At 69.5% G+C, this 57,671-nt stretch carries 40 protein-coding genes (2 of these 40 running past the window's edge); 7 read left to right on the top strand and 33 right to left on the bottom strand.

Going from position 1 to position 57,671, the window contains the following annotated elements:
• Positions 1–289, top strand: partial view of an outer membrane beta-barrel protein gene (locus Q9R17_RS11295; RefSeq protein ID WP_308154740.1) — the end only. Its footprint begins 347 nt before the window's first position; 289 of the gene's 636 nt are visible here — the last part of the coding sequence; the start codon falls outside the window, past its left edge; its stop codon occupies positions 287–289.
• A 174-nt stretch (positions 290–463) separates the two neighbouring features.
• A complete protein-coding gene (locus Q9R17_RS11290) occupies positions 464–814 on the top strand; it encodes a hypothetical protein (protein WP_308154739.1) in 351 nt (116 codons plus the stop codon).
• Between the two features lie 41 nt (positions 815–855).
• Here Q9R17_RS11290 and ribD read toward each other — a convergent pair whose 3' ends face one another.
• The 5 genes from ribD to Q9R17_RS11265 form a co-directional block, all read right to left on the bottom strand.
• Entirely contained in the window at positions 856–1,941 is a 1,086-nt protein-coding gene (gene ribD, locus Q9R17_RS11285) for a bifunctional diaminohydroxyphosphoribosylaminopyrimidine deaminase/5-amino-6-(5-phosphoribosylamino)uracil reductase RibD (protein WP_308154738.1), read from the bottom strand.
• 575 nt (positions 1,942–2,516) lie between these two features.
• Positions 2,517–3,038 carry a transcriptional regulator NrdR gene (nrdR, locus tag Q9R17_RS11280; RefSeq protein WP_308154737.1) on the bottom strand — a complete coding sequence of 174 codons (522 nt, stop codon included), beginning with the start codon at positions 3,036–3,038 and terminating at the stop codon, positions 2,517–2,519.
• Positions 3,039–3,131: 93 nt separating this feature from the next.
• The gene (locus Q9R17_RS11275; protein ID WP_308154736.1) at positions 3,132–3,572 is read right to left on the bottom strand and encodes a hypothetical protein; all 441 of its coding nucleotides are present in this window, start codon (positions 3,570–3,572) and stop codon (positions 3,132–3,134) included.
• A 127-nt stretch (positions 3,573–3,699) separates the two neighbouring features.
• On the bottom strand, positions 3,700–4,953 hold the full coding sequence (glyA, locus tag Q9R17_RS11270; RefSeq protein ID WP_308154735.1) for a serine hydroxymethyltransferase: 1,254 nt from the start codon (positions 4,951–4,953) through the stop codon (positions 3,700–3,702).
• Between the two features lie 115 nt (positions 4,954–5,068).
• The gene (locus Q9R17_RS11265; RefSeq protein WP_308154734.1) at positions 5,069–5,554 is read right to left on the bottom strand and encodes an RcnB family protein; all 486 of its coding nucleotides are present in this window, start codon (positions 5,552–5,554) and stop codon (positions 5,069–5,071) included.
• Positions 5,555–5,810: 256 nt separating this feature from the next.
• Here Q9R17_RS11265 and ettA point away from each other — a divergent pair, with 256 nt between their 5' ends.
• Positions 5,811–7,475, top strand: coding sequence for an energy-dependent translational throttle protein EttA (gene ettA, locus Q9R17_RS11260; RefSeq protein ID WP_308154733.1), 1,665 nt, complete (start codon positions 5,811–5,813; stop codon positions 7,473–7,475).
• Positions 7,476–7,560: 85 nt separating this feature from the next.
• Positions 7,561–8,877, top strand: coding sequence for an NCS2 family permease (locus Q9R17_RS11255; RefSeq protein ID WP_308154732.1), 1,317 nt, complete (start codon positions 7,561–7,563; stop codon positions 8,875–8,877).
• Between the two features lie 49 nt (positions 8,878–8,926).
• Here Q9R17_RS11255 and bcsZ (Q9R17_RS11250) read toward each other — a convergent pair whose 3' ends face one another.
• The 24 genes from bcsZ (Q9R17_RS11250) to purL all read right to left on the bottom strand — a co-directional run bounded on the left by bcsZ (Q9R17_RS11250) (position 8,927) and on the right by purL (position 49,325).
• Entirely contained in the window at positions 8,927–10,072 is a 1,146-nt protein-coding gene (gene bcsZ, locus Q9R17_RS11250; RefSeq protein WP_308154731.1) for a cellulose synthase complex periplasmic endoglucanase BcsZ, read from the bottom strand.
• A 94-nt stretch (positions 10,073–10,166) separates the two neighbouring features.
• Entirely contained in the window at positions 10,167–14,606 is a 4,440-nt protein-coding gene (locus tag Q9R17_RS11245; RefSeq protein ID WP_308154730.1) for a cellulose biosynthesis protein BcsC, read from the bottom strand.
• Positions 14,588–15,712 (bottom strand): cellulose synthase complex periplasmic endoglucanase BcsZ, encoded by a 1,125-nt coding sequence (gene bcsZ, locus Q9R17_RS11240; protein ID WP_308158332.1) that lies wholly within the window; start codon positions 15,710–15,712, stop codon positions 14,588–14,590. Before bcsZ (Q9R17_RS11240) ends, Q9R17_RS11245 begins: the two co-directional genes overlap by 19 nt.
• Before the next feature lie 41 nt (positions 15,713–15,753).
• On the bottom strand, positions 15,754–18,081 hold the full coding sequence (bcsB, locus tag Q9R17_RS11235; protein ID WP_308154729.1) for a cellulose biosynthesis cyclic di-GMP-binding regulatory protein BcsB: 2,328 nt from the start codon (positions 18,079–18,081) through the stop codon (positions 15,754–15,756).
• Complete coding sequence (bcsA, locus tag Q9R17_RS11230) at positions 18,078–20,228, bottom strand: UDP-forming cellulose synthase catalytic subunit (RefSeq protein ID WP_308154728.1); 2,151 nt, start codon at positions 20,226–20,228, stop codon at positions 18,078–18,080. Before bcsA ends, bcsB begins: the two co-directional genes overlap by 4 nt.
• A 97-nt stretch (positions 20,229–20,325) precedes the next feature.
• Entirely contained in the window at positions 20,326–20,667 is a 342-nt protein-coding gene (locus Q9R17_RS11225) for a hypothetical protein (protein ID WP_308154727.1), read from the bottom strand.
• Positions 20,668–20,701: 34 nt separating this feature from the next.
• Positions 20,702–21,160, bottom strand: coding sequence for a cellulose synthase (locus Q9R17_RS11220; protein ID WP_308154726.1), 459 nt, complete (start codon positions 21,158–21,160; stop codon positions 20,702–20,704).
• A 221-nt stretch (positions 21,161–21,381) separates the two neighbouring features.
• Complete coding sequence (gene pncB / locus Q9R17_RS11215) at positions 21,382–22,563, bottom strand: nicotinate phosphoribosyltransferase (RefSeq protein WP_308154725.1); 1,182 nt, start codon at positions 22,561–22,563, stop codon at positions 21,382–21,384.
• A gap of 68 nt (positions 22,564–22,631) precedes the next feature.
• Positions 22,632–23,471, bottom strand: coding sequence for a glycosyltransferase family 2 protein (locus Q9R17_RS11210; RefSeq protein WP_308154724.1), 840 nt, complete (start codon positions 23,469–23,471; stop codon positions 22,632–22,634).
• Positions 23,468–24,328 carry a glycosyltransferase gene (locus Q9R17_RS11205; RefSeq protein WP_308154723.1) on the bottom strand — a complete coding sequence of 287 codons (861 nt, stop codon included), beginning with the start codon at positions 24,326–24,328 and terminating at the stop codon, positions 23,468–23,470. The genes Q9R17_RS11210 and Q9R17_RS11205 overlap by 4 nt, the downstream gene beginning before the upstream one ends.
• A gap of 187 nt (positions 24,329–24,515) precedes the next feature.
• On the bottom strand, positions 24,516–26,693 hold the full coding sequence (gspD, locus tag Q9R17_RS11200; RefSeq protein ID WP_308154722.1) for a type II secretion system secretin GspD: 2,178 nt from the start codon (positions 26,691–26,693) through the stop codon (positions 24,516–24,518).
• Positions 26,694–26,702: 9 nt separating this feature from the next.
• Positions 26,703–27,491 (bottom strand): hypothetical protein, encoded by a 789-nt coding sequence (locus Q9R17_RS11195; RefSeq protein ID WP_308154721.1) that lies wholly within the window; start codon positions 27,489–27,491, stop codon positions 26,703–26,705.
• Complete coding sequence (gspM, locus tag Q9R17_RS11190; protein WP_308154720.1) at positions 27,481–28,185, bottom strand: type II secretion system protein GspM; 705 nt, start codon at positions 28,183–28,185, stop codon at positions 27,481–27,483. The genes Q9R17_RS11195 and gspM overlap by 11 nt, the downstream gene beginning before the upstream one ends.
• Positions 28,160–29,311 carry a PilN domain-containing protein gene (locus Q9R17_RS11185; RefSeq protein WP_308154719.1) on the bottom strand — a complete coding sequence of 384 codons (1,152 nt, stop codon included), beginning with the start codon at positions 29,309–29,311 and terminating at the stop codon, positions 28,160–28,162. Before Q9R17_RS11185 ends, gspM begins: the two co-directional genes overlap by 26 nt.
• A complete protein-coding gene (locus tag Q9R17_RS11180; RefSeq protein ID WP_308154718.1) occupies positions 29,308–30,174 on the bottom strand; it encodes a type II secretion system protein GspK in 867 nt (288 codons plus the stop codon). The genes Q9R17_RS11185 and Q9R17_RS11180 overlap by 4 nt, the downstream gene beginning before the upstream one ends.
• On the bottom strand, positions 30,171–30,803 hold the full coding sequence (locus tag Q9R17_RS11175) for a type II secretion system protein J (protein WP_308154717.1): 633 nt from the start codon (positions 30,801–30,803) through the stop codon (positions 30,171–30,173). The genes Q9R17_RS11180 and Q9R17_RS11175 overlap by 4 nt, the downstream gene beginning before the upstream one ends.
• Complete coding sequence (locus tag Q9R17_RS11170; RefSeq protein WP_308154716.1) at positions 30,800–31,219, bottom strand: prepilin-type N-terminal cleavage/methylation domain-containing protein; 420 nt, start codon at positions 31,217–31,219, stop codon at positions 30,800–30,802. The genes Q9R17_RS11175 and Q9R17_RS11170 overlap by 4 nt, the downstream gene beginning before the upstream one ends.
• The gene (locus tag Q9R17_RS11165; RefSeq protein WP_308154715.1) at positions 31,216–31,713 is read right to left on the bottom strand and encodes a GspH/FimT family pseudopilin; all 498 of its coding nucleotides are present in this window, start codon (positions 31,711–31,713) and stop codon (positions 31,216–31,218) included. Before Q9R17_RS11165 ends, Q9R17_RS11170 begins: the two co-directional genes overlap by 4 nt.
• A gap of 6 nt (positions 31,714–31,719) precedes the next feature.
• Positions 31,720–32,163 (bottom strand): type II secretion system major pseudopilin GspG, encoded by a 444-nt coding sequence (gspG, locus tag Q9R17_RS11160; protein ID WP_308154714.1) that lies wholly within the window; start codon positions 32,161–32,163, stop codon positions 31,720–31,722.
• Positions 32,164–32,211: 48 nt separating this feature from the next.
• Entirely contained in the window at positions 32,212–33,432 is a 1,221-nt protein-coding gene (locus Q9R17_RS11155) for a type II secretion system F family protein (protein WP_308154713.1), read from the bottom strand.
• Between the two features lie 24 nt (positions 33,433–33,456).
• On the bottom strand, positions 33,457–35,178 hold the full coding sequence (gspE, locus tag Q9R17_RS11150) for a type II secretion system ATPase GspE (protein WP_308154712.1): 1,722 nt from the start codon (positions 35,176–35,178) through the stop codon (positions 33,457–33,459).
• Positions 35,179–35,351: 173 nt separating this feature from the next.
• Positions 35,352–37,250 carry a S8 family serine peptidase gene (locus Q9R17_RS11145; protein ID WP_308154711.1) on the bottom strand — a complete coding sequence of 633 codons (1,899 nt, stop codon included), beginning with the start codon at positions 37,248–37,250 and terminating at the stop codon, positions 35,352–35,354.
• Positions 37,251–37,405: 155 nt separating this feature from the next.
• Positions 37,406–44,941, bottom strand: a complete 7,536-nt coding sequence (locus Q9R17_RS11140) for an ESPR-type extended signal peptide-containing protein (RefSeq protein WP_308154710.1) — start codon at positions 44,939–44,941, stop codon at positions 37,406–37,408.
• 448 nt (positions 44,942–45,389) lie between these two features.
• Positions 45,390–49,325, bottom strand: a complete 3,936-nt coding sequence (gene purL / locus Q9R17_RS11135; RefSeq protein ID WP_308154709.1) for a phosphoribosylformylglycinamidine synthase — start codon at positions 49,323–49,325, stop codon at positions 45,390–45,392.
• Positions 49,326–50,174: 849 nt separating this feature from the next.
• Here purL and Q9R17_RS11130 point away from each other — a divergent pair.
• On the top strand, positions 50,175–52,271 hold the full coding sequence (locus tag Q9R17_RS11130; protein ID WP_308154708.1) for a glycosyl hydrolase family 18 protein: 2,097 nt from the start codon (positions 50,175–50,177) through the stop codon (positions 52,269–52,271).
• A 93-nt stretch (positions 52,272–52,364) separates the two neighbouring features.
• Here Q9R17_RS11130 and Q9R17_RS11125 read toward each other — a convergent pair whose 3' ends face one another.
• Positions 52,365–53,153, bottom strand: a complete 789-nt coding sequence (locus Q9R17_RS11125) for a thioredoxin fold domain-containing protein (protein ID WP_308154707.1) — start codon at positions 53,151–53,153, stop codon at positions 52,365–52,367.
• 86 nt (positions 53,154–53,239) lie between these two features.
• The gene (xerD, locus tag Q9R17_RS11120) at positions 53,240–54,217 is read right to left on the bottom strand and encodes a site-specific tyrosine recombinase XerD (protein ID WP_308154706.1); all 978 of its coding nucleotides are present in this window, start codon (positions 54,215–54,217) and stop codon (positions 53,240–53,242) included.
• A 56-nt stretch (positions 54,218–54,273) separates the two neighbouring features.
• On the opposite strand from xerD, the gene Q9R17_RS11115 reads away from it, so the two are divergent.
• A complete protein-coding gene (locus tag Q9R17_RS11115) occupies positions 54,274–54,765 on the top strand; it encodes an RDD family protein (RefSeq protein WP_308154705.1) in 492 nt (163 codons plus the stop codon).
• Between the two features lie 164 nt (positions 54,766–54,929).
• Here the strand turns inward: Q9R17_RS11115 and lptG are convergent, their stop codons facing one another.
• Together lptG and lptF are read right to left on the bottom strand one after the other, a co-directional pair.
• On the bottom strand, positions 54,930–56,021 hold the full coding sequence (gene lptG, locus Q9R17_RS11110) for an LPS export ABC transporter permease LptG (RefSeq protein WP_308158331.1): 1,092 nt from the start codon (positions 56,019–56,021) through the stop codon (positions 54,930–54,932).
• Between the two features lie 17 nt (positions 56,022–56,038).
• Complete coding sequence (gene lptF, locus Q9R17_RS11105) at positions 56,039–57,127, bottom strand: LPS export ABC transporter permease LptF (RefSeq protein ID WP_308154704.1); 1,089 nt, start codon at positions 57,125–57,127, stop codon at positions 56,039–56,041.
• 104 nt (positions 57,128–57,231) lie between these two features.
• Between lptF and Q9R17_RS11100 the strand changes: the two genes are divergently transcribed.
• A protein-coding gene (locus Q9R17_RS11100) for a leucyl aminopeptidase (protein ID WP_308154703.1) crosses the window boundary here: on the top strand, positions 57,232–57,671 show its 5' end (the start). It continues 1,036 nt past the right edge of the window; the window shows 440 of its 1,476 coding nt (coding positions 1–440); it begins with the start codon at positions 57,232–57,234; its stop codon lies off the right edge, out of view.

Here is a 57,671-nt window from a genome sequence, read left to right as displayed (position 1 = left end):
GGTGCGCCTGAATGAAGAATTCAAGCTGTCCTACGACGGCCAGTACGCTGACCGCCTGAAGGACCACATCAACGCCGGTCGTGTCACCGTCGGCCTGCGTGGCAAGCCCTCGCCGCGCACCGAAGCCTGGATCAAGGCCGGTTACATCGATGGCAGCGACATGGATGGCGAATGGGTGGGCACGCTGGGTGGCCAGGTCAACTTCACCCGCACCTGGGGCCTGACCGGCGAAGTGCAGGCCTATGACGGGGCCACCCAGTTCAGCCTGGGCGTGCGCGCCAGCTTCTGATTTATCGATCGCTCCTCGTCGTGCGATCGACGGGCCCCGCATGGGGCCCGTTTTTTTTTGGGGCCACCGCCGCGCCTGCCCTGCTGCCGTACCCGGCCTTCAGTTTCAGACAATTTGCATGGTGGTGGCCGCAGCAAACTGGGAAGCTGGCGCCGGTCCGTTGTGAGCTACACCATGAAGATCGTGCTACTCATCGCTGCCACCGTGACGGTGGGGCTTTCCGCTTGCCAGGCCAGCCGCGACGTGCAGGCTGCGTCCACCGGGCCACTGCCGGCCAACCCGGAGGTGACGGCGATGATCCAGCGGCTGGATGCGCAGGTGAACCAGCATGCCGCCTGCCGTGCCTACCTTGATGACCATGCGGCCTGCCCGGCCGCGCAGGGGGACGGTGCAGAAGACGATGCTACGCCCCGGCGCACCCTGCACCTGCAGGCGATGCACGCGCAGGGCGAGGCATTGGGCGTGTACTGCCGGGATGTGCATGCCGCCTGGAAACAGCAGTGGGCAGGCAGCTGCCCGTTGTGAGGCTGCATCCAGCGGGCCGGGCCCGGCGGATGCGATAGCGGTCAGGGCCGCAGCAGCAGGCGCAGATCGTCACCCACCTGGCGTTGATCGACCACGCGCAGGCGGCGCTGCTGGTCCATGGCGTCGATACCCAGACCGGCCAGCAGCGGGCGGCCGGTATCGCCCAGCAGCGTCGGCGCCTGGTACAGCAGCAGCTCGTCCGCCCAGCCACCGCGCAGCAGCGCGCCGGCCAGCGTCGCCCCGGCTTCGGTATGCACTTCGTTGATGCCACGCTCGGCCAGCAGCGCCAGCACGGCGCCCAGGTCCAGGCGGCCATCGGTGCTGGGCACGCTGGCGAACGCGGCATCGGCCGCATCCGGCGCACTGACCGCAGCATCGTGCAGGTACAGGGTGGGCGCACCGCCTTCGCGCACGCGGCTGCATTCGAGCGAGCGCAGGCGCGAATCGAGCACCACCCGCAGCGGTGGCATCACCTCGGTATCGGCCAGGCGCACGGTCAGCGCCGGATCGTCGGCCAGCACCGTATCGGCCCCGGTCAGGATCGCGCCGGCGCGTGCGCGCCAATGCTGCACGTCTTCGCGCGCGGCCGGGCCGGTGATCCACTTGGAACTGCCGTCGGCCATGGCGGTGCGCCCGTCCAGGCTGGCGGCCAGCTTCACCCGCAACCACGGGCGGTTGCGCTCCACGCGCGACAGGAAGCCCTTGTTGATCTCGCGCGCCTGCGTGGCCATCAGGCCTTCGGCCACCTCGATCCCGGCCCCGCGCAGCAGATCGAAGCCACCGCCATCGACCTTCGGGAACGGATCGCGCAGGGCCGCGACCACGCGCGCGACGCCCGCCTCGATCAGCGCCAGTGCGCAGGGCGGCGTGCGGCCATAGTGCGCGCACGGCTCCAGGGTGACGTAGGCGGTGGCACCCCGTGCCTCGCTGCCGGCTTCGCGCAGGGCGAAGACTTCGGCGTGCGGGCCGCCCGCGCGCTGGTGCCAGCCCTGCCCGACCACGCGTTCGCCATGGGCGATCACGCAGCCGACCATCGGGTTGGGGCGGGTGGTGTAAGCGGCGCGCTCGGCCAGACGCAATGCGTTGGCCATGTGCAGGTGGTCGAGGACGGAGAACGGAGTGCTCATGCCGCCATGGTAGCGCTGTCGGTGTAGATCCACGCCATGCGTGGATGGGGCATCGGTGCCAACCAAGGTTGGCATCTACCAGGGCAAGGTAGAGCCACGCCATGCGGGGATGGGGGCGTCGGTGCCAACCAAGGTTGGCATCTACCGGGGCAAGGTAGAGCCACGCCATGCGGGGATGGGGCGTCGGTGCCAACCAAGGTTGGCATCTACCGGGGCAAGGTAGAGCCACGCCATGCGTGGATGGGGCGTTGGTGCCAACCAAGGTTGGCATCGACCAGGGCAAGGTAGAGCCACGCCATGCGGGGATGGGGCGTCGGTGCCAACCAAGGTTGGCATCTACCAGGGCAAGGTAGAGCCACGCCATGCGTGGATGAGGGCGTTGGTGCCAACCAAGGTTGGCATCTACCGGGGCAAGGTAGAGCCACGCCATGCGTGGATGGGGCGTCGGTGCCAACCAAGGTTGGCATCTACCGGGGCAAGGTAGAGCCACGCCATGCGTGGATGGCGGCGTTGGTGCCAACCAAGGTTGGCATCTACCCGGGCAAGGTAGATCCACGCCATGCGGGGATGGGGTGTCAGCCCTTCTTCTTCTTGGCCAGGGCGATCACATCGCCCAGCAGCTGCAGCTGTTCGGTACTGGCCGGCAGCTCGCGCTCGAGCTTTTCGATTTCTTCGCGGAAATCGGCCACGTCCTCGAAGCTGCGGTACACCGAGGCAAAGCGCACATAGCCCACATGATCGAGCTTGCGCAGTTCATTCATGACGAACTCGCCCACCTTGATCGACGGCACTTCGCGCTCGCCGCTGATGCGCAGCTGGTGGACCACCGCGCGCACGGCCGATTCGATTTTCTCTTCCGGTACGGCCCGCTTCTGCAGCGCGCGGTCGAAGCCGGCACGCACCTTCCGCACGTCGAACGCCTCGCGGCTGCCATCGCTCTTGACGATGGCCGGCAGCTTCAGTTCGATGGTTTCCAGGGTGCTGAAGCGTTCGTTGCAGGCCTCGCACTCACGCCGACGCCGGATCGTCGCGCCATCTTCGGAGACGCGCGAATCGATCACCCGGGTATCGGCATGTTGGCAGAACGGACAGTGCATGGAACGCCTGGCTCAGGAAAAACGTCATGCCACGGTCATGGCAGCGTCGCAACGGTACCTGAGAAGGGCCAAACCAGCAAATAGGGCAAGGGCTCAGCCTTGCATGGCCGGGGCCTGGCGCCAGCGCAGCCACGCCAGATGCGCGGCCGGCAGCAGCAGGGAGGGGCCCGCCAGCAAAAGCGCGAAGGCCCTGGGGCCATAGGTCAGGCCCAGCCAGATCCCGATGCCAAGCAGCGGCACGCTGGCGATCATTCCCAGCAGCAACGCGCCCCATTGTGCACGGCTGCGTGCCTGCAGCGCACGGCGACCGCCCAGCAGGTAGTCGCAGCTGAGTCCCAGCCAGGCGAGGCATCCGGCGAGACCGGCCAGGCTCCAGACCAGCATCAGCAGGGGCCGTGCGATGTTGCCGTCGGCAAGCGATGCCAGGCCGCCCCCGATGCCAAACACCGCCATCGCCCCCCCGAGCAGCAGGCTGGGCAGGCCGAACGCCGCGGCCAGCGCGGCGTACAGGTACTTGCTGCGGCGCTCATCCATGTGCGTCATTTCCTCGGTACCGGGGTCAGCGCCCTTTTCTGCGAAAAGGGATCCGACCCCTGCTTCGATCCGGATGCCCGGGGTCAGAGCCCTTCCCTGCAGGAAGGGAGCCGACCCCACTACCCGATCAGCCGTAGACCGGGTACTTGCGGCACTGCGCGCTGACGGCATCGCGCACGCGGGCGATGACGGCCTCATCGGCCGGGGCGTCGAGCACGTCGGCGATCCAGTTGGCCAGGTCCACGCAGTCCTGTTCGACATAACCACGAGTAGTGACCGCCGGGGTGCCCAGGCGCAGGCCCGAGGTCACGAACGGCGAACGCGGGTCGTTGGGCACCGAGTTCTTGTTGACGGTGATATGGGCGCGACCCAGCGCGGCTTCCGCATCCTTGCCGGACACGTCCTTGCCGATCATGTCCACCAGCATCAGGTGGTTCTGGGTGCCGCCGGAAACGATCTTGTAGCCGCGCGCGATCAGCGTGGTGGCCATCGCCTGGGCGTTCTTCACCACCTGCTGCTGGTAGGCCTTGAAGCCCGGCTCCAGCGCTTCCTTGAAGGCCACGGCCTTGGCGGCGATGACGTGCATCAGCGGGCCGCCCTGGATGCCCGGGAAGACGATGGACTGCAGCTTCTTGACCAGGTCCTCGTCGGCGCCCTTGGCCACGATGATGCCGCCGCGCGGGCCGCGCAGGGTCTTGTGGGTGGTGGAGGTGACCACGTGGGCGTGCGGCAGCGGGCTCGGGTAGACACCGGCGGCGACCAGGCCGGCCACGTGGGCCATGTCCACGAACAGGTAGGCACCGACCTTGTCGGCGATGGCGCGGAAGCGCGCCCAGTCGATCACCTGCGAGTAGGCCGAGAAGCCGGCCACGACCATCTTCGGCTTGTGCTCCAGGGCCAGGCGTTCGACTTCGTCGTAGTCGATCAGGCCCTGGTCGTTGACGCCGTACTGCACGGCGTTGAACAGCTTGCCCGAGGCATTGACCTTGGCACCGTGGGTGAGGTGGCCACCGTGGGCCAGCGACATGCCCAGGATGGTGTCGCCCGGCTGCAGCAGGGCGAAATAGACGGCCTGGTTGGCCTGCGAGCCGCTGTGCGGCTGCACGTTGGCGTAGTCGGCATCGAACAGCTGCTTGAGGCGGTCGATCGCCAGCTGCTCGGCGATGTCCACGTATTCGCAGCCACCGTAGTAGCGCTTGCCCGGGTAGCCTTCGGCGTACTTGTTGGTCAGCTGGCTGCCCTGGGCTTCCATCACCGCCGGGCTGGTGTAGTTCTCGCTGGCGATCAGCTCGACGTGGTCTTCCTGGCGCTGGGTTTCGGCGGCAATGGCCTTGGCCAGTTCGGGATCGTAGGTTTCGATGCGGACGTCACGCGGGAACATCGGTTACTCCGGCAGGCAGGGGAAAAGGGGGTACAGCAGAGCCCCCGATTGTAGCCCCCCGCCGGGCTGCCGGGGTTGGATACGGCAGCGCATCCAGCCCCGGGGCCTGCTGGCCTCAGCGGCCGTTGATCACGAAGTCGGCGATGATGCCGCTGGCGATGGCCACCAGCAGCAGGTTGCCGCGGTCATCGCGGATCCAGCGGTGGCCGTACGGCGGGCGGCTCAGGTGGTAGTAGTTGTAGTCGTTGACCACGTAGACCGGGCCGGAATAGTAGTTGCGGTACGGGTAGCCCACCCGCCAGCCATAGCCGCCGTAGCCGCCATAGCGCGGCGGCGGCGGTGCCGGGCGGTAGACCACCGCCGGGGGCGCCGGGCGGTAGTAGCGGTTGTCCCAGCGCTGCTCGCGGCGCCAGTCGCGGCGGTCATCGCGGTAGTCGCGATAGGCCTCGCGGCGGTCACGCTGCCAGTCACGGCGGTCCTGCCGCCATTCGCGCTGGTCCTGCCGCCACTGGCGGTGGTCGTCATCGGCGAAGGCGGGGCTGACGGCTCCCAGGGCCAGTACAGAGGCCACGGCGGAAGCCACGACTCGATTGATGCGCATGATGAAACCTCTGCAAGGGTGGGTGGTGGTTCCCATATTGCTCAGGCGATCTGAACCAATTCCAGCTGGAAACGCTTCCCGCTGTAGGACTGTGACCGATTGTTCAGCCCGGGGCCAGTCCCGGGGGCCCTGCCCCAGCGCGGTCGGTAAGCGGTTCCGGCTATAATTGGCGGTATCCCATTCAGACTGTGCCTGCTCTCGTAACGGGGCGTTCCCGTGACGGGCCGGGTGCAGGGTCGCGCCCTACGGAGACCTCATGTCCTCGCAATACATCTACACCATGAACCGCGTGTCCAAGGTGGTCCCGCCCAAGCGGCAGATCATCAAGGACATTTCGCTTTCGTTCTTCCCGGGCGCGAAGATCGGCCTGCTGGGCCTGAACGGCGCCGGCAAGTCCACCGTGCTGAAGATCATGGCCGGCGTGGACACCGATTTCGAGGGCGAAGCCCGCCCGCAGGCCGGCATCAAGGTCGGCTACCTGGCGCAGGAACCGGAGCTGGACCCGACCAAGACCGTGCGTGAAGCGGTGGAAGAAGGCGTGGGCGAAGTGCTGCAGGCCCAGGCCGCGCTGGACGCGGTGTACCTGGCCTATGCCGAGGAAGGCGCCGATTTCGATGCGCTGGCCAAGGAACAGGAGCGCCTGGAGGCGATCCTGGCCGCCGGCGATGCGCACACCCTGGAAAACCAGCTGGACGTGGCCGCCGATGCGCTGCGCCTGCCGCCGTGGGATGCCGTGGTCGGCAAGCTGTCCGGCGGTGAAAAGCGCCGCGTTGCCCTGTGCCGCCTGCTGCTGCAGAAGCCGGACATGCTGCTGCTCGACGAACCGACCAACCACCTCGACGCCGAGTCGGTGGAATGGCTGGAACAGTTCCTGGCGCGCTACACCGGCACCGTGGTGGCCGTCACCCACGATCGCTACTTCCTGGACAACGCCGCCGAGTGGATCCTGGAACTGGACCGCGGCCGCGGCATTCCGTGGAAGGGCAACTACACCGACTGGCTGACCCAGAAGGATGAGCGCCTGAAGCAGGAAGACAACCAGGAAAAGGCCCGCCAGAAGGCGATCCAGAAGGAACTGGAGTGGTCGCGCCAGAACGCCAAGGGTGGCCGCACCAAGGGCAAGGCCCGTCTGGCCCGCCTGGAAGAGCTGCAGTCGGTCGATTACCAGAAGCGCAACGAGACCAATGAAATCTTCATCCCGCCGGGCGAGCGCCTGGGCAACGCGGTGATGGAATTCAAGAACGTCTCCAAGAAGTTCGGCGACCGCCTGCTGTTCGACAACCTGAGCTTCCTGGTGCCGGCCGGCGCCATCGTCGGCATCATCGGCCCCAACGGTGCCGGTAAGTCGACCCTGTTCAAGATGATCACCGGCCAGGAAAAGCCGGATTCGGGCGAGATCGTGGTCGGCCCGACCGTGAAGCTGTCCTACGTGGACCAGAGCCGCGACGCGCTGGAAGGCAACCACAACGTCTTCCAGGAAATCGCTGGCGGCCTGGACATCCTCAACATCAACGGCATCGAGATCCAGTCGCGCGCCTACATCGGCCGCTTCAACTTCAAGGGCCAGGACCAGCAGAAGATGGTCGGTTCGCTGTCCGGTGGTGAGCGTGGCCGCCTGCACATGGCCAAGACCCTGCTGCAGGGTGGCAACGTGCTGCTGCTCGACGAACCGTCCAACGATCTGGACATCGAAACCCTGCGTGCGCTGGAAGATGCGCTGCTGGAGTTCCCGGGCAACACCTTCGTCATTTCGCATGACCGCTGGTTCCTGGACCGCATCGCCACGCACATCCTGGCCTTCGAAGGTGATTCGCACGTGGAGTTCTTCCAGGGCAACTACCGCGAATACGAAGAAGACAAGAAGCGCCGCATGGGCGATGACGCCGCCCCCAAGCGCCTGCGCTTCAAGGCGCTGAAGTAAGGCAACACCGGAAAGGCCGCGCTTGCGCGGCCTTTCTCCTTTCATGGGTCGCCCATGTGCCGGCGACACCTGCGCGAGATCCCGCATGTCCCTGTTCGAACGCCTGTTCCAGCTGCAGCAGCACGGCACCACCGTGCGCACCGAACTGCTGGCCGGTGTCACCACCTTCCTGACGATGTCCTACATCGTCTTCGTCAACCCCGAGATCCTGGGCACCACCGGCATGGATGCCGGCGCGGTGTTCGTGGCGACCTGCCTGGCTGCCGCGCTGGGTTCGGTGGTGATGGCGCTGGCCGCCAACTTCCCGGTGGGCATGGCCCCGGGCATGGGCCTGAATGCCTTCTTCGCCTTCACCGTGGTCGGTGCCGCCGGGCTGCCGTGGCAGCAGGCACTGGCGGCGGTGTTCATTTCCGGCCTGGTGTTCCTGCTGCTGTCACTGACCGGCGTGCGCGCCTGGCTGGTGTCGGGCATTCCCGCTTCGCTGCGGTCGGCCATCGTGGCCGGCATCGGCCTGTTCCTGGCGATCATCGCGCTGCAGAAATCCGGCGTGATCGTCGGCAACGAGGACACGCTGGTGGCGCTGGGCCCGTTGAACACGGCCCCGCCGCTGCTGGCGCTGGCCGGCTTCCTGCTGATCGCGATCCTGGAAGCACGCCGCGTGCGCGGCGCGATCCTGATCGGCATCCTGGCCGTCACCGCCGCCGGCTGGGCGCTGGGCGACGTGCAGTACCACGGCCTGGTCTCGCTGCCGCCGAGCCTGGCCCCGACCTCCCTGCAGCTGGACCTGCCCGGCCTGCTGCACCACGACGGTGGCGCGCCGCTGGCGGTGCTGCTGCAGGTGGTGCTGGTGTTCGTGCTGGTGGAAGTGTTCGATGCCACCGGCACCCTGTATGGGGTGGTCGGCCGCGCCGGGCTGCTGAAACTGCCGGGCGCACAGAAGCGGTTCGGCCGCGCGCTGCTGGCCGACAGCACGGCGATTGTTGCCGGTTCGCTGCTGGGCACCAGCAGCACCACCGCGTTTGCCGAAAGCGCCTCGGGCGTGCAGGTCGGCGGCCGCACCGGGCTGACGGCACTGGTGGTGGCCGCGCTGTTCCTGGCCGCGCTGCTGTTCTCGCCGCTGGCGGCGATGGTGCCCGGCTATGCCACCGCCCCGGCACTGCTGTTCGTGGCCGGGCTGATGCTGCGCGAACTGGTGGAGGTGGACTGGAGCGACCTGACCGAATCGGTGCCGGCCGCGCTGTGTGCACTGGCGATGCCGTTCACCTATTCGATCGCCAACGGCCTGGCGTTCGGCTTCATCGCCTATGCCGCGCTGAAGGCCGGCACCGGCCGCTGGCGCGACGTGCACCCGGCGGTGTGGCTGGTGGCCGGGCTGTTCGTACTGCGCTACGCACTGGAATAGAAGCGCCGCACTGCGGGTAGCGCCGGGCCATGCCCGGCGGAGGCAACCGTCAGCGCCAGCGTGGCTGCAGCTGCCCATCGGCGGCAAAGCGCCAACGGCCTTCGGCCCAGCCCAGCCCGAACAGGCTGAGCATCTGCGAGTAATAGGCCGGTGGGTCGGTGCGCTGCTGTTCCACCGTGGGCAGGCTGGCCTGCAGGTTCTGCGCCAGGATCTTTTCACCACTGGCCAGCACATACGGCAACAGTGCGGCGCGGAAGCCGTAGTTGCCTTCGCCCTGCCCTGCCCCACTGCGCGTATCGATCTTTTCCCACATCGGCGAGCCGCTGCGCAGGCGCTGCAGCGGGCCGGACAGCGCGGCCAGCTGGCGGCGGAACAGCGGATCGCCGGCGGCGGTCATGCCCGCCCAGGTGTAGCAGCGGATGGCGTCGTAACTGCCGACCGCGCCGTGGACCGGATCGACGATGAAGGCACCGTCCTTCCACGCCGTCCAGTCCGGCGCAAAGCCCTTTGGTGCGGTCTGCTGCAGCAGGGCCAGCGTGTTGCTGGCCAGCGCCGCCCACGGCCCGTTGCGTTCCAGTGCCGCGAAACGGCGCAGCAGCGGCAGCGGCAGGTAGCTCGGGTTGAGCCGGGTGGCGCCGTCCTGGGTGAAGCCCTGCGGGCCAGGCAGCAACATCGGGCCCAACCCATCGAGGGTGACGATTTCGCGCTCGCGCACCTGCGCCAGCATGCCGGTGGCAATGTCGCGCAGCGCCGGGCGCTTCCACAGGCGCGCGGCTTCCAGCAGGGTGTAGGCCAGCCACAGGTCCGAATCGGATGCCGGGTTGGCATCGAGCACGCGCCAGCCACCGCTGGCATCGCGCCCCCACAACCAGGCGGGCAGCTGGCCGGTCATGTTGCTGCCGGCCAGGTTGTCCTGGGTCCAGCCGAGAATGCGGTCGAACAGCGCCACGTCGTTGGCCACCAGCGCGAAGAACAGCGCGTAGGACTGGCCTTCGGAGGTGCTGCGCTGGTCAGCCTGGCTGCGGTCGATCATGCGGCCATCCTGGCTCAGGCTGCTGTCGCACAGTACCTGCCAGGCCGGCCAGCCCTTGGCGGGTGTCGCCGCGCAGGCACGCGGCGTGGCCACCGACAGCACCGGCAATGCGGCCAGGGCACCCAGCACGCGGCGGCGGGATGGATCGGCGATGGACGGCATCAGCGGCTCCCTGTGCATGGGCGGGCGGAACAACAGGTATACCGCACGCGGCTGGCGCACCGCGTGCAGGCCCGGCCGTCCGCCCGGGCCACGTTCATTCGCCGCCGGCGTAAGGCGAACGCAGCACCTGCGGGCGCAGGCCCAGCCCGGAACCCAGGCGGTCCAGCAGGAAGCGCAGGTACAGGCTGGTGCCGAACTGGCGGTAGTCGCGCGCGTTGTTCAGTTCCATGCGCCCGCCCAGGAACAGCTGGCTGGACAGCTGCCACTCGGCCGCCGCACTGAGGTTGTACGACACGCCGGTCTTGGTCTGGCCGGCATACACCGGTGCGATGTAGGTGCTGCTCAGGCCCAGCAGCGCTGCCATCGAGGCGGCATCGTAGGCGGCCTGCTGCAGGGCCGGGTCGGTCGGGAAGTAGTCACTGGCCTTCTCCTCGAAGTGCTGCACGCCGATGCTGCCATCGACCTGCCAGGCCAGGCGCGCGCGTTCGCTGCGGCCGTTCCAGTGCACCGGGAAGCCGACATCCAGGTAGCGCTGCGGGCTGAAGTAGCCACCGTGGCCGTAGGTGAAGCCACTGAGGTTGCGCTCGTACTGCAGCGCGGTGATGTTCAGGCCGGCGGTCAGCGCCTGGTTGCCGGTGTCCAGCGCGTGCACGTACACGCCCAGCCCGGCTTCGCGGCGTTCGTTGTTGGCCACGTTCTGGCCCTGCAGGCGGTGCCAGGACAGGCTGGCATAACCGCCGAGCAGGCCGTTGTCGAGCGTGCCGCCGATCTTCGCGCCGGTGGCGGTCACCCCGCCCCAGCGCTGCCCGGTGCGCTCGTCCTGCACGCCGGAGAACGACAGCACGCTGTCGGTCACCGCACGCCGCGAGGCTTCCCCGCTCCAGGTGAACATGTCGCCGGTGCGGCCTTCGTAGCCGATGCCACCGACGATCTGGTTTTCCGAGAAGCCCAGCGGCGAGGTACCGATATCGGCACGCAGGCCACCGCGCTGGTAGCCCACCGAGATGCCGGCACCGGTGGCGTCCTGCGCGGACAGGCGGCGTGCACCGGCGGCGTTGGCCACCATCGCATACAGCGTGTCCTGGAAGGTGATCGGGGTCTGGCCGCCGCTGGCGCCGCTGGCCAGGGCCTTCAACTGCGCCTGTTCGCCGGCGGTGAGGCCGCGCGACAGGCTGCCGTTGTTCAACAGCTGGTTGGCGATCTGGCTGATCGGCGTGTTGGCCACATCGCGCGAGAGCAGGTACGACGGCAGCGGATCGGCAAACAGGGCGGCCAGTGCGGCGGCACGGCGTTCGGCCGCGGTCAGCGAGCCGTCGGTCTGGTTGTACAGCTCCTGGTAGCGGCCATTGTCCAGCGCGCGCTGCTCGATCAGGTTGCGGGTGGCGTTGCTTTCACCCCGGGTCAGCAGCGTCTGGTACAGCGAGGAACCGACCAGGCTGTCCACCGGTGTGCGGTCGGCGGCCAGTGCCCCGGCCAGTGCGGCCTGCGGGCCACCGCCGAAGCGGCTGGCATCGGCATAGCTTTCGGCGGGGCGGCCGGCATCGAGCACGGCCGGGGTAACGGCCACGATCAGCTTGCCATCGCCCACCGCGAAGCGCGCTTCCAGCGGCACCTGCAGGTCATCCAGCTTGCCCTGGCCCGGCTGGCCGTCGCGGCTGCGGTAGCTGGCGCCCACGGCGATGCTGCTGCTGTTTTCGGCCTTGAGATCGCGCAGTTCGGCCAGCACGCCCTGGCTGGCGGGCGCAGCAGCGGCAGGCGCCGGGCGACGGCTGCGGGCGGACTGGCCGGGCACCGGCAGCGTATCGACCAGCGCCGGGGCATGGGAGGCCGCCGGCTCGGGCAGGCCACTGGCATCGAACAGCGGCGCCTGCGGCGTGCCGGGCAGCGGCGCGGCGCTGGCGCTGTAGCCACCGCCGGATGCCAGCGCTTCCACGGCCGGCGGCAACGGGGCATCGCTCCCGCGCAGTGCGCGGCTGGCGACCCCACGGTTCATGCCGGCAAACGGATTGAACGTGCCGGCGCCACCGGCCAGGGCCGCGTTGCGCGAACGCGGCAACCCGGCATCGGCATAGCCGGACTGGCGCGCGGCAGCAGCCAGTGAGGCCTTGAAGTAACTCTCGGCCCGCCGGTTCTTGCCGGCGGCACGGTACACGCGGCCGGCACCGGCCAGCACGTCGGGCGAATCCGGGGCCTTGGCCAGCGCCTGCTGCAGGTAGGTTTCGGCCGTGTCCATGTCGCGCAGCGAGGCGGCGCTGCCGGCCGCGGCGATCAGTGCATCGACATCACCGGGGCTGCGCTGCAGCTGCTGCTGGTACAGCGCCAGCGCCTGGCCATGGTCACCGGCGGCGCTGTACAGGCGTGCGAGTGCGGCGATGTTGCGGGGATCATCAGGGTGCTCGGCCAGTGCCGGGGCCAGCACGCTGTAGGCCGCTTCCAGGTTGCCCTGCTCGCGCAGCGCATCGACCTGGCGCAGCACGTAACCGGCGCGCAGGTCCTGCAGGCGCGCCTGCTGCGCGCTGTCGAGCGGGGCCTGGGCCAGCTGGCGCAGCACGGCGGCCACTTCGCCATCGCGGCCGGCGCGCAGCAGCACCGAGGCGTACTGCAGGCGCGATTCGACGCTCGGGGTATCGCCCTGCAGCAGCGAGCGGGCCAGGGTCATCGCGCGTTCGCTGCTGCCGATGTCCGCATAGGCACCGGCCAGTGCGGCAACCGCTTCGGGGTTCTGTGCCGGGTTGCCCAGTGCGGCTTCGGTGCGCGCCAGCAGCAGCTGCGCTTCGCCCACGCGCTGGCGCTGGGCCAGCCCGCGCGCCTGTGCGCCCTGGGCCTGCACCAGTGCCACCGTGCGCATGGCCTCGATGCTGCCGGTGCGCGCGTTGGCGGGAATGCGGTCCAGCAGCGCCAGTACCTGCGGCCACTGCTGGCGTTCCTGCGCGAACAGCGCCTGCGCCTGCAGGGCCTCCACCGAGGCGTTGTCGCCGGCATTGGCCAGTTCGCCCATCACCCGGTCGGCTTCAGCGGGCTGGCCCATGCGCTGGTACAGGCGGGCCAGTTCCAGCCGCAGCCACGGGTCGGACGGTTGTGCCAGCAGGGCATCTTCCAGCTCCACCTGCGCCATCTGCAGGCTGCCACTGGCAATGGCTTCCTGCGCGCGTGCACGCGCCAGGTTGGCGCGCAGCGCGGCGCGGCCACCGGCCTTTTCCTGCTGCGCCGGGGTCATCCGTTCCATCATGACCGCCGCTTCTTCGGCGCGGCCCTGGCGGCCGAGCAGGCCGACCAGGCCCTGCAGGGCGCCGGCATTGCCCGCATCCAGTTCCAGCGCCTTGCGGTAGCTGCGCTCGGCCGCGGCCGGGTCGCCGCTTTCCTGCAGCTGCGCCAGCGCCACGTAGCCGGCCGGCTGCTTCGGCTGCAGGGCGATGGCCTGCTGCACGCGTGCGGCGGCATCGGCGCCGGCCTGCCCGCGTACCTGCTGCAGGGTCAACCAATAGCGTGCGCTGTCGGCCGCACTGCGCCACTTGCCATCCCGGGCCACGGCCTGCTTGAGCAGTTCGTTGGCTTCCTCGAACCGCTCCTGGCGCAGGCGCACCGAACCCAGTCCCCCCAGCGCACCGGCATCGCGCGGACGCGCGCGCAGTACCTGCGCGAAGCGGTTCTCGGCCTGCTCCAGCTGGTTGTTGTCCAGGGCACGGAACCCCTCGCCCAGCAGCCGCTGGTTGGGATCGACCGCGGCGGCGGCGGTACTGGCCTGTTCGCGCAGCTGCGCGGCCTTGGCCGCCACTTCGCGGTCGTTCGGCTGTGCCCCCAGGAACGCTTGGTACAGCGGTGCATCGGCCTGGCTGGCATTGAGCCACAGCAGTGCCTGGCGCCATGCGGTACGGGCCGGGCCGCCGGTGTCCTGGCGTTGGCTGAGCGCGCTGAGCTGGCTGATGCCTTCACGGCGGCTGGGTTCGCGGTAGGTCAGCACCTGTGCCAGCGCCAGCCGCGCGGCCGGGGTGGCATTGCGCGCGACCAGCTTCTGCAGGCCGTCGCGGGCGCGGCTCCAGCCTTCGGGCGTGCCGGCCAGCACCTGGTAGTACTCCAGCGCCAGATCATCCGGGGGTGCGCTGCCGGCAAAGGCCTGCTCGTAGCTGCGCACGGCCTCGACATAGCGCCCGGCGGCGGCCGACCGGCGCGCCGCCTGCAACGGGTTGTCGGTCCCACCGCCGCCACCGCCCAGGGCCAGCCGCAGGCGCGCGGTCTGCGGTGCCTGCGGGTGCCGGGCCTGCAGCAGCTGCAGGCGCTTCTGCGCTTCGGCGCGGCGGCCCTGGTTGAGGTCGATCAGGCCCAGCCCCAGCAGTGCATCAGGCTGGTTGGCATCGGTGGCCAGCAGCTTGCGCCAGGTATCCGCCGCCAGGTCTTCGCGCCCCTGGTCATGCCAGTAGTTGCCCTGGTTGACCAGCTGCTGCACCGAGGCGTTCTGGGCCCAGGCCGGTGCGGTCAGCACGCACAGGTCGATCAGTCCGACCAGGCACAGCGGCTTCAGGTGTTTGCGGAACATGGGGTACTCCAGGCAGGCAGCAGGCGCCCGTCGGCGGAAAAGCGGAAGCGTCGGTCCATCCAGCCTTTGCCGAACAGGACCAGCGCACGTTCGTAATAGTTGAGGTCGCCGGCGCTGGCAACCCGGGCCTGCTGCGCCTTCAGCGCGGCAGGCTGCCCGGACGCGGCCAGGTACGGCAGCAGGGCTGCGGCGAAGCCGGCCGGCGCGGTGCCGGTACCCACGCCATTGCGCACCTGCACCTTTTCCGCCATGTGCCCCTGCGCGCGCAGCATGCCGGCCGGGCCGGACAGGCCCTGCAGCAGGCGCCGGCGCAGCGGATCGGCGGGATCGACCATGCCGGCCCACAGGTAGCAGCGGATGGCGTCGTAGCTGCCGGCATCGCCCTTGTCCGGGTCGGTCACGAAGGCCTTGCCGTTCCAGGCCAGCCAGTCCGGCGCGAAGCCTACCGGCGCACTGGCTTCGAGCAGGGCAACGCTGCGCTCGGCCACGCGGGCCCACGGGCCCTTCGGATCGACCGCGGCAAAGCGGCGCAGCACGAACAGCGGCAGGTAGCTGGGATTGAGCGTCCAGCGGTCGGCGCGGATGAAGCCACTGCGCCCGGGCAGCAGCATCGGGCCGAAACCGGGCAGCTGCACCACTTCGGCCTTGTGCATCAACGCCAGCATCTGCCGGCCGGCATCGAGCAGGCCCGGGCGCTTCCACAGCCGGCCGGCTTCCAGCAGCGCGTAGGCGATCCACAGCTCGCCATCGGCTGCGGTGTTCGGGTCCAGCACACGGAACTGACCGCTGTCGTCACGGCCCCACAGCCATGCCGGCAGGTTCAGGTCGGGACGGCCTGCGCTGAGATGGCGCCGGGTCCAGCCCAGCACGCGGTCGAACAGCACCGGGTCGTTGTCCACCAGCGCGAAGAACAGGGCGTAGGACTGCGATTCGGAGGTGCTGCGCAGGTCCTTGTTGGCGAAATCGACCACACGGCCATCGGTGTCGATGTGGCGCTGCACGAAGCTGCGCCACTCGCGCCATGGCCCCGGGCAGGCCACCGGCGCGGCCGCCTTCACCGTGGCCGGCACCAGCGCGGCGGCGGCGGTTCCCGCCAGCAGGCGCATGAAACGGCGGCGCGTGCTGTCCTGCAAGGCAACTCCCATGCTCAGCTGCCACCCTGTGCCAGACGGCGGCGTGCCTGGCGGCGCAGCAGCCAGCGCGCCAGCAGGGCCAGCAGCACGCAGGCCAAGCCGACCAGCAGGCCCAGCCACAGCGGGTTGTGCGAGAAGTACCACTGCGCCCAGGTCAGCCACGGCAGATGGCCCACGTAGTAGGTCTGGTTGCCGGCCATGCTGCGCACGGTGTTCTTGTGCAGCAGCACCACGCTGCCCTGGAAATCGCGCAGCTGGTCCGGCTCGAACCAGGCATCGAACAGGCGCCCGACCTGGCCGGGGTTGTCGGCCAGGATCGCCACCACGCTGCGCCCGGCCTTCAACGGCGATTCAAAGCCCAGCAGGATCACGTCATCGGGGTCCGGGCGCAGGCCGACTTCGGCCACCGAGGGCAGGTCGGTGCGGCGCGCGTCGGGCGACAGGAAGCCCGGCAGATGCGCGGTCAGCCAATCGGACAACGCGAAGCTGCGCTGCTGCGCGCCTTCGCCGATCGGCAGCCGGTCGGCCCACTGGGTGAACAGCGGCTGGGTACGGCGCGAGCCGAGCACCAGCAGGTCCAGGTCCGGGTTGGCGGCAACCTCCGAGGCACGCAGGAAGCGGTTGCCCAGCGCCGGGTAACCGGTGGCCGCGCCCATGCGGCCCAGCACCGTCAGCGCGTTGCCCACGTCCTCGGCGGTGAAGCCATCAGGCAGCACCACCGCCGATTCGGACAGGTCGGCCATGCGCGTGAACGGGAAGCCGGCGTTGCCGAACGCGGCCAGGTTGGGCATGGCCATGTAGTGGTGGAAGCCCCGCAGGTCGATGCTGGAATCGCCATCGATGGCCGCCGACACGTCCGGGAAGGTGTTCTTGCACTCCCCGGCCTGCGGCCGGTCGAAGAAGAAGTGGAAGCGCAGCTGGCTGTTGGACGAGAACGGGCCGGTAGGCAGCAGCACCTTCTGCGCGATCGGCATCTGCCCGCGCACCTTCAGCTTGTTCCACAGCTTTTCCGGCATGTTCTGCGCGCGCGGCAGGCCATCCAGCGGCAAGGTGGTGACGAAGGCATCGTTGATGTTGATGTTCAGCGCCGACTTGTCCGCGCCTTCCGGCAGCGTGTAGCGGTAGCGCAGGTCCAGCGGGATGCCCTGCTTGCGCCACACGAACAGGTCCGGCGGCAGCTGCAGGCCGATGCGGATCAGGTCCGGGTGGTAGCCGACCACGTTCAGTTCGCTGGTGCGGCTGACCAGTTCGTCAAAGCGTACCGGGCGGTCGCTGGGAATCCAGTTGGGCGCATCGTACGGCTTGCGCGCGGTGGCCTGCTTGAAGCTGTCCACGGTGGCACTGGGGCCGGACAACGGCGCGCCCAGCGCCAGCGCCGAAGCGGCGGTGCGCAGTTCGGCATCGTCGCGGCCCAGCACCAGCAGCAGCTTGCTGTTGGGGTCGGTCGGGTGGGTGACCATGGCCAGCGTCGGCCCGGCCACCTGCGGCAGCTCCAGCCCCGGCAGTGTCTTGCCGGTGGTGGCCAGCACCACTGCGTTGCCCTGCAGCGGCAGGGCATCGGGGCTGGCGGTGAAGCGCGCGCCCCGGTAGCCGGCCAGCGAACCGAACCACGACGATACGATGCCTGCCGCCTGCAGCGTGCCCGCCGACGGCTGCCCGGCATACACGAACGGCAGGTCCAGCCGGCGCGTATCGCGCGCGTCGAAGAACGGCACCGGCAGCAGCGACAGGTCGTTGTTCAGCTGCAGCGGCAGCCAGCCCAGTTCCAGGAAGCTGGCGCTGTCGATGTTGGCCCACAGGCTGGTGTGGTCCGGGTCTTCGCACTCGCGGGTGTAGTGGCCGATCAGCTGCAGGTTGATGCGGTTGTAGTCGATGATCAGGCGCGGATCGACGTCGATGTCGCGCTCGATCACCTTGCCGGCCTGGTCGGTGCTGACCGGCAGGGTGGCCACGGTGACGTCGTTGACGGTGACCTTCAGGTGCGACAGGTCCGGCAGCAGTGCCGGGGAATAGCTGTATTTCAGGTGCAGCGACGCACGGTCGACCACCTGGTCGCTGCGCACCGAGAACGGCACGCCGGCCGTACCCTGGATGCCACGCAGGGTGATTTCGTAATCGATGCCCAGCTGCTTGAGCGTGGACCGGCTGTGCTGCATGGAGGCCGGCGCCGCCACCGGCGCGCCTGCCGGCAGCGGGGCGGCCGGCACAGCGGCACTACCAGCCGGCGGCACGGTGACATCCTGCGCCTGCACGGCAGCCCACGGCAGTGTCAGCGCGAACGCCAGGGCGGCCACGCGCGGGCACAGGCCAAGGCGGCCCAGGCGGAAGTCACGACGGGTCATGCAGAGTCTCCGGTACGCGGTGGGGCGGCGTCGCTGCGACGTCCGCCGGAGGTGATGAACCGCCCCAGGCGGTGGAAGCCCCGCAGGCTGGCCTTGAAGACATCGCCGAACGAGCGCAGCAGGGTGTCGCGGTCGTGCCGCCCCCACAGCTGCACCCAGATGTCGGCGCGGGCGAAGGTACAGGTGACCAGCCAGCGTTCCTGTTCCAGGTCCAGTTCGCCGAACTGCAGGCTGATGCCCGAGGCATCGCGGTCATGCCGGATCACCACCGGCAGGTGCTTGCTGCGGTTGCGGTTGGTCAGTTCGATCGAGGCGTCGGTGCCGGGCTGCAGCGGCTCGGGAGCATCCAGCCGCACCGCCATGCCGCCGGTGGAGAAGTTCAGCGTGCGGCACGGCAGCGCGCGGCCATCGGCCAGGTGCAGCACCGCCGGCATCGACAGCGGCACGCGGTGCGAACGGCGGATCTGCCGCTGCTCGCTGGAGGTGGCGATGACCGCGCCAAGCATGATGGTGTTGTAGAGGGTCCAGCCCAGGTTCAACCAGATGGTGTTGCTTTCCCCGCCGGTATCGGCCATCACCAGCCGGACGATGCCGACCACGATGCCGGTGACGTTCAACAGCAGCAGCAACAGGTAGGGCCGCGCGATCTGCGCATCGAAATAGCTGCGCTCGACCAGGCCGCCCTTGGCGGTGACGTTGAACTTGCCCAGCTTGGGGTTGATCACCGCCATCAGCGTGGGCCGCAGGATGTACCAGGCCAGGGTGGTCTCGTACACCTCGTTCCACAGCAGGTGGCGGTGGCGGCCCTGCACGCGCACGTTGGTCAGGTTGGCCTGCAGGATGTGCGGCAGCGCATAGGACAGGATCATCAGCGCCGAGGCGTGGATGACGTGCGCACCGAAGAACAGGTAGGCCAGTGGCGCGGTCAGGAAGATGATGCGCGGCAACCCGTAGAAGAAGTGCAGCATGGCGTTGGTGTAGCACAGCCGCTGCACAAACCTCAGGCCCTTGGTCAGCAGCGGGTTGTCCACCCGCAGGATCTGCGCCATGCCACGCGCCCAACGGATGCGCTGGCCCACATGCGCCGACAGGCTTTCGGTGGCCAGCCCGGCCGCCTGCGGGATCGGGATGTAGGCGCTGCGCCAGCCGGCCTTGTGCAGGCGGATGGCGGTGTGCGCATCCTCGGTCACCGTTTCCACGGCCACCCCGCCGATGGCTTCCAGCGGCGCACGGCGCAGCACCGTGCAGGAGCCGCAGAAGAAGGTGGCATCCCACAGGTCGTTGCCATCCTGCAGCAGGCCGTAGAACAGCTCGCCTTCGTTGGGCACCTTGCCGAAGGTGCCCAGGTTGCGCTCGAACGGATCGGCCGAGAAGAAGTAGTGCGGGGTCTGCACCACGGCCAGCTTGTCATCGCGCAGGAAGCCGCCCATGGACATCTGCAGGAAGGAGCGGGTCGGCACGTGGTCGCAGTCGAACACCGCCACGAACTCGCCGTGGCTCTTCTTCAGGGCGGCATTGATGTTGCCGGCCTTGGCGTGGTTGTTGTTGGTGCGGGTGACATAGTGCACGCCGACCTGCTCGCAGAACGCGCGGAATTCCTCGCGGCGGCCGTCGTCGAGCAGGTAGATGTTGAGCTTGTCCGCCGGCCAGTCCAGCACCGTGGCCGCCAGGATGGTGGTGCGCACCACCGACAACGGCTCGTTGTAGGTGGGGATGAGCACGTCCACGGTCGGCCACTGCGCGCGGTCTTCCGGCAACGGCACCGGCGCACGGTTCAATGGCCAGGCCACCTGGAAGTAGCCCAGCACCAGGACCAGGTAGGCATACACCTCGGCCGCCACCAGGCCCATGCCCAGGGTGAGATCGACCAGGCTGCCGAAGCCGAGCGTTTCCGTCAGGCGCCACCACATGTAACGGGTGGACATGACCAGCGACAGGGCCATCAGGATCAACGGCACCAGGCGGCTTTCGCGGTTGCGCAGGCACAGGGCGATGCCGAACACCACGGCCGAGAACAGCAGCTGGTGGACAACGTCCAGCGGCACCGTGGCCACGAAGGCCAGCAGGGCGATGGCACCGGCGACCAGCACGGCAAGGCCCAGGCGCGCGATCCAGGCGCTGCGCAGGGGTGTCGGGGTTTGGGTCATGCGGTGTCATCCCGGCCGCACCAGCGCGGCCCATTGCGTGGGTGGACTGCGGTGCACCCTCTCCCCCATTGCTGGAAGGTGCACCCCAGACGGCTACTCAGCGCTGGCGCAGGCGCGCCAGCGGGCTCTGGCCCGGCCCCTGCAACGGCGCCTGGGCCAGACGGTGGAACAGGTGCTGCAATGCGGTGGCACCGGCCGGTGCCATGGCCGGCACCGGCACCGGCGGCGGCGGAACGGCCGCTGCGGCAACCGGTGCAGGTGCAGGCACCGCCTCCACCACCGGTACCGAGGCCACCTGCGGGGCCTGGCGGGGTGTCAGCGGCGGCGGTGCGCTGGCCGGTTCAACGGAAAAATCGTGGTACTGCGGCGCGCCGGCGCGGGCGCCCAGTCGCTTGAACAGGCCGGCCACATCGTCGTGGCTGGCAGAATCAACAGACATTGTGAAGAGGCCTCGAAAACTGGAAGTGGGTCGATCAGCTGACCCGGCGCAGGACATAGCGTGACACATCGGCCGAACCACCCGGCCCCGGTTCCAGGTCCAGCGAGGGCAGCATGCCCGCCTCGCGGAACCAGGCCCGGTACACGCCTTCCAGGAAGGACATGTTCCAGTTTCCATGGTGCACCAGCAGGGCCGTCAGCGGTGCGGCCAGGTGCTCGATGACCACCTCGCTGCCACCGTCCTGCATGCGCACCGCACCCCAGGACACCCCCGCCCACACGGCATTGGCCGCCAGGGCCAGCGCCTCCAGCGATTCCACCGCCGGCAGCGGGTGCGCACGCGCGAAGCGCTCGCCGATCCGGGCCATCAACCGGGCGACATCGGCTTCCGGCAGGGCGTCCTTGAACTCCTCCGCCATGGCCAGCACGAAGCCACGCCATTGCAGGGAACACCCCTGTAGACGGTACAGATCCAGCGTTTCAGATGCACTCATGCAGGCCCCAGGCAACCCGGCGCAGGACTGGCATGGAACCGCCCCCGTGTCCTGACACCGCTATAAAGTGTGAACTACGCCTCACTTGATTGTTGCACATCCAGCCCGCCAATGCAGGCTTTTTTGGTGCAACCCCATGGAATCGTTGATTTTTTTTCAAAAACCGATACCTGGCAAGGCTTTGACGCTGTCCACGGTACCTCAACCAGGCCGCAAAGAGGTCAAGGCGAGGGGGGCAACTCGAACACCTGGCGCAGGTAGGCCAGGTAGCCCGGGTCGTCGCACATGCTCTTGCCGGGGGAGTCGCTGAGCTTGGCCACCGGCTGGCCGTTGCAGCGGACCATCTTGATGACGATGTTCAGCGGGGTCGGGCCCAGGTCGTTGGTCAGGTGCGTGCCCACGCCAAAGGCCACCTGGCAGCGGCCACGGAAGTAGTCGAACAGGCGCATCACCTTTTCGATGTTCAGGCCATCGCTGAACACCAGTACCTTGCTGCGTGCATCCACGCGGCGGTGCTGGAAATGGGCCAGCATGCGGTCGCCCCAGTCGAACGGGTCGCCCGAATCGTGGCGCACGCCGTCGAACAGCTTGCAGAAGTACATGTCGAAATCGCGCAGGAACGCATCCAGCCCGACCACGTCGGACAGGGCGATGCCCAGGTCGCCACGGTACTCGCGCGCCCACGAATCCAGCGCCGCCACCTGCGAATCGCGCAGGCGCGGGCCCAGTGCCTGGAAGGCCTGCAGGTATTCGTGGGCCATCGTGCCGTGCGGGGTCATGCCGTACAGGCGGGCGAAGTGCACGTTGCTGGTGCCCACCAGCTGCGGACCGAGTGCATCGCGCAGCAGCGGCAGCAGGCGCGCGTGCCAGTCGCGCGAGTAGCGGCGGCGGGTGCCGTAATCGGCGATGCGGCACTGCTCGAAGCCGGGCGTATCGCGCAGCAGCGCGGCCTTGGCCTGCAGGCGGCGCTCGCCTTCGGCGATGTCGGCGGTGCTGGTGTTGCGGAACCAGACCTCGTTGATGATCGCCAGCAGCGGCACTTCGAACAGGATGGTATGCAGCCAGGGGCCGGTGATGTCCAGTTCGATCTCGCCGGGCACGGTGGCCGAGGCACGCAGGTGGATGTACTTGCGGTCCAGGTGGAACAGGCCGAGGAAATCGGCGAAGTCCGGCTTCACGAAGCGCAGGCCGCGCATGTAGTCCAGCTCGGCATCGGTGAAGCGCAGGCTGCACAGGTGGTCGATTTCCGCGCTGATCTCGTCCAGGTGGTCGGCCAGGGCGATGCCGGGTGTGCGGCACTTGAACCGGTACTGCACCTGCGCGCCGGGATGCTGGTGCAGCACCGCCTGCATCATGGTGAATTTGTACAGGTCGGTGTCGAGCAGGGACTGGATGATGGCCATGGCGCAATTATGCGCCCGTTCGGGTGAATCGCGGTTTCCGGCCGACGACGGCGCGCGGCGGCCGGGGATTACAGCGACTTGCGCAGCAGACGTGGCACCTGCACCAGAGCGTGCGCCCAGATCGCACCCCACACCGCCACCCGCACCGGCAGCGGGCGCTGCTGCGCTTCGAACTTGCGGAAATAGCGCCACAACCCGCGATGCTTGTGCCATTCCACGAAGAACGGCCGCGAGCGGCTGGACACGCCGCGCACGTGCACCACCTTCAGGTCGTTGGCGATGGCCACCGTGCCGCCGGCCTCGCGCACGCGCCGGCACAGGTCCAGGTCTTCGGCATGCAGGCGGTAGCCGGCATCCCAGCCACCGATGCGGTCGAACAGTGCGCGTGGCATCAGCAGCAGCGCGCCGGACAGGGCCGGCACGGTCTGCAGCGCCTGCGCGGGATCGGCCGCGATCGCCAGCCGTGCGCCCTTGCCGGGCGAGCGCAGCATCGCGCCGAAATCCGGATCACGGCGGCGTACCGCGCTGTCGGCCACGCCCTGCTCGTCCACCTGCTCCGCGCCCAGCAGGCCATCGCCCAGGGCCTGGGCCCGGTCGCGCAGCGCGGCCAGCGTGCCCGGTTCCACCAGCAGGTCGGGATTGATGAAGGCCAGCCACGGGCTGTGGGAGTCGGCCACGCCCTGGTTGTTGGCGGCGGCGAAGCCGGGGTTGTCGGGGTTGCCGATGAAGCGCACGCGCGGGTCGTGGCTGGCATGGCGCTGGACGATATCCAGCGTCTGGTCGATCGAGCCGTTGTCGACCACGCGGATCTCCGCCACGTCCTGCGCCTGCCGCAGCCGCGCCAGGCATTCATCGATGGTGCTGCCGCTCTGGTAAGTGACGACGATGGCGGCAATGGCGGGGTTCACGCAGCAGGCTCCGGCGGGGGTGCAGGGGGCGCAGGAAACAGGTCGCCCTGCGCACGCGGCATTATCGCCTGCTGCACGCCGCGCTGCAGGTCGGCACGCAGGTCGTGCAGCGGGTCGCGCATGAGGAAATCCGCCAGCCGTGGCGCCCAGCCCGGCCAGCGGGTGCCGAGCACATCCAGGTCCCCCTCATGCACGGCGGCTTCGCCATCGCGGCAGACGAACGCGTTTTCGCAGAGTACGTTGCGCCAGCCCAGCCCGGCCATGCGCAGGCTCAGGTCGATCAGCGCCGTGTTCCACCCCCCGTAGCTGTCGGCATCCAGCCCGCCGGCCCGGCGGCGGGCATTGGCCCGCACCAGCACCGCGTGGGTCACGGCCGAGGGCAGTTCGGGGTGCAGCGCCGGCAGCGCGGCACAGGCCTGTGCCAACGCGGTGGTGTCCGGCGGCACCGGGTTGATCTCGCCCAACCGTGGCCATGCGGTGGTTTCACCGGCGTTGCACCAAGGGGTCGCAGTGGCGATGGCCGCATCGCGGGCGAAACAGGCTTCCAGCTGCTGCAGCCAGCCTGGCGCCGGCACGCTGTCCGGTGCCAGCACCGCCACGTCCAGGCCCTCGCAGGCCCGCAGCATTTCATCCAGATGCGCCACCTCGCCCAGCGGCCGTGCGCGGCGGGTGTACTCGGCCTGCAGCGGGGTGTGCGCCAGCCAGTGCTCGATCACCGCCTGCGCGCGCGGGCCGGCCTGCGCATCATCGGCCAGCCAGATCGCCGTGCCGGCGGCGGTTCCGGCATCCAGCGCGGCCAGGCAGCGGTCCAGCGCCGCATCGTCCACGCCCAGCGGCAACAGCACGATCGCCCCCATCCCGCCTCCGTGGTTGTCGTTGCCCGAAGGGTAGCACCGGCCGGGTGGCGCACGGCACCCGCTTCAGTCCACGGCCACCGACAGCTGTCTATGGCGTGGACCCACAGTTGCCCACCGCTTCGGTAGATCCACGCCATGCGTGGATGCAGGCCGGTATGGGCTGCCGGGCGCAGCCCGGCCTCCCCCCTTAGCGCTTGCCCGGCTGGCTCAGCGGCTCCATCGCGCGGAAGCGCTGGCTGTACTCATCGGTCAGCTGCCGCGACTCGGCACCATTGCGCACGATGGTCGGGGTCAGCAGCACGATCACTTCCGAACGACGGCTGGTGCGGGTCTTCTGCCCGAACAGCGCGCCGATCACCGGGATGCGGCTCAGGCCGGGAATACCGCTGCTGCCATCGGTGGCCGAATCGGTGATCAGGCCGGCCAGCATGATGGTATCCCCGCTCTGCACGGCTGCCTCGGTGGCCAGCTTCTTGGTGGAAATGCGCGGGTTGCAGTTCTGTTCCTGCGGGTTGCAGGTGGCCGGCACATCCGAGGCACTGCTGACTTCCTGCACGATGTCCATGAACACCGTGCCATCGCGCGTCACCCGCGGGCGCACCTTGAGGATCACGCCGGTATCGATGTACTGCACCTGGCTGTAGGTGCTGGTGCCCACGCCGGTGTTCACGGTGGTGGTGCTGATCGGCACCTTGTCGCCCACGTTGAGCGTGGCCTCGGCGTTGTTGCGCACGAACACCGAGGGCGTCTGCAGCAGGCGCAGGTCGCTGACCTTGTCCAGCGCGCTGATCACCGCCGCACCGTTGTGGCCGGTGAAGGCCCAGCCCAGGCCGTCGGCGCCGGTCACCGCGCCGGCAAAGCTGCTCCAGGAACCGCCCGACGCCGCCGGCAGGGTCGTGGCGCCCAGGGCTCCGCCCAGTGTCTTGCCCGCCACCGCATTGTCGAAGTACCAGTTCACGCCGTACTTGAGGTCGCCGGTCAGTGCCACCTCGGCCACCTGCGCCTCGATGTGCACCTGCATCGGCATCACGTCCAGCTTCTCGATCACTTCACGGATCGAACGCCAGGCCTGCGGGGTCGCGCGGACCAGCAGCGTATTGGTTTCCTCCACCGCCGACACGCCGACCTGGTCACCTTCCACTTCCAGGTTGACGGCGTAGTTGCCCGACTGGCGCTGCGGCAGGTTGAAGCTGCCGTTGGCGTTGTTGCCACTGCTGCTGGACGAGCCGAGGGCGTTGCTGCTGTCGTTGTTGCGGTTGCCCGCATCCATCTGCGCCGGCATCGCCCCCGGCGCCAGTGCGACCGGTGAAGCGCCGCCGCGGCTGTTGCTGCCGGCGAACGCTTCGCTGAGCCGCTCGGCCAGGTCGCGGGCCTTGATGTAGCGCAGTTCATGGGAGAACAGGCGCGGGGCGCCACCGGCGGTGTCGATGCGGTCAAGCCACTGCTGGATCTGGTCCAGGTAGCGCGCCTGCGGGGTGATCACCAGCACCGCGTTGGCGTTTTCCAGCGGCAGGAAACGGAACATGCCGGCGCTGGGCGTCTTGCTCTCTTCGCCGAATACCTTTTCCAGATCCTTGGCTACCTGCTCGGCCTTGCCCGAGGCAATCGGGAACACGCCCACGGACATGCCCGACAGCCAGTCGACATCGAAGATTTCCACCGTGCGCAGGTAGTTTTCCAGTTCCGCGCGGGTACCGCCGAGGGTGATCACATTGCGCCCGCTGTCCACGTTGACGATCGCGTTGGGCCGCGCGTACGGCTCGAGCACCTTCTTCATTTCAGCCGCGGAAATGTACTGCAGCGGCACCACGCGCACCTCGAAGCCCCGCGCGCTCGATGCCGGCGCGGTGCTGGGGGCGACGGTGCCGGCCAGCGCCTGGTCGGCGGCGACGATGTTGTAGCGGCCACCGCTGTAGACCATGCGGGCGTTGTTCCAGCCCAGGACCATTTCCAGCAGGTTCAGCGCCTGTGCCGGTGATACAGGCTTGGGCGTGGCCAGGGTGACGGTGCCCTGCACGCCCGGGGCGATCACGTAGTTCTGCCCAAGCATGTCGCCCAGGATCGCCTTCACCACGGCATGCACCGATTCCCCTTCGAAATTGAAGGTGGCTTCGCCGGTGCTGGCCGCATGCAGGGCCGGGGCCGGCGCACTGGCCGCCTGGCGGTTGATCATGGTGCCGCTGCCGCGGCGGATCACCGCCTGTGGCGAGCCCTGGTTGCCACCGGCAGCGGCATCGGCCGGTGCCGGCCCGGCCAGCGACGGTGCCTGCAGGTTGGCATCACGCCGTACCTGCGGCGTGGACACGGTGCTGCAGCCGACCAACAGCGCGAGGAGAAGGGACCACGGTAGGAAACGCAGGCTCATGCTTTCACTCTATCGGTTGGCGCCGTTGCCGTTGCCCGGCGGTGGCGATTGTTGCTGTTGCTGTTGCTGGAGTTGCTGGCGACGGGCCTGGATGCGCTCGCGGATCGCCCGCATCTGTTCTTCGCTGGGGCCCTGGCTGGCGGGGGCCGGTGCTGCAGCGGCCGCCGCGGCCGACGGTGGCGGTACGGGAGCGGTATCCTGCGCCGGACGCACCGGCGCCGCCGCAGGCGGCGGGGGCGGTGATGCCGGTGCCGCCGCGGCCGGTGGCGGCCGGCCATTCTGTGCCCCCAGCAGCGGCGTGGGCGGTTCCCCGCCCTGCCCATCGAACACGGCCAGCGGCAGCACTTGGCTGCCACCAGGGCCGACCACCGTGGCCTGCCGTGGCTGCAGGTCCACCAACTGCCAACCATCGACCGCCTCGCCATTCAGGCGCAGCCGCAGCGACCGGTTCTGGTCGGTGGTCAGCGTGGCCATGGCGAAACTGCCGGTCATCAGCACGCCGGTCAGGCGCACGCTGCTGGTGGTGGTGCCTTCGGTTCCCCCCAGCTGGTAAGGGCGTGGCCGCCGGTCTTCGGCAAACAGCGGCCGCGCTGCGATGGGGGCGTAGCTGTCTGCCGATGCCATGCGTTCGGGCGCGACCGGCGGCAACGATGGCAGCGCCACGGCCGCCGCATCGCCCGCCTGGCCGGCAGACAGCTGGCCGCCCAGGCCGAAACCGGTGGCCAGCCACAGTGCGCCTGCCCAGCCAGCGGTGGCGACCAGGAACCAGGTGCGCAGGCCGATCTGCTCAACCTTCATCGGGCACCTCCGCCGTTTCCGGTTCGGTGGCCATGGCCTCGCCGCTGGGCGCCTGCGCTGCCGGCGCCGGGGCCGATGGCGCCGCCTGCGCGGCGGTGGCGGCGTCTACCGACGGCAGCAGGTACCCGACCAGTTCGAAGGACACATCCAGGCCCAGGCCGGTTTCACTGGCCGACTGCTGGAAGCGCTGGGCAATCAGGTTGAGGTTGTCCACGAACAGCCGCGGGCTGCCGGTTTCCAGGCTGTGCAGCACCGTGGCCAGTTCGGCCACGCCGCAGCGCAGGCGGACCTGCATCGCCACGCGCGGGAACGCCGCATCACGGCGGTTGTCCGTCAACGGCGTACGGTTGCTGATCGTGCAGCTGCGGTTGCCCGGGCTGGCGGCGGCCACGGCATCCTGCAGGCGGGCGCCCAGGGCAGCGGCGGCGGCTTCGGTGGTGGCCTCGGTCAGGAAGCCCGGCCGCTGCTGCAGGGCATCGCGGGTCGCCCGCAGCGAGGCTTCGATCTGCGGGCGCTGCTGCAGCTGCGCCTGCACGCGCTGCTCGCGCTCGCGCAGGTCACGGGTCTGCTGCTGCAGTTCCAGCAACGGCACGGTGAACCAGGGATGCACCAGCACCAGGTAGCCCAGGCCCAGCAGGGCCAGCAGCAGGCCCAGCGCCAGCCAGCGGTCACGGGGCGCGCTTTGCATCGGCATCGGCCGCCTCCGGGGTCGTAGAGGACGCCGCGGCCGGCAACGGCTGCAGTTCGGCGGTCAGGGTGAAGCGGTCACGCCCGCTGTTGGCGCCATCGGCCTGCAGCACGCCGGTCAGGTTGACCTTGCGCCACAGCGGCGATGCCTGCAGCAGCGGCACCAGCTGCGACGCTTCGCGGCTGAGCCCGATCAACTGCAGGCCGTTGTTTTCCACGGCCAGCTTTTCCAGATAGGTGCCATCGGGCAGCCGCCGGGTCAGCTCGCTCCAGATTTCCACGGTGGTGGCACGTCGCTGGCGCTGTTCTTCCAGATAGCGCGCGCCATCGAGCATGGCCTGCAGCTGGCTGCGTTCGCTGGCCACGCCCCGGGCACTGCGGGCGGCACCGTCCACCTGCTCGCGCAGCGCCTGGACGGCATCGCGGCGGTTGTCCAGCAGCTGGGTGCCCGCCAGTACCAGCAGCACCGCTGCGGCCACGGCCAGCAACAGGTTCCAGCGCCGCAGCGGATCGGCCTGTGGCTGGCGCTGCGGGGGCGGCAGCAGGTTCACCTGCAGCGCCCCACCGTGCACGTCTTCGGCGTCCACGCCGGCCAGCGCCGTGGCCCATTCACCGGCCTGCACCTGCCATGCCTCGCGCTGGGCGCGTGGCCAGGCGACCAGTTCCACATCCAGCTGGTCTTCGCCGGCAGCGCCAAGGTTGCGTACGTCGTAGCTGACCTGGCTGGCATCGAACGGCGTCTGCCGGTCGATCTCGAACCCGACCACGTCGCGCAGGCGGTCGCCGGCGGCGGCGGGCAGGCGCAGCCGGCGCTGCAGCACCTGGCCGGGGGGCAGCAGCCAGACCCGTGGCAGGGCATGCAGGCGCGGGTCCAGCACGCGTTCCAGCGCAGCCGGGGACACCGGCCACGGCAGGCTGGCCACGGCCGCGCGCTGGCCCCCCACATCGCGCCATACCTGCAGCTGGCCCTGCGCGGGCTGCAGCAGCAGGCGGGCCTGCGACCAGCCCAGCGCCCACTGCCAGCGTGCCGGCACCCAGGCCAGCAGCGATTGCCGCCACCAGCGCAGGAAATGCGCGGCACCGGGACCGATCCGGCCCTGCACCTGACGCAGACTGTCCTGCCAAGCCGTCATCTTGCCGCCATTCCCTGCTCCCAGCGAAGCACCTGATAAGTACGCCCGAGCTGTCCCCCCGAGCCGCTGCGCACCACCGCACGCAGCACCGACGCACGTCCGCTGCCGTCGATGGCGCGGGACTCGATACTATAGGTCCCGCTGCCGCTGGCATATGTTTTTGGCGCCGCCGTGGGATCTTCGTCCGCCTGCAGCTGCGCGCGCTGGGCCAGTACCTGCTCGGCATCCAGCCCCAGTGCGGTCAGCACCGGTCCTTCGGCCACGCGCGGGTCCGGGCGCACGCCCCGGCTGTACAGGGTGATGTACGGCAGCATTTTCTGGAACAGTGCCGCCCGCATGCCCAGCACGCGCTGCAGTTCGCCCAGGGTTTCGAAATTCTGGTTGGACGGGCCGTACGGCAGGCCCGCTGCCGCGTAGTCCGGCGCTTCGGCACCGCCCCCGGCCTGCACCAGGTCATCGGTGTCGCGCCAGTCGATGATGGCCCCGGCCAGTTGCCGGGCCGTTTCCTGTGGTTCGCCCATGGCCCGCAGGAAGGCTTCCAGCAGCACCGGATCGGCGCGGTTGAGGTTGATCTTGCCTTCCTCGTCGAGGATCCGGATTTCAACCTGCGCCTCCTCGAACTGCCAACGGTAGCGCCGGCCATCCGCCTGCCATGCGGGGCGCTGCGGGTCCGGGCGCAGCCGCGACAGCGCATATTCCAGGCCCGCGCGGGCCTGTTCCTGCCCGCGCGCATCGGTATCGAGCACGCGCTGCTGCAGGTGCTCCGTGCGCGCGCTGAGCGCGAAGGCGCCGACCAGCGCGGTCATCAACGCGATCAACCACAGCACCAGCACCAGGGCGGCCCCACGCGCACGCAGCCTCATTGCGCACCGCCGGTGCCACCGGCATTGAGCGCGACCACCAGCGGCGGCCACGGTGCGCCCTGCGCCGGCCGCACGCGGATCTCCACCAGCAACGGCAGACGCCGGGTGTCCTCCCAGCGCGGCAGCCATTCGGTCAGCTGGCTGGTGGCCGCGTCGATGCCCCGGTAGCGCAGCTGCACGGACTGCAGGCCATCCACCAGCAGTTCCGGCGCACGCGGTGGCGTTTCCTCGATGCGTTCGCCCTTCTGCAGCAGCACCAGCCCCAGTGTCAGCCGCTGTGCGCCAGCCTCACCCTGCACCTGCAGGGTGTGCAGGTAGGGACCGCCACGGCCCAGATAGCCGGGCACATCGGCAACGAACAGCATCTGCTGCGCCTGGCCCAGGAAATAGACCGGCTCGCGCGTCGGGTCCAGGGGCTCGATCGGGCTGCGCAACGCGGCGGACAGCTGGCGGCGCAGCAGGCCTTCCACGGCACGCATGCGCTCGCTGGCCGCCGCGATGGCTTCGCCGCGCTGACTGACCGCCATGGCCGAACGCACGCTGGCAAACGCCAGCGCCAGCCCGCCCACCAGCAATACGGTGGCCAGCAGGACCTCGATCAACGTGAAGCCGGCGGCACGCCGTGTCATCGCGCGCTCTCCAGATCCGGCGGCAACAGGCGCACGCTGCGCCAGTGCAGCTGCTGGCGGGCATCGTCGCCCCAGCGTACCTGCAGCTGCAGTTCGGCCAGCCACGGTGCGCCGGGGGATGCCATGTCCTGGCTGCCATCGCCACGCGGCTCGTTGTAGGGCTGTACCTGCAGCTGCCACTGGTAGCGGCCGTCGTCCCACTGCCCCTGGCGGCTGCCAGCGTGCAGCGGCTCTTCCACGCCGGCGGCAGCCAGCAGCGACTGCGCATGCAGCACGGCACGCGAACGCAGTTCCGCCTCGCGCACCTGCCGTGCACCACCGGACAGGCTGCCCAGCAGCAGGGTCAGCGCCACCCCGAGCAGGGCAAAGGCCACGATCACCTCCAGCAGGGTGAAACCGCGGGCGCGCTGTTTCATGGCGCCCCCCGCCATGGGCCGGAACGGACTTCACCGGTCAACCAGCCCACATCGATGCGCCACTGTGCGTCGCCCTGCTGCAGCTGGATGCGTCCGCCACTGGAACCGCCGTCGGGATGGAACTCGATGACGCCCTGCCCCGGGGCCGCTGCCAGCTGCGCGGCGCCTTCAAAGGACACCTGCAGGCGCGGCGGGATGTTCCCCTGGCGGCCATCGATGCCCTGCCAGTGGTGCCGCTGCGTTTCGATCACGAAGCGCTGGGCTTCGCCGCGGGCGATCGCCTGCGCGCGCACCATGCGCAGCTGGTTGGCGATGTCCTTGCCGCTGCTGCGCAGCTGCATGCCACCCAGCCCCCGCGACAGGCCGGCGGCGGTCACCAGCCCGACCGCCGCCAGCAGGGCGATCACCAGCAGCATTTCCAGCAACGTCAAGCCTGCCACGCGCCTGCCAGGCAGACGTGGACGCAGCGTCCGGGCGGGCAGGCGCAGCAGCATCCGGCCTTACTGCTCGTAACGGATGTCAGCGTCCACGCTGCTGCCACCGGGCTTGCCATCCTTGCCCAGGCTGATCAGTTCATAGGGCTGGCCATCGCCGGGCGCGCGGTATTCCAGCGCATGGCCCCACGGGTCGTTGAGGTCGGCCGCCTTGGCATACGGGCCCAGCCAGCCGTTGACGCCGGCGGGGGCCGTGACCAGGTCGGTCAGCGCGCCGGGCAGCTTGCCGGTGTCGATCTGGTAGTTGTCGACCTTGCCGGCCACGGTCTGCACCTGGGCCTTGGCGATGTTGGCCTTGCCGCGGTCGGCGCCGCCCAGCACGCGGCTGGCGACCAGGGTCAGCACCGCGCCGATCAGCACGATGACGATGATGATTTCCAGCAGGCTCATGCCGGACTGGTGACGCGCACTGGCAAAGGAGAGTCGAAGCGGGCGGCGGGCGGGCATCATGGTCGTTCCTTGCGGTCTTGAAAACGGAGGGGCATTGGGCGCCAGCGGTCAGCCGATGGCGTTGGTGAGGTCATACAGCGGGACCAGCACGGCGATGATGACCGCACCGACCACCGATGCCAGCACCAGGGTGATGGCCGGCACCATCGCCGCCAGCAGGCGGTCGATGCTGCGCGCGCTGTCCTGTTCGAAGGTATCGGCGGTCTTGAGCAGCATGGCATCGAGCGTGCCCGATTCCTCGCCGACCTGGATCATCTGCAGGGCCAGGCGCGGGAAACGCTTGCCACGCCCCAGCGCGGCGGACAGGCCGTTGCCGTTCTTGACCTCTTCGCCGGCGGTGTCCACGTCGGCCGCCAGTGCACGGTTGCCCAGCACGTTGCGGGCAATGGCCAGCGCCGACAGCAGCGGCACGCCGTTGCGCAGCAGGGTGCCCAGCGTGCGGGCCAGGCGCGCGGTTTCCAGCTGGCCGAGCAGGCGGCCGATGCCCTTGCGCTGCAGCAGCCAGCCATCCAGCGCCAGGCGGAACGCCGGCTGCCGCGCCTTGCGTTCGAAGGCCCAGGCCAGCAGCGCCGGCACCACCACCAGCACGATCCACCAATCGCGCACGAACAGGCCCAGCTGCAGGACCAGGTTGGTGAACCACGGCAGGGTGACATCCAGGCTTTCATACATCTGCGCGAACTGCGGCACCACATAGCCGAGCAGGAACAGCAGTGCGCCACCGACCACCAGCAGCAGGATGGCCGGGTACACCAGCGCGTTGATCACCCGGCCCTGCAGCGCGCGGCTGCGTTCAAGATAATCGGCCAGCCGCTGCAGCGTGTCGTGCAGGCTGCCGCCGGCTTCACCGGCACGCACCATGTTCACGTACAGCCGCGAGAACAGGCCATGCTGGCGCTCCAGCGCGGTGGACAACGGCGCGCCGCCACGCACCACGTCGCGGATGTCGGTGATGGCGCGGCGCGAACGCTCGTCTTCCGGCAGCGCCAGCAGGATGGTCAACGCGCGGTCCAGCGGTTGCCCGGCCCCGAGCAGGGTCGCCAGCTGCTGGGTGAACTGCAGCAGCGCCGGCCCCTGCAGCGGGCGTGGCTTGAACAGCCCGCGCAGGCTGGAACGCGACAGGCTGCCTTCGTCGGCGGCGCGTGTTTCCACCGGCAGGTGACCCTGGTCCTGCAGGCGCGCGACCAGTTCGGCCTGGCTGGCCGCTTCCATCTGTCCTTCGAACAGTTCGCCGTGCGCGTTGAGCGCCTTGTAACGGTAATGCGGCATGTCAGCGATGGCCCCGTGCGTGCATCAGCTTTCCTCGGTGACGCGCAGGACTTCCTCAAGGGTGGTCTGCCCGGCCAGTGCCTTGGCCAGGCCATCCTCGTACATGGTGCGCATGCCGCCCTCGCGGGCGATGCGCTCGATTTCGCCCATGCCGTCGCGGCGCATCACTGCACGCCGCAGCGCATCGTTCATCACCAGGAATTCCATGATGGTGGTGCGCCCCAGGTAGCCGGTCGGTGCCAGCGCCGACGGTCGCGGGCGGTACAGGTGGATCGTGCCCTGTGGCTGCAGGCGGCGCAGGTCGAAACGTTCGATCTCCTCCGGCGACGCCTCATAGCGCTCGGCGTGGGTCGGTTCCAGCCGCCGCACCAGGCGCTGGGCCAGGATGCCGTTGATGGTGGAGGTAAGCAGGTAATCCTCCACGCCCATGTCCAGCAGGCGGGTGATGCCGCCGGCCGCGTTGTTGGTGTGCAGCGTGGACAGCACCAGGTGGCCGGTCAGCGCGGACTGGATGGCGATGCGCGCGGTTTCCAGGTCGCGCATTTCGCCGATCATGATGATGTCCGGGTCCTGGCGCACGATGCTGCGCAGGGCATTGGCGAAATCCAGGCCGATCTGCGGCTTGGCCTGGATCTGGTTGATGCCCTCGATCTGGTATTCGACCGGATCTTCGACGGTGATGATCTTCACGTCGGCGGTGTTGAGCTGGCTCAACGCGGTGTACAGCGTGGTGGTCTTGCCCGAGCCGGTCGGGCCGGTCACCAGCAGGATGCCGTGCGGTTGTTCCAGCACCTTGCGGAACTGTGGCAGGAAGGCATCGGTGAAGCCCAGGCGGTGGAAATCGAACACCACCGTTTCACGGTCGAGCAGGCGCATCACCACGCTTTCGCCGTGCGCGGTCGGCACCGTGCTCACGCGCAGGTCCAGTTCCTTGCCCTGCACGCGCAGCATGATGCGGCCATCCTGCGGCAGGCGGCGCTCGGCGATGTTCAGCCGGGCCATGATCTTGATGCGGCTGATCACCGCAGCAGTGAGGTTGGCCGGCGGGCTTTCGCCTTCCACCAGCACGCCATCGACGCGGTAGCGCACCTTCAGCCGGCTTTCGAACGGTTCGACGTGGATGTCCGAGGCACGCAGTTCCACCGCGCGCTGGATGACCAGGTTGACCAGGCGGATCACCGGCGCTTCGGAGGCCAGGTCGCGCAGGTGCTCGATGTCATCGACCGGCCCGCCCTCGCCGTCGGCGGTTTCCACGATCGCCCCCATCGCACTGCGGCCCTGGCCGAACCAGCGCTCGACCAGATCGTCGATTTCCGAGCGCAGGCCGATCACCGGCTGCACCGGCACGCCCAGCGCCAGCTGCACGGCCTGTTGCGGGTAGCCTTCGTGGGCATCGGCCAGCCACAGGCGCACGCCCTGTTCATCCAGCGCCAGCGGGCAGACATGGAACTGCTTGAGGAAACGCAACGTCAGCGGCAGGCTCTCGGACAGCGCCTGCGGCGGTGCATCGGGCAGCTGCCGGCCCTCCACCAGCGGCAGGCCCAGGACATCGGCACTGGCCTGTGCCTGGTCACGTTCGGACACCAGCCCCAGGCGCACCAGCAGGCCCAGCAGGCTGCCGCCGGCCTGGGCATGCAGCACGCGCGCGCGCGACAGGTCCGCTTCCTTCAGCCGGCCACGGGCAAGCAGGGCATCGAGGATGCGTCCTTCGGTGGTGTCGACGATGGCGGGCGCGGCGGCGTTCACGTTTCTCTCCTGTCGATCGGCCCGACTGTAGCAGTTTGCCCGGCATTTCCGCTGCCTGGCCAGCATCCGTACAACGGCCAAACAATGAAAAGGGGCATCCGTCACGTGCCGCGACGGATGCCCCAACGGGATACAACGTCACCCGGGGGCGAACACCCCCAGAACGGTGCAGGTTACTGCGTGGCCAGGATGCTCACCCCGCTGAACGCGGCTTCGCCCACCACCTTCACGTACCACGCACCGGCGGCCGGTGCGGCCACGCGCACGGTTTCCGAATTGCCCGGCCGGGTGGACCGGGCGTCATTGTCGGTGGCGCTGGGTACGCGTCCCTGGGCCAGGTACAGCGACACGTTGCCGCTGCCGCCATAGGTCAGCACGCTCAGCGGCTTGCCGGCCTGCGCCTCGAAGCGGAACACGGTCTCGCTGCCGGCCGCGCCGCTGGCACCGGCGAACGGCACCTTGTTGGTCAGCGGCGTACCTTCCGGCTCGCAGTTCTCCGTGCAGGGCTCGGCCAGGGCCAGATCCAGCGCGCGCTTGGCATCGACGATGCCGGTACCGATCGGCGTGGCCGCCGGGATGGCGACCGGGAACGGCCGGGCGCTGTCCTTGAGCAGCTGGCGCAGTGCCGCCGGCGCCAGCGGGTCGCGGGCATTGGCGATCAGCGCGCTCTGCACCAGCGCGGCCACCGCGGCCACGTGCGGTGCGGCCATCGAGGTACCCGCCTTGCCACCGATGGTGTAGCTGGTGGTCACGCCACTTTCCGGCGGCGAGGTGGTGTTGCGCGAAACGGCCTGCCACACGTAGCCGTTGGGGTTGCCATCGACCACGCCACCGCCGGGACCGGACAGGTCGATGCGGGTACCGAAGTTGGAATACGAGGCGATCGCACCGGTGATGCCGGTGGCCGCCACCGACACCACGCCATCGCAGTTGGCCGGGCGTGAGTTGCTGACGTTGTAGCCCTCGTTGCCGGCCGCCACCACCACCAGCGTGCCGCGGTTGGTCGCACCGGTGATGGCCGCCTGGTAGGCCGGATCACAGGACCCTGCACCACCCAGGCTCATGTTGATGATCTCGGCCGGGTTCGGGTTGGCCGGGATGCCCGCCACGGTGCCGCCCGATGCCCAGGTGATGGCATCGGTGATGTCCGACAGGGTGCCACCGCAGTACCCCAGCACGCGCACCGGCAGCACCTTGGCCTTGTAGGCCAGGCCTGCGGCATCCACGCCGTTGTTGGTTGCCTCGGCGATGGTGCCGGTCACGTGCGTGCCGTGCCAGGTGCTGTTGCGCACCGGCGAGCCGGCGTAGCACTCGTTGGCGGTGGTCATCCAGTCGCCATGATCCAGCGCGCCGGGCACGCGTCCGTTGGCCGGACGGCGCGAACGCTGTGCGTCGCTGATGAAGTCATACCCCTGCAGCAGCGTGCCTGCGGCGAAATCCGGATGCTCGGGCAGGATGCCGGTATCGAGCACCGCCACCACGATGCCCTCGCCCTGCGACACATCCCAGGCGGCCGGCGCGTTCACGCCCCCGACCGGGTTGTGGAAGTGCCAGTTGTGGCTCTGGTAGTACGGGTCGTTGGGCACCAGGTTGGGGCCGGCATCGGCGCTGGGCCGTGCCTGCACCCGCGCGCTGGCCGGCAGGTCGAGCGGATACATGATGGCATCGGCCACCGCGTATTCCACTGCCGGGTCGGCCTTCAGTTCAGCCAGTACCCGCGACAGTTCCCCCTCGCCGAGGCGCGCGTTGAGGCGGATCAGGTCGGCACCGATGCCCAGCCGGCGCGCCACCTGCGGGCTGAACGCCGCGCTGCGGGCCGCCGCACCGAGGTTGGCGCCGCCCACGGTGGCGCGCGACAGTGCGGCATTGACCACCGACACCTTGGATGCCGCGTCGCTGGCGGCGGCCGTGCCGCTGCGGTACTTCACGATGATGCCGTCGGCCTGCTGGGTACGGGGCGCCGACAGCGGCGCGCTCACCGGCGGCGAGGCCGCCTGTGCCAGGCCCGTGCCGGTCATCGCCAGCACGGCGGCGGCAAGTACATTGATGCGGAGGTTCTGCTTCTTGATCACGTCGACATCCTCTTCTAGGTCATGGATAGAACCAACACTCAGCCATCGCTTCCCTGGCCATCACTCCCCGGCCGGCCAAGCCGGGGTGGCCGTGACCCGCCCCTCAGGCCCACCTGCGGTCATGCCGGCCGCAGGTCGCGGCCGGCATGCAGGGCTTACCACCCAAAGCCGGCGCCGACGCCGACCGAACTGTCATCACTGCTGAACGCCCCCCCGACGGTGACCGTGGCACGGTCGCTGATCGCGCGCTGGTAACCCAGCGACAGGGCCGATTCCCCGCCCTGGAAGCCGACGCCGACGCCGACGCGGTTCTGCGTGCGGATGCCGGCAGCACTGGTGGCCATGTTCAGCATGGCCGCCCCCATCGCGCCCTGGCGGTCGAGGCGACGGTCGATGTGGCGCAGGCGGCGGTCCACGTCGCCCTTGAACACGTCGAAGCTGTCGGCCATGGTCTGGAAGCGCGTATCGGTGTAGCTGTTGGCCGTGGCCACGCCACGGTCCAGCTGCCCCTTGTTGACCGCATCGGTGGCCTGCGTGCCGGCGGCGACATTGGTCACCTGGCGCTCGTTGCCGGTGCTGCCCACCGACACCGTGTTGGCCCGATCCGCCACCGATCCCTGGCCCAGGGCCACGGCATTGCTGGCCGTTGCCACCGCGCCCTGGCCGATGGCCGTGGACGACACGCCGCTGGCGACCGCGCCATCCCCCACCGCCACGGCGTTGAAACCACCGTTGGCGGCAGGCAGCGCCGCCGGCTGCGGCGCCGCCGCGGCCGGGGCGGGAACGCCCTGCACCGCGCTGCCGGCGCTGGCCTCGGCACTGGCCAGCGCACCCTCGGCGGACAGCGCCATCGCATTGGCCGACGCCACGCGGGCACGCGATGTGCCACTGCCGGACACGCGCTGGTCGATCTCGCTGACCTTGCGGTCCAGTGCCCCCAGCGCATCGCCGACGTTGCTGTAGGTGCTGCCCTGGATCACGTAGTTGGGCGCGACGAACACGCCCTGCAGGCCGACGCTGGCACCGCCGCCGAGGAAGCTGGCGGCGTCGCTGAGCGAGCGGAACAGCTGCGCACCGTTGATGGCCTGGCGGCTGTCGGCACTGATGCTGCCACCGCCCACGTTGTCCAGCACCGTGCCCTGCAGGCCGGACAGGGTCAGCCGCTCGCGGCTGGCGTCGTCATAGCTGACGGCGTTGGCGGTGGCGGTTTCGACCGTATCGATGCGCCGGTCGACATCCCCCACCCGTGTTTCCACCGCGCCGACCCGCTGGTTGGTGCTGTTGAGCTGCCCACCGGTGACCGCATCGCTGCTGCCGGCGGCGATGCGTCCATCGGCAAGGTTGATGATGCGGCGCGTGGCCGGGCCATCGGTGCCGTTGCCGCCGCCGACGGAGACCACGTTGGCTTCCAGCGCGCGCGCGCCGGACCCCAGCGCCACGCTGTTGGCACCGGTCACCCCGGCGTTGGCACCCAGCGCCACGCTGTTGGCACCACCGTTGGCGATGGCGTTGTAGCCCACGGCCACGCCATTGCTGGCGGTGGTGGACGCCTGGCGGCCGATGGCGGTGCTGTTGGCGCCGCGCGCCGCGCTGTCCGCGCCGAGCGCGGTGGCACCGGCAACACTGGCACTGGCATTGGCGCCCAGTGCCGCACTGCGCGCGCCGGCCGCACTGGCCGCACTGCCAGCAGCGACAGCCTCACTGCCCGCTGCGCTGGCCGTCCCGCTGCCGTTGGCCTGGAAGTGGCGGCCCACGGCATTGGCCGTGGCGGCGACGGCATCCAGCTGCCCCTTGTTGACGGCATCGGTGATGTCAGTGCCAGCTGCCACATGCGTCAGCTGGCGTTCGCTGCCCGTGGCACCGATCGCCACGCTGTTGTCGCGCTCGGCCTTGGAGCCTGCGCCCAGCGCCACGCTGTTGATGCCGTTGGCGGTGGCACTGGCCCCCAGTGCGGTGGATTCAGCCCCGGCCGCCCACGAATTCCAGCCGACGGCCGTTGCGTAATCGTCGGTGGCCCAGGCACCGGCACCAAAGGCAGCTGCACCGTAGCCACTGGCGCGCGATGGCACCAGGCCGAAGAAGGTGCTGCCACCGATGGCGACGCTTTCATCGCCGGATGCTTCGCTGGACGCCCCCATCGCCACCGCGCTGGCGCCGCTGGCCGTGGCGAACACGCCGGCAGCGGTGCTGTTGGCGCCGCTGGCCAGCGTGCCGTAGCCCAGTGCCGAACCCAGCCGCCCGCTGGCTTCGCTGTAGCCGCCTACCGCGGTGGTGCCATCGGCCGATGCCGATGCACGGAAACCACTGGCCAGCGACTGTGCACCGCTGGCGATGGCTTCGGCACCGGTGGCTGCGCTGTACACCCCACTGGCCTGTGCGCCGGCACCGGCAGCAACGCTGCTGATGCCACTGGCCGCCGCGCCGCTGCCCAGGGCGGCGCTGTCGGCGCCACTGGCCTGCGCGTTGCTGCCGACCGCAGCAGCATTGCTGCCGGTGGCCAGGCTGTTGAAGCCCACCGCGGTCGCATTGGCCGCCACGGCGGTGGCACCGCTGCCCAGGGCCGTGGCGCCGTTGCCGATGGCATTGGCGGCTTCACCGGCCGCCAGCGCGTTGTCACCTTCCACATAGGCGCCGGCGTCGCTGTCGGCGCTGCCGCTGGCCTGGAAGTGCTTGGCCGTCTTGTCGGCCGTTGCCGCCACCGCATCCAGCTGGCCCTTGTTCACGGCATCGGTGGCCTCGGTACCAGCGGCCACGTGGGTCAGCTGGCGCTCGCCGCCGCTGCTGCCGATGGCCACCGTGTCATCACGATCGGCGCGCGAACCCGCACCCAGCGCAACACTGTTGGCACCGTTGGCGGTGGCACTGGCCCCCAGTGCGGTGGATTCGGCTCCGGCCGCCCACGAATTCCAGCCGATGGCCGTTGCGTAATCGTCGGTGGCCCAGGCACCGGCACCAAAGGCGGCTGCACCGTAGCCACTGGCGCGCGACGGCACCAGGCCGAAGAAGGTGCTGCCACCGATGGCGACGCTTTCATCGCCGGATGCTTCGCTGGACGCCCCCATCGCCACCGCGCTGGCGCCACTGGCCGTGGCGAACACGCCGGCAGCGGTGCTGTTGGCGCCGCTGGCCAGCGTGCCGTAGCCCAGTGCCGACCCCAGCCGCCCGCTGGCTTCGCTGTAGCCGCCTACCGCGGTGGTGCCATCGGCCGATGCCGATGCACGGAAACCACTGGCCAGCGACTGTGCACCGCTGGCGATGGCTTCAGCACCGGTGGCCGCGCTGTACACCCCACTGGCCTGTGCGCCGGCACCGGCAGCAACGCTGCTGATGCCACTGGCCGCCGCGCCGCTGCCCAGGGCGGCGCTGTCGGCGCCACTGGCCTGCGCGTTGCTGCCGACCGCAGCAGCATTGCTGCCGGTGGCCAGGCTGTTGAAGCCCACCGCGGTCGCATTGGCCGCCACGGCGGTGGCTCCGCTGCCCAGGGCCGTGGCGCCGTTGCCGATGGCATTGGCGGCTTCACCGGCCGCCAGCGCATTGTCACCTTCCACATAGGCACCGGCATCGCTGTCGGCGCTGCCGCTGGCCTGGAAGTGCTTGGCTGTCTTGTCGGCCGTTGCGGCGACGGCATCAAGCTGGTTCTTGTTGACCGCATCGGTGCCGTTGGTACCGGCCGCGACGTTGGTGACCTGGCGTTCGTTGCCGGCACTGCCGACGGACACCGTGTCATCACGGTCGGCAATCGAATCGGCGCCGAGCGCGACACTGTTGGCGCCGCGGGATTCGGCTGCGTTGCCCAGCGCCGTGCTGTTGGTGCCCGGCGACCAGGCACCACCGCCCACCGCCGTGGAGTAATTGCCCGATGCTTCGGTGGCCAGCAGGCCGAACAGCGAACCCCCGATGGCGACGCTGTTGGTGCCGGTGGCCAGGCTGCCCTGGCCGGTGGCGGTGCTGTACGCGCCGGCGGCCTGTGCGTCACCACCGACGGCCACGCTGTTGGCACCCGATGCCTGTGCGGCGTTGCCGAACGCGGCGGCGTTGAAGGCCGAGGCGATGGCGCCGCCACCGATGGCCGTGCTGTAGCCGCCCGTGGCCTCGGCGCCGAAACCGAACGCCGCCGATGCGGTGCCGCTGGCGATGCTCTCGCTGCCGACGGCGGTGGCGCCCTCACCGCTGGCGCTGCTGAAGTAGCCCACGGCCACAGCTTCCTCGCCGCTGGCCTCGGACAGCGCGCCGCTGGCGGTGCTGCCGGCGCCACTGGCCACGGCCGCCGCACCGAAGGCGGCACTCTGTTCACCGCTGGCTTCGCTTTCGGCGCCCTGCGCGGTGGCGTATTCGCCGCTGGCCTGCGCGTTGGCGCCGACGGCGCTGGCGTTGGCCGCGCTGGCCACGGCGTTGAAGCCCAGTGCCTGTGCGTTGCTGCCCACGGCCGTCGCGCCACTGCCCAGCGCCGTGGCACCGTCACCGATGGCATTGGCCGCTTCGCCGGCCGCCAGCGCGTTGTCGCCCTCCACATAGGCACCGGCGTCGCTGCCGTCACTGCCACTGGCCTGGAAGTAGCGGCCCGTGGTGGTGGCCGCCGTGGCCGCAGCAGCGGCAGTCGCCGATACCGCATCCAGCTGTGCCTTGTTCACCGCGTCGGTTGCCTGCGTACCCGCGGCCACGCTGGTGATCTGGCGTTCGCTGCCGGCCGCACCGACCGACACGCTGCGGTCGCGGCTGGCGACCGAACCGGCGCCGAGTGCGACGGCATTGCTGCCACTGGCATTGCTGCCCGCGCCCAGCGCAATGGCCGCGGCGCCGCTGGCGACGGTGTTGCTGCCGATGGCGATGCTGTTGCTGCTGTTGCCCAGGGACTGGAAGCCCAGCGCGACACTGCCGTCGCCGTAGCCGAATGCACCACGCCCGACTGCCGTGGCGCTGGTGCCGTTGGCCCAGCTGTTGTAGCCGAGGGACGTCGAACCGATGCCGCTGGCCCAGGCCGCCGTACCGAACGCCGAGGCATTGGCCGCCGTCGCCCACGCACCGGAGCCGAACGCGCTGGCACCGCTGGCGGTCGCCCAGCTGTAGCCGCCGACCGCGGTGCTGTCATCGCTGCTGGCGAACGCGCTGTCACCCACCGCCACGGCGTAGCTGCCCGTCGCGCGCGCCTTGCCACCGGCCGCCAGGCTGTTGTCACCACTGGCCTTGGCCGCGCTGCCGAAAGCAGTGCTGGTGGCACCGGTGGCCTGCGCGGCATTGCCCACTGCAGTGGCATCGGCAACGGCCGTGGTACCGACCTTCACTGGCGTGCCATCGGCGTTGACCAGTGGCTGGTTGAATTCATCATAGGCCTGGCCAAGGCCACCGATGGCCACGCCCCCGCTGCCACTGGCAGTGGTGTTGCGGCCCAGCGCCACGCTGTCATCGCCCAGTGCCGAAGCACCCGCGCCCTGGGCAACGGCACCGGCACCGATGGCGTTGCTGGACGAGCCGGCGGCGATGGCCCCTTCGCCTTCGGCGTAGGCGCCTTCGGTGCTGCCGCTTTCCGGCTGTGCCTGGAAGAAGCGCGCCGTGGTGCCGGCGGTACTGGCCACGGCGTCCAGCTGCGCCTTGTTCACCGCATCGGTCGCTTCGCTACCGGCGGCGACACTGGTGATCTGCCGTTCGTTGCCCGCGCTGCCGACGGCAACCGTGTTGGCACGCACGGCTTCGGAGTTGGCGCCCAGTGCCACGCTGTTGGCACCGCGCGCGGTGGCGTAGTAGCCCACCGCCGTGCTCTGCGCGCCACTGGCCCAGGTCTGCGCGCCCAGCGCGCTGGCGTTTTCACCCGGCGCATAGGCGAAGTAGCCCACGGCGGTCGCTTCGGCACCGGAGGCTTCGGTCAGGCTGCCGTTCGCCACGGCATACGCGCCACTGGCGATGGCACCGGCGCCCACGGCCGTTGCGGCTTCGCCGCTGGCCTGGGTCTGCACGAAGAAGCCCAGGCCTGGAATCAGGTCGGCCGGCCCACCGATGGCCACGCTGCTGGTACCGGTCGCGTTGCTCTGCGTGCCCAGCGCCGTGGCGTAATCGCCGATGGCGTTGGCCACCGCACCGAACGCCGCCGACTGCGCACCGCCGGCATAGGCGCCCACGCCGAAGGCCGAGGCCGCGAAGCCCCCTGCCTCGGCGCTGGCGCCCACGGCGGTGCCACCGACACCGGCGCTGGTCGCGCCGGTATCGACCGGCACGCCACCGCTGGTGATCAGCGGGTTGCCATTGGCATCCACCGCTGCACCACCGACCGCCACGCTGCCCGGCCCGACGGCCTGTGCGTTGTGGCCGAAGGCGGCGCTGTTCTGCCCGGCTGCCAGTGCGTTGTTGCCTACCGCCGTGGCGTTGCGTGCCACGGCCGTGGCGCCGCTGCCCACGGCGGTGGTGCCGTTGCCGATGGCGTTAGCCGCTTCGCCGGCGGCCAGCGCGTCATCGCCCTCGGCCAGCGCACCGGCATCGCTGTTGCTGCTGCCGGTGGCCTGGAAACGCTTGGCCGTGCCATCGGCCACTGCGGCCACGTCCTTGAGCTGGCCGACGTTGACCGCATCGGTGTCTTCACTGCCAGCGGCCACGCTGGTGATCTGGCGGGTCAGGCCATAGGCGGCCGCGCCGACGGACACCGTGTCCACGCGGTCGGCCAGCGAGCCGGCGCCGAGCGCGACACTGCCGGTGGCCACCGCCGCGGCATTGCTGCCGAGCGCGGTACTGAATTCACCCACCGCGGTGCTGAACGCACCGACGGCGATCGAGGCTTCGTTGGCGGCGGCAGCGCCGCGCCCCAGCGAGGTGCTGCCCGGGCCCATCGCCACGGCGCCGGCGCCGACCGCCGTGGCGCCATCGGCAGTGGCTTCGGACAAGGCACCCAATGCGGTGGCTGCGCCGTTTTCACTGGCCGCGAAGGCACTGGCGCCGACAGCGGTATCGCCCAGGCCCAGGGCGATCGCGCTCTGCCCGACCACCACGCTGGCATCGCCCAGCGCCAGCGCATTCTGGCCGAACGCACTGGCCCCCAGGCCTGCGGCCACGGCCTCCGTGCCCACGGCCGTGGTGGCGTTGGCCACGGCCTGTGCACCGGCACCGGCCGCCAGTGCGCCGTCGCCATCGATCACCGCCGCGTCGCTGTCATTGCCCGCGCCGTCAGCCTTGAAGTAGCGCTTGCCTTCGGCGGCCACCGAATCCAGCGCCGCCTTCTGGCTGCGTGCCTGCGCATCGAGCTGTGCCTTGTTCACCGCATCGGTGTCGGCGGTGCCGGCCGCGACGTGGGTGATCTGCCGTTCCTTGCCGGCATCACCGACGGACACCGTGTTGGCGCGCGTGGCCTTGGAGCCTGCGCCCAGCGCCACGCTGTTGGCACCGCTGGCGCTGCTGCCGGCACCGATGGCCACGGCATTGCTGCCCTTGGCGCTGGCGTTTCCATCCACCACGCACTTGTCCAGGATGCTGCCCCCCAACACCAGGCAGTTGACGTTGCCGCCGATTTCCACCGCCTGCGCCGCGGCGCCTCCGGCGGCGGACAGTCCCACCGCCAGCGCCAGTGCTGCGGCCAGCCGCATCGCGACCGGTGAACCGGCACGGCGTGCGTCGATGAGCGTGCCGCCTGCTGTCGAGGAGGCCAATTCCGAGGCCACCACCAGTTGGCCCAGTGCTTTGTTCCAGACCTTGCGATAAATCCGGTTCATCGATACGGCTCCTTGTATTGGACTGGTTTCAGGCAAAGCAACGCCAGCGCTGGACCGCGTGGTCCAACGTCCCCAGAGGGCGTTATTCGCGTGATTTACTGCGGGGTTTTCCGGACGGCGCGCAGCGGCATGCATCCTGACGCGGCACCAGACGGCTACTGCGGGATGAACAGAATCAAAATGACGATTGAGTGTTAACGTGAAGGAGAATCATCGTCAAGACTTTGACACAGCAAAACTCATTGCCGTGAGCTAGTTCACCCTTTCTCTTGTTTATGTCGACATTATGTGAAGACATGGTGATCGCGGCATCGATCCGGGAAAACCGTGTAACCCATGGAGCGTGCACGGTTTTTATCGGGCAACAAAAAACCCGCCGGCGAACCGGCGGGTTTTCCATACGCACTGGCATTGATGCCGTGCGCAACATCAAGCGTGCCTCACGCGATCAACCGCACCACACGCGTGCATTGCGGAACATGCGCATCCACGGCGAATCACCCTGCCACTCGGCCGGCGCCCAGCTCAGGTTGAGTGCGCGCGGCGTGCGTTCCGGGTGCGGCATCATGATGGTGACGCGGCCGTCGGTGGTGGTCAGGCCGGTGATGCCGTCGGGCGAGCCGTTCGGGTTCAGCGGGTACTGGCTGGCCACCTTGCCGTCGCCATCGATGTAACGCAGCGAGACGCGTGCGGTCGCCTGGTCCACGGTGTTGGCGAACACCGCACGACCTTCGCCGTGTGCCACGGCGACCGGCAGGCGCGAGCCGGCCATGCCACGCAGCAGGATCGACGGCGATTCCACCACTTCCAGCAGCGCGGTGCGGGCTTCGAACTGCTCGCTGGCATTGCGGCGGAACTGCGGCCAGTGCTCGGCACCGGGGATGATGTCCTTGAGCTGGCTCATCATCTGGCAGCCGTTGCACACGCCCAGCGCGAAGCTGTCCTCGCGCGCGAAGAACGCGGCGAAGGCATCGCGCAGCGCCGTGCGTTCCAGCACCGAGGTCGCCCAGCCGCGGCCCGCGCCCAGCACGTCGCCGTAGCTGAAGCCACCGCAGGCCACCAGGCCGGTGAAGGACTGCAGTTCGACGCGGCCTTCGATCAGGTCGCTCATGTGCACGTCGAACGCGCGGAAGCCGGCGCGTTCGAAGATGTTCGCCATTTCGATCTGGCCGTTGACGCCCTGTTCGCGCAGGATCGCCACGCGCGGGCGCGCGCCGCTGCTGATGAACGGCGGTCGCTCCTGCGCGTCCTGCGCCCGCGACACTGGTACAGCCATGTACGGCGCGGCGACATCTTCATTGATGTCGAAGCTGAGCTTCGGCTTCAGGCCCGGCGCAGTGAAGGCACGGGCAACCTCACGCTCGGCATCGGCATTGTCCGGGTTGTCACGGCGCTTCTGCATGGCGTGGGTCACCGACCACCAGGCATCGAACAGCGCTTCCCAGCGCCATTCGGCCAGGTTCTGGCCACCCAGCGACACGCGCACCACCGGTGCGGTGGTCGGCCTGGCGATGCGCTGCGCGCATTCGGTCAGGGCATGGCGCTCGACCAGGTCGGCGAACGCGGCGCGGTCTTCGCGGGCGATCTGCACCACCGCCCCCAGTTCTTCATTGAACAGGCTGCGGAACGGATCATCGCCCCAGGCATCCAGCGCGATGTCCAGGCCCAGCCGCGAGGTGAAGGCCATTTCGCACAGCGCGGCGAAGGCACCGCCATCGCTGCGGTCGTGGTACGCGCGCAGCAGGCCGGCCTGGCGTGCATCGCGGATCAGCTCGAAGAAGCCCCGCAGGCGCTGCGGATCGTCCAGGTCCGGCGCGGCACCGGCGAAGGCCGGCAGGTCCGCGTGGTCGGCATGCACCTGGGCCAGGATCGAACCGCCCAGACGCTGCTTGCCGGCCCCCAGGCCGATCAGCCACAGCTCGCTGTCCACATCGCGGTCCAGCAGCGGGGTCAGCTGCTGGCGCACGTCGGCCACCGGCGCGAAGGCCGAGATGACCAGCGACACCGGCGACACGCTCTTGTGCGCTTCACCCTGGTCGTGCCACTGCGCCTGCATCGACAGCGAGTCCTTGCCCACCGGGATGCTGATGTCCAGCTGCGGGCACAGTTCCATGCCCACCGCCTTGACCGCGTCATACAGCAGCGCGTCTTCGCCCGGGTGGCCGGCAGCGGCCATCCAGTTCGCCGACAGCTTCACTTCATCCAGTGCATCCACCGGGGCGGCACACAGGTTGGTGATGGCTTCGCCCACGGCCATGCGTGCCGACGCGGCGGCGTCGAGCAGGGCCAACGGGGTGCGTTCACCCAGCGACATCGCTTCACCGGCCACGCCGTCGAAGTCGGCCAGGGTGATGGCCACGTCGGACACCGGCAGCTGCCACGGGCCCACCATCTGCTCGCGCGCGGTCAACCCGCCGACGCTGCGGTCGCCGATGGTGACCAGGAAGTTCTTCGCCGCCACGGTCGGGTGCGCGAGCACGCGCAGGCCGGCGTCCTGCAGGTCCAGGCCACCGGTCTTCAGCGCCGGCCAGCGCGGTGCCGGCGGGTGCGCGGTGTCGCGGTGCATCTTCGGCGGCTTGCCGAACAGCACGTCCATCGGCAGGTCGATCGGCGCATCGGCCGGGGTGTGGCCCGGCACGGCGCCGTAGGCCACCACCAGGTGTTCCTCGGCGGTGGCCACGCCGACGGCGGCGAACGGGCAACGCTCGCGGGCGCACAGCGCGGCGAACTCGGCCAGGCGCTCCTGGGCCACGCCCAGCACGTAGCGTTCCTGCGACTCGTTGCACCACAGCTGCATCGGCGACAGCGACGGGTCATCGGTGGGCACCTTGCCCAGGTCGATCACACCGCCGACGTTCGAGTCGTGCAGCAGCTCCGGGATGGCATTGGACAGGCCACCGGCACCGACGTCGTGGAAGAACTTGATCGGGTTGTCGGCGCCCATCGCCACGCAGCGGTCGATGACCTCCTGGCAGCGGCGCTCCATTTCCGGGTTGTCGCGCTGCACGCTGGCGAAATCCAGGTCTTCGGCGCTCTCGCCCGAAGCCACCGAACTGGCGGCACCACCGCCCAGGCCGATCAGCATGGCCGGGCCACCGAGCACGATGACCGCATCACCGGCCTGCAGCGGGATCTTGTCGACCTGGATGCGGTCGATGGCACCCAGGCCACCGGCCAGCATGATCGGCTTGTCGTAGGCGCGGACCAGGTCGGCGCCTTCGGGCAGCTCGAAGCTGCGGAAGTAGCCGAGCAGGTTCGGGCGGCCGAATTCGTTGTTGAACGCGGCGCCGCCGAGCGGGCCGTCGGTCATGATTTCCAGTGCAGGGGCCATGCGCGGGTTCAATGCGCGCGGCGCTTCCCACGGCTGCGGCAGCTCGGGAATGCGCAGGTGCGAGACCGAGAAACCGGTCAGGCCGGCCTTGGGCTTGCCGCCACGGCCGGTCGCGCCTTCGTCGCGGATTTCACCGCCGGCACCGGTCGAGGCGCCCGGGAACGGTGCGATCGCGGTCGGGTGGTTGTGCGTTTCCACCTTGATCTGGAAGGCGCTGGGCACCTGCGGCTCGCGGCGGTATTCGCCGCTGGCCGGATCGGGACGGTAGCGCGAGGCCGGGTGGCCTTCGATCACTGCGGCATTGTCGCTGTACGCGCTGAGCGTGTGCTGCGGGGTCTGCTGGTGGGTGTTCTTGATCATCCGGAACAGCGAACGGTCCTGTTCCTGCCCGTCGATGGTCCAGCTGGCGTTGAAGATCTTGTGGCGGCAGTGCTCGGAGTTGGCCTGCGCGAACATCATCAGTTCGACATCGGACGGCGAACGACCCAGCGCGGTGAAGCGTTCGCGCAGGTAGTCGATCTCGTCCTGGGCCATGGCCAGGCCGAGGCGCTGGTTGGCGGCCTCCAGCTGGTCCACCGGCACGCGCTCCAGTTCCCCCCGGGCCAGCGTGGTGAACAGGGACCGGCCCTGCGCCACGGTCTCCAGCACCGACTGGGTCATCGGGTCATGCAGGGCCTTGACCAGCGCCTGCTGGGCGGCGGCATCGGCCGGCCAGCCCTGTACGTCGATGCGCAGACCGCGTTCGACCCGGCTGACCGGCTGGCCGGCACCGCGGACCAGTTCGGTGGCCTTGCTGGACCAAGGCGACAGGGTGCCCAGGCGGGGTACGACGATGCGGCTGACGGCGCCGTCGGCGACGGCCTCGGCCTGCGGCTGGGCTTCCAGGATGCGGCACAGGGTGGCCACGTCGGGGGCGGCCGTGCCTTCGGGCTGGACGAAGTAGACGTGCCAGGCGCCGCTGATGCGCAGGGAGGGAGCGATGGACTGCAGGCGGGATTCAAGGCGTTCGCGGCGGAACGGCGACAGGGCGGGCGCGCCCTCGAGGACCATCATGTCCGGGGAACCGTAGTTGGGAAACGGGCCGGACATTGTACCGGAAGCGGGGGTGGGGCTTTGGCCGGGCGGTGCCCGGCACCCGCAGAGGCCAGGGCGACGGCCAGAGCCGAAGCAAGAGCCAGAGCAACAGCCGGTTCGCTGAGGGCTGGCGGGGCGGGTCCGGTTGCGGGGGACGCCGCAAGTACGTCCCTGTAGGCTTGTCCGCGGCATCCATGCCGCGGACACCCCCGCAACCGGACCCACCCCGCCTTCGACAGATTTCCGCGATCTGCCGGAACGGCACGAGGTCGGATCCCGATGCTTCGCAACGGGCTCTGACCCTGCATTTGTTGCGATATCTGATGAATCCATCCACGCATGGCGTGGATGGGAGCGAAGCGACCGGCTTTTGCTTTTGCTTTTGATTTTTTGCTTTTGCTTTTGATTTTTTGTTCTGTCTTCCGTGGCTGGCCGCGCAGGAAACTGTCCAGGGCCGGGCGGGTGGGCATCGCGGGGGTGTCCGCGGCATGGATGCCGCGGCCAACCCCCAAGGACGGGTTTACGGCGTCCCCCGCGATGCCCACCCGCCCGGCCAACCCCCAAAAATCCGCTGTTCGCGAAAAGCCCCAGCCACGAGGGGCGCAGCGCCGCTCTCCGCCCGGATCGCTGAACCATGCGCTTGCTCACGGATTGAGCACACGATTGATGACAACGTTGTCCCTACCCGGCCGGCCGGTTTCTCTCTCCCCGGCCGGCCGGGTACCTCCGTCCGTCCCCCACCGTCGCCTTCCCGGGCGACGTCCGGACCTGCGTCACGCGCGGCGCCATCGGGGCCCGCGCGCCAACCTGATCGATCGGAGACACACCATGTACGACCCGATTGCACGCAGTTCCGCACGTCCCAGCCGTTCCTGTCGTCCGCGCCACCTGGCCTGGCTGCTTGCCCTGGCTGCCGGTGTCGCCCTGCCGGGCCTGGCCCAGGCGGCCAACTGCGCCGGCGTCGCCCAATGGGACCAGGCCAAGATCTACCGGGCCGGTGACACCCTGCAGAAGGGGGGCGTCCTCTACCGGGCCAACCAGGACATCTGGAACGCGCCGCCGGACCACCCGGCCGGTGCGCCGTACTACACCAACCTGGGCGCCTGCGATGGCAGCGGGGTCAACCAGCCGCCGGTGGTCACCCTGACCTCGCCGGCCAACGGGGCCACCTTCAGCGCCGGCAGCACGGTCACCGTGTCGGCCAACGCCAGCGATCCGGACGGCAGCGTCAGCAAGGTCGAATTCTTCCGCAACGGTGCCTCCTTCGCCGTTGCCACCAGTGCGCCCTACAGCGCCAGCTGGGCCAACGCCAGCGCCGGCAGCCACACGCTGCGCGCGGTGGCCACCGACAACAACAACGCCACGGCCAGCACGGCCACGGTCACCATCACCGTCAACGCCGCCAGCGGCGATACCACCCCGCCCAGCGTGCCGGCCGGCCTGGCCGTGGGCACGCGCACGTCCTCGAGCATCGCCCTGAGCTGGAGTGCATCCACCGACAACGCCGGCGGCAGCGGCGTGGCCGGCTATGACGTGTACCGCAACGGCAGCCTGGTCGGCTCGCCGTCCAGTGCCAGCTATGTCGATGGCGGGCTGAGCCCGTCCACCACCTACAGCTACCGCGTACGTGCGCGTGACAACGCCGGCAATGCCTCGGCGCAGGGCACCGCGATCAGTGCCAGCACCCTGGCCGACAGCGGCGGCGGCACCGGCAAGCGGGTCATCGGCTACTTCACCCAGTGGGGCATCTACGGCCGCAACTACAAGGTGCGCGACATCGATACCAGCGGTGCGGCCGCACGCCTGACCCACGTCAACTACGCGTTCGGCAACGTGCGCAACAACCGCTGCGAAGTGGGCGTGACCCAGCCGTCCGATGCCAACACCGGTGCCGGTGGTGATGCCTTCGCCGATTACAGCAAGGCCTTCGCCGCCGGTGAAAGCGTGAGCGGCACCGCCGATACCTGGGACCAGCCGCTGCGCGGCAACTGGAACCAGCTCAAGCAGCTCAAGGCCAAGCACCCGAACGTGAAGGTGCTGATCTCGCTGGGCGGCTGGACCTGGTCGCGCGGCTTCTCCAGCGCCGCACGCCCGGAAAACCGCCAGGCCTTCGTGGCCTCGTGCATCGATGCCTACATCAAGGGCAACCTGCCGGTGACCGACGGTGCCGGTGGTGCCGGTGCCGCACTGGGCGTGTTCGACGGCATCGACATCGACTGGGAATACCCGGTGGCCTGTGGCATCGCCTGCGGCAGCGCCGAGGACAATGCCAACTTCACCGCGCTGCTGGCCGAGTTCCGCCGCCAGCTCAACCTGGTGCGCCCGGGCCTGCTGCTGACCGTGGCCGTGGGTGCAGGCATCGACAAGGTGCGCGTGACCGACCCGGCCTCGTACCACCAGTACCTGGACTACATCAACGTGATGACCTACGACTTCCACGGTGCGTGGGATGCGCGGACCAACCATCACTCGGCGCTGTTCAACTCGCCCAACGATCCGTCCACCGGCGACCAGAAGCAGTACAACAGCAACGATGCCATCGAGGCCTTCATCAGCCGCGGTGTGCCGGCGTCCAAGCTCAACCTGGGCATCGGCTACTACGGGCGTGGCTGGAGCAACGTGGCCAGCGGCAACAATGGCCTGTACCAGACCGCCGGTGGCGCAGCGGCAGGCACGTATGAAGCCGGCATCGAAGACTGGAAGGTGCTGAAGAACCTCAACTGGCCGGTCTACACCGACAACACCGCCGGTGCGACCTGGATCTACAACGGCAGCACCCTGTGGAGCTTCGACACCCCGGCCAACATCACCCGCAAGATGGGCTACGTGAAGGCGCAGGGCCTGGGCGGCGCATTCGTCTGGGAGTTCAGCGGTGACGATGCACAGGCCACGCTGACCAAGGCGGTCAGCGACGGGCTGAAGTAAGACGGACCGCACCGACGCAGGAACGAAAAAGCCGGGGGCGCGATGCGCCCCCGGCTTCGTTTGCATCATCGATCCGCCCCGCAGGGCCCGGCATTACCGGGCCGCAGCGGCGGCGCCGCGTTTTTCCAGGGCGGCACGCAGCTGCGCCGGTGGCAGGTAGCCACCGAGCTGGGTGCCGTCGTCGGCGAAGATCGCCGGCGTGCCGTTCACCCCCAGCTGCTGGCCCAGCGTGTACTGCATGGCCACCGGGTTGGTGCAGTTCTTCGCCGCTACCGGCTTGCCCTGCTTGGCCGCGGTCAGCGCCTGGCGGCGGTCGCTGGCGCACCAGACCGAAATCATGTCGGTGTAGTCCTTGCTGCCCAGGCCCATGCGCGGGAAGGCCAGGTATTCGACCGTGATGCCGTTGCGGTTGAGTTCGGGAATGTCCTGGTGCAGCTTGCGGCAGTAACCGCACTCGATATCGGTGAACACGCTGATGGTGTACTTCGCGTTGGGGGCGGCGAACACGATGCGGTCACCATGGTTGGCCTTGGCCAGCAGGCCGCGGCGGTACCCCAGCAGCCCCTCGCTGTTGACCAGCGCCTTGGCACGGATGTCATACGGCTGCGACTGCATCAGGTAGCGGCCATCATCGGACACGTACAGCACCTGCCCGGATACCACCACTTCGCGGAAGCCGGCGAACGGCGCCGCCCCGATGTAGTCCGGATTGAAGTTCGGGTCCAGCTGCTTGAGCGCGGCGCGCACGGTCTGGTCGGCGGCCGGATTGGCCGCGGCGGGGCGGGCGGCCGGGGCGGGCGATGACGCGGCGGGCGCGGCCGGCTGCGCGCAGGCGGTGAGACTGAAGGCGCCGAGCGCGGCGACAAGGGCGAATCGGAGCATGGAGCGGCCTGCACGGGAGTGATCCCGGATTCTGCCACACCCCCCCGCTACGGGCCGTGCGCACCGGCACAGCCCGCAGTGCAGATTCAGCCGCGTGGGTGGTGCCGGGCGTGCAGCTTCTGCAGGTGTTCACGTGCCACCAGCGTGTAGATCTGCGTGGTGGACAACGAGCTGTGGCCCAGCAGCATCTGCAGCGCGCGCAGGTCGGCACCGCGGTTGAGCAGATGGGTGGCGAAGCTGTGCCGCAGGCCATGCGGGCTGATCCGCGCCGGATCGATGCCGGCCACGGCGGCATGGCGCTTGACCAGGTACCAGAACGCCTGCCGGCTCAGGCCCTGCAGCGTCGGCTCGATGAACAGCGGCACCTGGCCATCGGCCAGCGGTTTCACCGTGCCCTTGCCGACCAGCGACGGGCGCGACTGTTTCAGGTAGCGCTCCAGCCAGTACTGCGATTCCTCGCCCAGCGGCACCAGCCGTTCCTTGCTGCCCTTGCCGGTCACCCGCAGCACGCCCTGGCGCAGGTTGACCGCCGTGGCCGGCAGCAGCACCAGTTCGCTGACGCGCAGGCCGGCGGCGTACATCAGTTCCAGCATGGCGCGGTCGCGCAGCCCCAGCGGGCTGTCGACATCCGGCGCGGCCAGCAGCGCATCGATCTGGCTTTCGGCCAGCGCCTTGGGCAGCAGGCGCGGCAGCTTGGGCGGGTCCAGCAGGGCGCTGGGGTCCTCGCTGCGCTGGCCACGGCGCACGGCATCGGCGAAGAACGCGCGCAGGGCCGACAGCAGGCGCGCATTGCTGCGCGGCGACCAGCCATGGCGGGTGCGCCAGGCCAGGTACTCGAACAGGCCCGCGCGCTCGATCCCGGCCAGGCCGCCGTCGCGACCGTCGCGCCAGCGGGCCAGGCCTTCCAGGTCGCGGCGGTAGCTGTCCAGCGTGGCCCGTGCCAGGCCATGCTCGGCCCAGATCGCATCCAGGAAACGCTGGATGCCGGCGGCATCGTCGCTGCGCAGTGCGGGCAGCTGGGTAACAAGCTGGCGACGTTGCGCCGGGGTGGAGATGACAGCCATGGCCGCAGGATACGGCGCCCGCCCCGTGGCCGGCCAGCATTGCGTATGCTCGGCGCATGTCCACGCCCGCCACCGACGCGGCCCCGGCCGCTGCTGTCCCGTCCCGCCCGCGCAGCGTGCTGCTGTGGCGGCTGCTGGCCCTGTTCTACGACGCCTGGCCGGCCCTGGCGCTGTGGATGCTGGTCGGTACGCTGTTCACCGTGGCCTTCACCTTCAGCGGCCATGCCACGCGCGAGAACATCGCGCCCTTCAGCGCGTGGCAGTGGGCGCTGTGGGCCAGCAACTGGCTGGTCACCGGGCTGTACGCCACGCTCAGCTGGCAGCGTGGCGGGCAGACGCTGGGCATGCGGCCGTGGCGGCTGCGCCTGCAGTCACGCGATGGCCGGCCATTGCGCACCGGCCAGCTGTGGCGGCGCTATGCGGTGGGCACGCTGTCGCTGCTGCTGGGCGGGCTGGGCTTCTGGTGGGCGCTGTGGGACCGGCAACGGCTGACCTGGCATGACCGCGCCAGCGGCACGCAGCTGGTGCGGATGCCGCGCGTGCGGTGAGCCGCATCCACGCATGGCGTGGATTTATCGAGGGTATGCCGGTCATCCACGCATGGCGTGGATCTACAACGGGTGTGCGGGGCGATCGCCCGTGTGGCGGCCGGTCGATGCACCGGTAGATCCACGCCATGCGTGGATGCGCCGTGCACCGACCCGCCCTGCCGTCAGCCGGATTTGCGCCGGAACAGCATCCCCGATACCACCAGCATCACGATCGGCGGCAGCGCGTAGGCGATGCGGTAGTCGAACTTGAGCGCGCCGGCCATGCGGCCGAAGAACAGCTGCAGCAGCCAGAAGCCCAGGGCGAACAGAATGCCCAGGAACAGGCGCTTGCCCATGCCGCCGCTGCGCAGCGAACCGAAGGCGAACGGGACCGCCGCCAGGCACAGCGCCAGCACGTTCACCGGGTAGAACCAGCGGCTCCAGTAGATGTCCTGGTAATCGCGCGAATCCAGCCCGTTGCGCTTGCGGTACTCGATGCTGGTGCTCAGTTCGGACAGCGTCAGGTTGCGCGGCTTGGACAGGCCGGTGGCCAGCGCGGCGGCATCCAGCTTCGAATTCCACGGCTCGCTGGCCGCTTCGCGGCGGGTGGCCGAGCGCGCGCCGAAGGTATCCTCGCGCACGCCGGTCAGGGTCCAGCCACTGCCATCATGCTGGGCGGTCTGGGCATGGGTGATCGAGACGATGTTGCCTTCCGGCGCGATGCGGTACAGGCGCACGCCGCGCAGCACCAGGCGGGTGCCCTTGCCTTCGGCCAGCTGCTCTTCACCGCCCTGCGCGTTGAGGAAGGTATCGCCTTCGCGCGCCCACAGGCCCGAATAGCGGGCCACGGCCATGCTGGACCCGGACTTGGCGGTGATCTTGATGTTGTCGGCACGGTCCTGCGCCCACGGGCTCAGGGTCTCGGCGTTGATGACCATCAGCGCGGTCAGCAGCGACAGCGCCACCGCCACCGAGACGCTCAGGCGCTTGCGCGACAGGCCCAGCGCGCGCAGCGCGGTCAGCTCGGAGGTGGCCGCCAGCTGGCCCAGGCCCATCAGCGCGCCGATCACCGCAGCGGTGGGGAAGAAGGTGTAGGCCCGGCGCGGCACGGTGTAGAGCACCCAGGCGGCGGCATGGCCCAGCGTGTAGCTGCCCTTGCCGACATCCTTGAACTCGCCGGAGAAGGCCATCACCACATCCAGGCCCACCAGCACGGCCCAGGTCAGCAGCACGGTGCCGAACACCGCCCGGCCCAGGTAGACATCAAAGCGCATCGGGCGCAGGACCAGGCTCATGCGCGGCTCCCCTTGGCACGGCCCAGGCGGCCATCACGGGCGTACATCCAGATGGCAAGGCCCAGCAGCGGCAGGCTCAGCCACCACAGCCCCAGCGCCGCCGGGATCCTGCCATCGCCGATCCAGCCGGTACCGATGAACATCAGGTTCATGCCCACCATGTAGGCCAGGAAGGCCAGCATCATGCGGCCATAGCGCTGCTGGCGCGGCGAACTGCGTGCCAGCGGCACCGTCATCAGGGCGAAGGCCAGGGCGATCAGCGGCGGGGCGATGCGCGCGTGCAGCTGGGCCTGCGCCTTCGGCCGGGGGTCGCCGATCAGGGCCAGGGTGGTCATCAGCTCCGGGTCATCGTCCTGGCGGGTCTGGGCGCCATCGGGCATGGCCACATCGTTGCGGGCGAAGGTGGCCAGGCGGTAATCCAGGCCCCCCTCGGCCGGCCCTTCCACCTGGTGGCCGTCATCCAGCTCCAGGTAGCGCTGGTGGGCGCCCTCGAAATACATGCGGCCACCGGCGGCGGACACCACCTGCAGGCGGTCATCGCCCGGCTTCTGCCGTTGCAGGAACACCCGCCCCAGCTCCACCCCGTTGGGCGAGATGGAGGACACGTAGGCCACCCCGCCATTGGGCAGGGTAGTGAACCGTCCGGCTTCCAGCCCGGCCAGCAGCACGCTGCGGTTGGCCTCGTCGATCATCCGGTCGCTGGTGCGGTCGGCCCAGGGGCCCAGCCACAGCGAGCAGGCCCCGACCAGCACCACCACCGGTGCCACCAGCATCAGCAACGGGCGCAACAGGCGCCCGGGGCCGACGCCGATGGCGGTGATGACCGCCATTTCCGAGTCCCGGTAGAGCCGGGCCACGGCCAGCAGCAGCCCCAGCATCAGGGCCAGCGGCAGGATCAGGGGCATGTAGACGACGAACTGCAGGGCCAGCTGCGAGAACAGCAGCGTGGCGGGCAGGCGGCCATCGGCGATGTTCCCCAGGATGTCCACCAGGACGCCGCCCACGCTGACCACCAGCAGGACGATCAGGGTGGCCAGGAAACTCTGGACGAAATCGCCCAGCAGGTAGCGGTCGAGCTTCAACATGGGGCGGTGGTTTAAACTCTCGGGTTCGTTCGCGGCGCCGCCCAGTCTACCGGTTGGGCGTAAACGGTCCGCGATTGTACGGATTTGCCAACGGAATCTGCTCAATGGCCCTCGAATTCACCCTGAACCACGTCGCGCCGACCTCCGCCGGGGTCGATTGCCTGGTCGTCGGCGCCTACGCCGACCACTCCCTGACCCCGGCCGCACAGGCCATCGACGCCGCCAGCGGTGGCCGCCTGGCCGCCCTGGCCCAGCGCGGCGACCTGTCCGGCAAGACCGGCGCCACCACCCTGGTCCACGACCTGCCGGGCGTGACCGCCCCGCGCGTGCTGGTGGTCGGCCTGGGCGATGCCGCCCGCTTCGGCGTGCCGCAGTACATCAAGGCCGTCGGCGATGCCGTGCGCGCCCTGAAGTCCGGCGCCAGCCGCAGCGCGCTGTTCACCCTGTCCGAACTGGCCGTGAAGGACCGTGACGGCGCCTGGGCGATCCGCCAGGCCATCATCGCCGCCGACCACGCCAGCTACCGCTACACCGCCACGCTGGG

It is taken from the genome of Stenotrophomonas sp. 24(2023) (assembly GCF_030913365.1).
Lineage (GTDB): Bacteria > Pseudomonadota > Gammaproteobacteria > Xanthomonadales > Xanthomonadaceae > Stenotrophomonas.
Note: the sequence above shows the minus strand (reverse complement) of the source record. Positions and strands in the feature narration are given on the sequence as shown.

Excerpts from the sequence above, each read along its gene's own strand:
- Q9R17_RS11170 (WP_308154716.1), bottom strand. The coding sequence starts at position 31,219 with ATGAAACAGCGCGCCCGCGGTTTCACCCTGCTGGAGGTGATCGTGGCC.
- gspD (WP_308154722.1), bottom strand. The coding sequence starts at position 26,693 with ATGAGCCTGCGTTTCCTACCGTGGTCCCTTCTCCTCGCGCTGTTGGTC.
- Q9R17_RS11140 (WP_308154710.1), bottom strand. The coding sequence starts at position 44,941 with ATGAACCGGATTTATCGCAAGGTCTGGAACAAAGCACTGGGCCAACTG.
- nrdR (WP_308154737.1), bottom strand. The coding sequence starts at position 3,038 with ATGCACTGTCCGTTCTGCCAACATGCCGATACCCGGGTGATCGATTCG.
- gspG (WP_308154714.1), bottom strand. The coding sequence starts at position 32,163 with ATGATGCCCGCCCGCCGCCCGCTTCGACTCTCCTTTGCCAGTGCGCGT.
- xerD (WP_308154706.1), bottom strand. The coding sequence starts at position 54,217 with ATGGCTGTCATCTCCACCCCGGCGCAACGTCGCCAGCTTGTTACCCAG.
- glyA (WP_308154735.1), bottom strand. The coding sequence starts at position 4,953 with ATGTTCCCGCGTGACGTCCGCATCGAAACCTACGATCCCGAACTGGCC.
- Q9R17_RS11225 (WP_308154727.1), bottom strand. The coding sequence starts at position 20,667 with ATGTCTGTTGATTCTGCCAGCCACGACGATGTGGCCGGCCTGTTCAAG.
- Q9R17_RS11155 (WP_308154713.1), bottom strand. The coding sequence starts at position 33,432 with ATGCCGCATTACCGTTACAAGGCGCTCAACGCGCACGGCGAACTGTTC.
- Q9R17_RS11125 (WP_308154707.1), bottom strand. The coding sequence starts at position 53,153 with ATGCTCCGATTCGCCCTTGTCGCCGCGCTCGGCGCCTTCAGTCTCACC.
- Q9R17_RS11290 (WP_308154739.1), top strand. The coding sequence starts at position 464 with ATGAAGATCGTGCTACTCATCGCTGCCACCGTGACGGTGGGGCTTTCC.
- Q9R17_RS11275 (WP_308154736.1), bottom strand. The coding sequence starts at position 3,572 with ATGGATGAGCGCCGCAGCAAGTACCTGTACGCCGCGCTGGCCGCGGCG.
- Q9R17_RS11130 (WP_308154708.1), top strand. The coding sequence starts at position 50,175 with ATGTACGACCCGATTGCACGCAGTTCCGCACGTCCCAGCCGTTCCTGT.
- Q9R17_RS11195 (WP_308154721.1), bottom strand. The coding sequence starts at position 27,491 with ATGAAGGTTGAGCAGATCGGCCTGCGCACCTGGTTCCTGGTCGCCACC.
- ettA (WP_308154733.1), top strand. The coding sequence starts at position 5,811 with ATGTCCTCGCAATACATCTACACCATGAACCGCGTGTCCAAGGTGGTC.
- purL (WP_308154709.1), bottom strand. The coding sequence starts at position 49,325 with ATGATGGTCCTCGAGGGCGCGCCCGCCCTGTCGCCGTTCCGCCGCGAA.
- Q9R17_RS11115 (WP_308154705.1), top strand. The coding sequence starts at position 54,274 with ATGTCCACGCCCGCCACCGACGCGGCCCCGGCCGCTGCTGTCCCGTCC.
- Q9R17_RS11185 (WP_308154719.1), bottom strand. The coding sequence starts at position 29,311 with ATGACGGCTTGGCAGGACAGTCTGCGTCAGGTGCAGGGCCGGATCGGT.
- Q9R17_RS11165 (WP_308154715.1), bottom strand. The coding sequence starts at position 31,713 with ATGCTGCTGCGCCTGCCCGCCCGGACGCTGCGTCCACGTCTGCCTGGC.
- bcsZ (WP_308158332.1), bottom strand. The coding sequence starts at position 15,712 with ATGCGCCTGCTGGCGGGAACCGCCGCCGCCGCGCTGGTGCCGGCCACG.
- Q9R17_RS11180 (WP_308154718.1), bottom strand. The coding sequence starts at position 30,174 with ATGAGGCTGCGTGCGCGTGGGGCCGCCCTGGTGCTGGTGCTGTGGTTG.
- lptG (WP_308158331.1), bottom strand. The coding sequence starts at position 56,021 with ATGCGCTTTGATGTCTACCTGGGCCGGGCGGTGTTCGGCACCGTGCTG.
- ribD (WP_308154738.1), bottom strand. The coding sequence starts at position 1,941 with ATGAGCACTCCGTTCTCCGTCCTCGACCACCTGCACATGGCCAACGCA.
- Q9R17_RS11175 (WP_308154717.1), bottom strand. The coding sequence starts at position 30,803 with ATGACACGGCGTGCCGCCGGCTTCACGTTGATCGAGGTCCTGCTGGCC.
- Q9R17_RS11220 (WP_308154726.1), bottom strand. The coding sequence starts at position 21,160 with ATGAGTGCATCTGAAACGCTGGATCTGTACCGTCTACAGGGGTGTTCC.
- Q9R17_RS11255 (WP_308154732.1), top strand. The coding sequence starts at position 7,561 with ATGTCCCTGTTCGAACGCCTGTTCCAGCTGCAGCAGCACGGCACCACC.
- bcsA (WP_308154728.1), bottom strand. The coding sequence starts at position 20,228 with ATGACCCAAACCCCGACACCCCTGCGCAGCGCCTGGATCGCGCGCCTG.
- bcsB (WP_308154729.1), bottom strand. The coding sequence starts at position 18,081 with ATGACCCGTCGTGACTTCCGCCTGGGCCGCCTTGGCCTGTGCCCGCGC.
- gspM (WP_308154720.1), bottom strand. The coding sequence starts at position 28,185 with ATGCCGATGCAAAGCGCGCCCCGTGACCGCTGGCTGGCGCTGGGCCTG.
- pncB (WP_308154725.1), bottom strand. The coding sequence starts at position 22,563 with ATGGCCATCATCCAGTCCCTGCTCGACACCGACCTGTACAAATTCACC.
- bcsZ (WP_308154731.1), bottom strand. The coding sequence starts at position 10,072 with ATGCCGTCCATCGCCGATCCATCCCGCCGCCGCGTGCTGGGTGCCCTG.
- Q9R17_RS11265 (WP_308154734.1), bottom strand. The coding sequence starts at position 5,554 with ATGCGCATCAATCGAGTCGTGGCTTCCGCCGTGGCCTCTGTACTGGCC.
- lptF (WP_308154704.1), bottom strand. The coding sequence starts at position 57,127 with ATGTTGAAGCTCGACCGCTACCTGCTGGGCGATTTCGTCCAGAGTTTC.
- Q9R17_RS11245 (WP_308154730.1), bottom strand. The coding sequence starts at position 14,606 with ATGTTCCGCAAACACCTGAAGCCGCTGTGCCTGGTCGGACTGATCGAC.
- Q9R17_RS11205 (WP_308154723.1), bottom strand. The coding sequence starts at position 24,328 with ATGGGGGCGATCGTGCTGTTGCCGCTGGGCGTGGACGATGCGGCGCTG.